Source organism: Citrobacter sp. RHBSTW-00029 (assembly GCF_014104295.1).
GTDB lineage: Bacteria > Pseudomonadota > Gammaproteobacteria > Enterobacterales > Enterobacteriaceae > Citrobacter > Citrobacter youngae.
This window is the reverse complement of record NZ_JABXRT010000001.1, coordinates 516,300-573,970: the sequence shown is the minus strand read 5'-3', so window position 1 is coordinate 573,970 and position 57,671 is coordinate 516,300. Positions and strand designations below refer to the sequence as shown.

Annotated in this window: 42 protein-coding genes, 1 tRNA gene, 3 rRNA genes, 1 other RNA gene, 1 pseudogene and 1 other annotated feature (2 of these 49 cut by a window edge); of the genes and pseudogenes, 27 read left to right on the top strand and 21 right to left on the bottom strand. The window is 52.2% G+C overall.

Annotated features, from left to right (window positions below; translation table 11 throughout):
- Positions 1 to 666 carry the 5' portion of a LysR family transcriptional regulator gene (locus tag HV041_RS02770; protein ID WP_121585497.1) on the bottom strand. It extends 231 nt beyond the left edge of the window, so 666 of the gene's 897 nt are visible here — the first part of the coding sequence; its start codon is at positions 664 to 666; the stop codon falls past the left edge of the window.
- 102 nt (positions 667 to 768) lie between these two features.
- On the opposite strand from HV041_RS02770, the gene eamB reads away from it, so the two are divergent.
- Positions 769 to 1,356, top strand: a complete 588-nt coding sequence (gene eamB / locus HV041_RS02765; RefSeq protein ID WP_121584932.1) for a cysteine/O-acetylserine transporter — start codon at positions 769 to 771, stop codon at positions 1,354 to 1,356.
- 79 nt (positions 1,357 to 1,435) lie between these two features.
- On the opposite strand, the gene grcA is transcribed toward eamB, so the two are convergent.
- Positions 1,436 to 1,819 (bottom strand): autonomous glycyl radical cofactor GrcA, encoded by a 384-nt coding sequence (grcA, locus tag HV041_RS02760; RefSeq protein WP_005121223.1) that lies wholly within the window; start codon positions 1,817 to 1,819, stop codon positions 1,436 to 1,438.
- A 318-nt stretch (positions 1,820 to 2,137) separates the two neighbouring features.
- Here grcA and ung point away from each other — a divergent pair, with 318 nt between their 5' ends.
- The gene (gene ung / locus HV041_RS02755; protein WP_003037561.1) at positions 2,138 to 2,827 is read left to right on the top strand and encodes a uracil-DNA glycosylase; all 690 of its coding nucleotides are present in this window, start codon (positions 2,138 to 2,140) and stop codon (positions 2,825 to 2,827) included.
- Between the two features lie 33 nt (positions 2,828 to 2,860).
- Here the strand turns inward: ung and HV041_RS02750 are convergent, their stop codons facing one another.
- The gene (locus tag HV041_RS02750) at positions 2,861 to 3,940 is read right to left on the bottom strand and encodes a tRNA/rRNA methyltransferase (protein ID WP_121584933.1); all 1,080 of its coding nucleotides are present in this window, start codon (positions 3,938 to 3,940) and stop codon (positions 2,861 to 2,863) included.
- 207 nt (positions 3,941 to 4,147) lie between these two features.
- On the opposite strand from HV041_RS02750, the gene trxC reads away from it, so the two are divergent.
- The 6 genes and pseudogenes from trxC (at position 4,148) to HV041_RS02725 (ending at position 9,870) form a co-directional block, all read left to right on the top strand.
- A complete protein-coding gene (gene trxC, locus HV041_RS02745; RefSeq protein WP_003037559.1) occupies positions 4,148 to 4,567 on the top strand; it encodes a thioredoxin TrxC in 420 nt (139 codons plus the stop codon).
- 69 nt (positions 4,568 to 4,636) lie between these two features.
- Entirely contained in the window at positions 4,637 to 5,335 is a 699-nt protein-coding gene (gene tapT, locus HV041_RS02740) for a tRNA-uridine aminocarboxypropyltransferase (protein WP_101742039.1), read from the top strand.
- A gap of 36 nt (positions 5,336 to 5,371) precedes the next feature.
- On the top strand, positions 5,372 to 8,032 hold the full coding sequence (gene pat / locus HV041_RS02735; RefSeq protein ID WP_121584934.1) for a protein lysine acetyltransferase: 2,661 nt from the start codon (positions 5,372 to 5,374) through the stop codon (positions 8,030 to 8,032).
- 89 nt (positions 8,033 to 8,121) lie between these two features.
- Positions 8,122 to 8,163, top strand: a pseudogene (locus HV041_RS24880) (hypothetical protein).
- The gene (gene pssA, locus HV041_RS02730; RefSeq protein ID WP_048210877.1) at positions 8,147 to 9,502 is read left to right on the top strand and encodes a CDP-diacylglycerol--serine O-phosphatidyltransferase; all 1,356 of its coding nucleotides are present in this window, start codon (positions 8,147 to 8,149) and stop codon (positions 9,500 to 9,502) included. Before HV041_RS24880 ends, pssA begins: the two are co-directional and overlap by 17 nt.
- 44 nt (positions 9,503 to 9,546) lie before the next feature.
- On the top strand, positions 9,547 to 9,870 hold the full coding sequence (locus tag HV041_RS02725; RefSeq protein WP_048210876.1) for a YfiM family lipoprotein: 324 nt from the start codon (positions 9,547 to 9,549) through the stop codon (positions 9,868 to 9,870).
- Here the strand turns inward: HV041_RS02725 and HV041_RS02720 are convergent.
- From HV041_RS02720 to rluD, 8 genes are all read right to left on the bottom strand, one after another.
- Positions 9,867 to 11,165 carry an MFS transporter gene (locus HV041_RS02720; RefSeq protein WP_121584935.1) on the bottom strand — a complete coding sequence of 433 codons (1,299 nt, stop codon included), beginning with the start codon at positions 11,163 to 11,165 and terminating at the stop codon, positions 9,867 to 9,869. The genes HV041_RS02725 and HV041_RS02720 overlap by 4 nt on opposite strands.
- Positions 11,166 to 11,581: 416 nt before the next feature.
- Positions 11,582 to 11,697: ribosomal RNA gene (gene rrf, locus HV041_RS02715) — 5S ribosomal RNA — on the bottom strand.
- 99 nt (positions 11,698 to 11,796) lie between these two features.
- Positions 11,797 to 14,703 (bottom strand): 23S ribosomal RNA (locus HV041_RS02710).
- 219 nt (positions 14,704 to 14,922) lie between these two features.
- A tRNA-Glu gene (locus tag HV041_RS02705) sits at positions 14,923 to 14,998 on the bottom strand.
- Positions 14,999 to 15,083: 85 nt separating this feature from the next.
- A 16S ribosomal RNA gene (locus HV041_RS02700) occupies positions 15,084 to 16,625 on the bottom strand.
- Together the 16S, 23S and 5S rRNA genes with 1 tRNA gene alongside form the textbook arrangement of a ribosomal RNA operon.
- A 440-nt stretch (positions 16,626 to 17,065) precedes the next feature.
- Complete coding sequence (gene clpB / locus HV041_RS02695) at positions 17,066 to 19,639, bottom strand: ATP-dependent chaperone ClpB (RefSeq protein WP_121584936.1); 2,574 nt, start codon at positions 19,637 to 19,639, stop codon at positions 17,066 to 17,068.
- Between the two features lie 129 nt (positions 19,640 to 19,768).
- The gene (gene yfiH, locus HV041_RS02690; protein ID WP_121584937.1) at positions 19,769 to 20,500 is read right to left on the bottom strand and encodes a purine nucleoside phosphorylase YfiH; all 732 of its coding nucleotides are present in this window, start codon (positions 20,498 to 20,500) and stop codon (positions 19,769 to 19,771) included.
- Complete coding sequence (gene rluD / locus HV041_RS02685; protein ID WP_005130415.1) at positions 20,497 to 21,477, bottom strand: 23S rRNA pseudouridine(1911/1915/1917) synthase RluD; 981 nt, start codon at positions 21,475 to 21,477, stop codon at positions 20,497 to 20,499. Before rluD ends, yfiH begins: the two co-directional genes overlap by 4 nt.
- 131 nt (positions 21,478 to 21,608) lie before the next feature.
- On the opposite strand from rluD, the gene bamD reads away from it, so the two are divergent.
- The 4 genes from bamD to pheA all read left to right on the top strand — a co-directional run bounded on the left by bamD (position 21,609) and on the right by pheA (position 24,364).
- The gene (bamD, locus tag HV041_RS02680) at positions 21,609 to 22,346 is read left to right on the top strand and encodes an outer membrane protein assembly factor BamD (protein WP_005130417.1); all 738 of its coding nucleotides are present in this window, start codon (positions 21,609 to 21,611) and stop codon (positions 22,344 to 22,346) included.
- Positions 22,347 to 22,615: 269 nt separating this feature from the next.
- Positions 22,616 to 22,954 (top strand): ribosome-associated translation inhibitor RaiA, encoded by a 339-nt coding sequence (raiA, locus tag HV041_RS02675; protein WP_003031244.1) that lies wholly within the window; start codon positions 22,616 to 22,618, stop codon positions 22,952 to 22,954.
- Positions 22,955 to 23,056: 102 nt separating this feature from the next.
- Positions 23,057 to 23,182, top strand: a sequence feature (Phe leader region).
- Positions 23,058 to 23,105 carry a pheA operon leader peptide PheL gene (gene pheL / locus HV041_RS02670; protein ID WP_100250063.1) on the top strand — a complete coding sequence of 16 codons (48 nt, stop codon included), beginning with the start codon at positions 23,058 to 23,060 and terminating at the stop codon, positions 23,103 to 23,105. (Overlaps the previous feature by 48 nt.)
- A 21-nt stretch (positions 23,183 to 23,203) precedes the next feature.
- The gene (gene pheA, locus HV041_RS02665; protein WP_061068376.1) at positions 23,204 to 24,364 is read left to right on the top strand and encodes a bifunctional chorismate mutase/prephenate dehydratase; all 1,161 of its coding nucleotides are present in this window, start codon (positions 23,204 to 23,206) and stop codon (positions 24,362 to 24,364) included.
- A 42-nt stretch (positions 24,365 to 24,406) separates the two neighbouring features.
- Here the strand turns inward: pheA and tyrA are convergent, their stop codons facing one another.
- Both tyrA and aroF read right to left on the bottom strand, forming a co-directional pair.
- Entirely contained in the window at positions 24,407 to 25,528 is a 1,122-nt protein-coding gene (gene tyrA, locus HV041_RS02660; protein WP_048212934.1) for a bifunctional chorismate mutase/prephenate dehydrogenase, read from the bottom strand.
- 9 nt (positions 25,529 to 25,537) lie between these two features.
- Entirely contained in the window at positions 25,538 to 26,608 is a 1,071-nt protein-coding gene (aroF, locus tag HV041_RS02655; protein ID WP_005130422.1) for a 3-deoxy-7-phosphoheptulonate synthase AroF, read from the bottom strand.
- A 213-nt stretch (positions 26,609 to 26,821) separates the two neighbouring features.
- On the opposite strand from aroF, the gene HV041_RS02650 reads away from it, so the two are divergent.
- The 4 genes from HV041_RS02650 (at position 26,822) to HV041_RS02635 (ending at position 29,587) form a co-directional block, all read left to right on the top strand.
- Positions 26,822 to 27,196, top strand: coding sequence for a DUF2799 domain-containing protein (locus HV041_RS02650; protein WP_048212935.1), 375 nt, complete (start codon positions 26,822 to 26,824; stop codon positions 27,194 to 27,196).
- 158 nt (positions 27,197 to 27,354) lie between these two features.
- Positions 27,355 to 27,873, top strand: coding sequence for a YfiR family protein (locus tag HV041_RS02645; protein ID WP_040234078.1), 519 nt, complete (start codon positions 27,355 to 27,357; stop codon positions 27,871 to 27,873).
- Positions 27,866 to 29,092 (top strand): diguanylate cyclase DgcN, encoded by a 1,227-nt coding sequence (dgcN, locus tag HV041_RS02640; protein WP_048212936.1) that lies wholly within the window; start codon positions 27,866 to 27,868, stop codon positions 29,090 to 29,092. The genes HV041_RS02645 and dgcN overlap by 8 nt, the downstream gene beginning before the upstream one ends.
- 12 nt (positions 29,093 to 29,104) lie before the next feature.
- Positions 29,105 to 29,587 (top strand): OmpA family protein, encoded by a 483-nt coding sequence (locus HV041_RS02635; RefSeq protein WP_048212937.1) that lies wholly within the window; start codon positions 29,105 to 29,107, stop codon positions 29,585 to 29,587.
- 117 nt (positions 29,588 to 29,704) lie between these two features.
- Here the strand turns inward: HV041_RS02635 and rplS are convergent, their stop codons facing one another.
- The 5 genes from rplS to ffh form a co-directional block, all read right to left on the bottom strand.
- Positions 29,705 to 30,052: a 50S ribosomal protein L19 gene (rplS, locus tag HV041_RS02630; protein ID WP_002914145.1), complete on the bottom strand. Its 348-nt coding sequence runs from the start codon at positions 30,050 to 30,052 to the stop codon at positions 29,705 to 29,707.
- A 39-nt stretch (positions 30,053 to 30,091) separates the two neighbouring features.
- Entirely contained in the window at positions 30,092 to 30,859 is a 768-nt protein-coding gene (trmD, locus tag HV041_RS02625; protein ID WP_061068379.1) for a tRNA (guanosine(37)-N1)-methyltransferase TrmD, read from the bottom strand.
- A gap of 44 nt (positions 30,860 to 30,903) precedes the next feature.
- On the bottom strand, positions 30,904 to 31,452 hold the full coding sequence (gene rimM / locus HV041_RS02620; RefSeq protein WP_003031230.1) for a ribosome maturation factor RimM: 549 nt from the start codon (positions 31,450 to 31,452) through the stop codon (positions 30,904 to 30,906).
- 18 nt (positions 31,453 to 31,470) lie between these two features.
- A complete protein-coding gene (gene rpsP, locus HV041_RS02615) occupies positions 31,471 to 31,719 on the bottom strand; it encodes a 30S ribosomal protein S16 (protein WP_003031228.1) in 249 nt (82 codons plus the stop codon).
- A 249-nt stretch (positions 31,720 to 31,968) separates the two neighbouring features.
- Complete coding sequence (gene ffh, locus HV041_RS02610) at positions 31,969 to 33,330, bottom strand: signal recognition particle protein (RefSeq protein ID WP_116360775.1); 1,362 nt, start codon at positions 33,328 to 33,330, stop codon at positions 31,969 to 31,971.
- A 165-nt stretch (positions 33,331 to 33,495) separates the two neighbouring features.
- Here ffh and HV041_RS02605 point away from each other — a divergent pair, with 165 nt between their 5' ends.
- Together HV041_RS02605 and HV041_RS02600 are read left to right on the top strand one after the other, a co-directional pair.
- Positions 33,496 to 34,287, top strand: coding sequence for an inner membrane protein YpjD (locus HV041_RS02605; protein WP_048212939.1), 792 nt, complete (start codon positions 33,496 to 33,498; stop codon positions 34,285 to 34,287).
- An 18-nt stretch (positions 34,288 to 34,305) separates the two neighbouring features.
- Positions 34,306 to 35,595, top strand: a complete 1,290-nt coding sequence (locus HV041_RS02600; RefSeq protein ID WP_101742785.1) for an HlyC/CorC family transporter — start codon at positions 34,306 to 34,308, stop codon at positions 35,593 to 35,595.
- Between the two features lie 49 nt (positions 35,596 to 35,644).
- On the opposite strand, the gene grpE is transcribed toward HV041_RS02600, so the two are convergent.
- Positions 35,645 to 36,238: a nucleotide exchange factor GrpE gene (gene grpE / locus HV041_RS02595; RefSeq protein ID WP_048212941.1), complete on the bottom strand. Its 594-nt coding sequence runs from the start codon at positions 36,236 to 36,238 to the stop codon at positions 35,645 to 35,647.
- A gap of 122 nt (positions 36,239 to 36,360) precedes the next feature.
- Between grpE and nadK the strand changes: the two genes are divergently transcribed.
- From nadK to bamE, 3 genes are all read left to right on the top strand, one after another.
- A complete protein-coding gene (nadK, locus tag HV041_RS02590) occupies positions 36,361 to 37,239 on the top strand; it encodes an NAD(+) kinase (RefSeq protein ID WP_005130436.1) in 879 nt (292 codons plus the stop codon).
- An 85-nt stretch (positions 37,240 to 37,324) separates the two neighbouring features.
- Positions 37,325 to 38,986, top strand: coding sequence for a DNA repair protein RecN (gene recN, locus HV041_RS02585; RefSeq protein WP_121584939.1), 1,662 nt, complete (start codon positions 37,325 to 37,327; stop codon positions 38,984 to 38,986).
- 149 nt (positions 38,987 to 39,135) lie between these two features.
- Entirely contained in the window at positions 39,136 to 39,480 is a 345-nt protein-coding gene (gene bamE / locus HV041_RS02580; RefSeq protein ID WP_003826401.1) for an outer membrane protein assembly factor BamE, read from the top strand.
- 49 nt (positions 39,481 to 39,529) lie between these two features.
- Here bamE and HV041_RS02575 read toward each other — a convergent pair whose 3' ends face one another.
- Both HV041_RS02575 and ratA read right to left on the bottom strand, forming a co-directional pair.
- Positions 39,530 to 39,826, bottom strand: coding sequence for an RnfH family protein (locus HV041_RS02575; RefSeq protein ID WP_003839823.1), 297 nt, complete (start codon positions 39,824 to 39,826; stop codon positions 39,530 to 39,532).
- Positions 39,810 to 40,253 (bottom strand): type II toxin-antitoxin system toxin RatA, encoded by a 444-nt coding sequence (gene ratA, locus HV041_RS02570; RefSeq protein ID WP_003031213.1) that lies wholly within the window; start codon positions 40,251 to 40,253, stop codon positions 39,810 to 39,812. The genes HV041_RS02575 and ratA overlap by 17 nt, the downstream gene beginning before the upstream one ends.
- A gap of 154 nt (positions 40,254 to 40,407) precedes the next feature.
- On the opposite strand from ratA, the gene smpB reads away from it, so the two are divergent.
- From smpB to ssrA, 6 genes are all read left to right on the top strand, one after another.
- Positions 40,408 to 40,890 carry an SsrA-binding protein SmpB gene (gene smpB / locus HV041_RS02565; RefSeq protein WP_003031211.1) on the top strand — a complete coding sequence of 161 codons (483 nt, stop codon included), beginning with the start codon at positions 40,408 to 40,410 and terminating at the stop codon, positions 40,888 to 40,890.
- A 579-nt stretch (positions 40,891 to 41,469) separates the two neighbouring features.
- Positions 41,470 to 52,377: a BapA/Bap/LapF family large adhesin gene (locus HV041_RS02560; protein ID WP_182294045.1), complete on the top strand. Its 10,908-nt coding sequence runs from the start codon at positions 41,470 to 41,472 to the stop codon at positions 52,375 to 52,377.
- Between the two features lie 101 nt (positions 52,378 to 52,478).
- Positions 52,479 to 53,888 carry a TolC family outer membrane protein gene (locus HV041_RS02555; RefSeq protein ID WP_048212944.1) on the top strand — a complete coding sequence of 470 codons (1,410 nt, stop codon included), beginning with the start codon at positions 52,479 to 52,481 and terminating at the stop codon, positions 53,886 to 53,888.
- Entirely contained in the window at positions 53,885 to 56,071 is a 2,187-nt protein-coding gene (locus HV041_RS02550; RefSeq protein ID WP_121584941.1) for a type I secretion system permease/ATPase, read from the top strand. The genes HV041_RS02555 and HV041_RS02550 overlap by 4 nt, the downstream gene beginning before the upstream one ends.
- A 7-nt stretch (positions 56,072 to 56,078) precedes the next feature.
- Complete coding sequence (locus HV041_RS02545; protein WP_105242216.1) at positions 56,079 to 57,242, top strand: HlyD family efflux transporter periplasmic adaptor subunit; 1,164 nt, start codon at positions 56,079 to 56,081, stop codon at positions 57,240 to 57,242.
- A gap of 72 nt (positions 57,243 to 57,314) precedes the next feature.
- Positions 57,315 to 57,671, top strand: a transfer-messenger RNA (tmRNA) gene (gene ssrA, locus HV041_RS02540) (it continues 7 nt past the right edge of the window).

Here is a 57,671-nt window from a genome sequence, read left to right as displayed (position 1 = left end):
TTCGATACTCCATAGCTCAATAGTATTTTCCAGCGTTATCTGCCGCTTACGCAGCAGACTTTCAAAACGCTGTCTAAAAATACATTGCGGTTCATTAATGATAAAACTGCAGGGAATATGCTGATTATGCTGAGTGAAATCAACATCCTGAAGAGCCGGAGAGGCGACCAGCGCCAGTGACTGTTCACCCAGTGACAGCATCTCAAGCGCCTCATCATTCCCAACCCGATAAAACACCCCCAGATCAACCTCATCGTCCAGCAGGGCATCACGAATGACATAACAATTGAGCGACTGTAGGGACAACCGAACATTGGGAGCGCGTTGTTTAAAGCGCTGTAAAACCTGCGGCATTTTATAGGCCAGTAACGTTTCTCCGGTTGCGACGCGGAGATCGCCGCTCGGCTGCGCATCCTGATGTGCTGACTGTCGAATCGATGCCATCACGCGCGTCAGGTCATGGATATGCGGCATCAGCCGTTTTCCCTCACTGGTGAGACACATCCGGCGACCAATTTTTTCAAACAACTGCACCGAAAGTTCTTGCTCAAGCTGTTGAATATGAAAGGTTACGGTTGATTGCGTACAGCACAGTTTTTGTGATGCCCGCAGGAATGAGCCCTCTTCCACCACTGTTTTTAACGTAATAAACCGACGTAAATCCATTCGCACCAACCCATCGAAAATATCGAATTCAGAATGCAAAAACATTCATTTTTTTAAATCTTATGTCTCGGGTACTGTCTGCTAAAACAGAGGAGATAACAAGTGACACCCATGCTTTTAAGTGCATTCTGGACCTATACACTGATTACTGCGCTAACACCCGGCCCGAATAATATCCTCGCGCTGAGTGCGGCGACATCACATGGCTTACGTCAAAGCACGCGTGTTCTGGCCGGAATGAGTCTGGGCTTTTTAATCGTCATGCTGCTGTGCGCCGGGATCTCGTTTTCGCTGGCCGTCCTGGATCCGGCTATTATTCATTGGCTGAGTTGGGCAGGGGCAGCCTACATTTTATGGCTGGCGCTGAAAATCGCCACCGGCCCAGCCTCAAACGATAGCCTGCAGGCGGAACCGATTAGCTTTTGGGCGAGTTTTGGTTTGCAGTTTGTGAACGTCAAAATCATTTTGTACGGCATTACCGCGTTATCCACATTTGTATTGCCGTATACACAGGACGCGCACTGGTTGATTGGAGTGAGTATTCTGCTGGCGCTCATCGGCACCTTCGGGAATGCCTGTTGGGCGCTGGCGGGCCATCTTTTTCAGCGCATCTTTCGCCGTTACGGTCGGCAGTTGAATATCATTCTGGCATTACTGTTGGTGTATTGTGCGGTGAGGATTTTTTACTAACGGATACAAAAAAGCGGAAGACGCACTGGCGTCTTCCGCTTGTAGATTCTCTGCTGAGCGGGGTTATTCCCCGCGAGCCTTACAGGCTCTCAGTAAAGGTACGAGCAATAACGTCGCGCTGCTGCTCTGGGGTCAGAGAGTTGAAACGCACTGCATAACCAGAAACACGGATGGTCAGCTGCGGATATTTTTCCGGGTGCTTAACTGCATCTTCCAGTGTTTCACGACGCAAAACGTTAACGTTCAGGTGCTGACCACCTTCTACACGAACTTCTGGCTGTACATCTACCGGTACTTCACGGTATTCGATTTCGCCCAGTTTGCTGACAGCAACGACGTCATCAGCATTGAAACCTGCTTTAGCAACGATGCAGCGTGCTTCGCCTTTTTCGCTGTCCAGCAGCCAGAAAGAGTTCAGCAGGTCGTCGTTTGCAGCTTTAGTAATCTGGATACCTGTAATCATGTTGATGCCTCCCCGGCAAAATTATTTGATTTCGGTTGGCCTCATCCGGCCAATTGGTAAAACCATTGTTGCTTGAGTGTATATATACCCCTCACACACCCTTGAATCCTTGATTTAAATCAACAAAAACCACACATGAAAAGTGGTGATAGGTGGATTTTATTGTTTTACATCAACTTACACCATATGCACGGGTAAACTTTTTACATAAATTTTCAACTATCTTTAAGAGGTAGCGCTTTGAGAAACGTGCAGAATTTTGCGCCGTTGAAAGAAGCAGTTAAGCTATGGGGATTGAAAAAATCGCAGGAGAGCGAGATGGCCACCGAATTAACCTGGCACGATGTGCTGGCTGAAGAGAAACAGCAGCCTTACTTTGTTAACACGCTGCATACCGTTGCCGGCGAGCGTCAGTCGGGTATGACAATCTATCCACCGCAAAAAGATGTGTTTAACGCGTTTCGCTTTACTGAGCTTGGCGACGTTAAAGTTGTCATTCTGGGACAAGATCCCTACCACGGCCCAGGCCAGGCACACGGTCTCGCCTTCTCTGTACGCCCTGGCATCGCCACTCCGCCGTCACTACTGAACATGTATAAAGAGCTGGAAGCCACCATCCCGGGATTTACCCGTCCGACACATGGATACCTGGAAAGCTGGGCACGCCAGGGCGTATTGTTACTCAACACCGTTCTCACCGTTCGGGCGGGTCAGGCGCATTCGCATGCCAGTCTGGGATGGGAAACGTTTACTGATAAAGTCATCAGCCTGATTAACCAACATCGGGAAGGTGTGGTTTTCCTGCTCTGGGGTTCACATGCTCAGAAGAAAGGCGCGATTATTGATGCGCAGCGTCACCATGTGTTGAAAGCGCCACACCCATCACCGCTCTCTGCGCATCGCGGTTTCTTTGGCTGCAATCACTTTGTACTGGCTAATGAATGGCTGGAACAACGAGGTGAAAAACCGATTGACTGGATGCCGGTATTACCCGCAGAAAGCGAGTAAAAAAATGCCAGCGATTCGCTGGCATTTTTATTATCAGGCTTTGTTCTGACGCCACCACTCCGCGAGTAGCACGCCGGTCGCAACAGAAACGTTAAGCGTTTCTACGTTGCCGGTACCGTCAATCGCCACGCACAAATCGTCGGCTGAGCATGCCGCTTCCGGCAGAGCTTCACGCTCACGCCCTAATACCAGCACCATTTTTTCCGGCAGCGTGGTCGTAAACAGCGGTTTACCTTTCACGCTTGAGGTCATCACTATCGTGTAACCCGCGTTACGGAAATCGTCCAGCACGTCGACAATACTGTCACCGGTAATCGGCTGAACGTGCTCAGCCCCCCCTTCAGCGGTACGGATAGCCGCACCCGATTCCAGCAGCGCCGCATCCTGCACCACCACGCCTTTCACACCGAAGTGTGCGCAGCTACGCATCATACCGCCCAGGTTATGCGGGTTGGCGATATCTTCCAGCGCCAGTACGCAATCCTGCGCGCCCGCCTGACCAACCCACTGCTTAACGGTGGTACCGTTACGTTTTTTAATCAGGAAACAGACACCACCGTGGTGTTCAGTGCCGGAGGCCTTCGCCAGTTCGGCTTCGTCAACCACGTGGTAGGCTTTGCGGTTTGCCGCCATCCAGCGTAATGCTTCTTTAAAGCGCGGGGTGACGCTCTGAACAAACCAGGCGCGGACGATAGCGTCCGGACGACTCTGGAACAGAGCCTGACAGGCATTCTCACCGTAAACGCGAGTTTCTTCCGCGCGCTGGCGACGTAATACTTCCGGATCGATAAAGCTTTTGCCGCTGATACCGCCGTGATCGGCTTTTTCCGCTGCGTCATCACTCGGGGCGCGGGACACGGTACGCCATGGCGAATCCTCACGTTTACGATCGCGTTCAACATCGCGGTCACGACCACATTCACGGCCTCGTTCGCTGTTCGGACCCTTTCTGTCATCACGGGCAGGGCGACGACCGCCTTCGGCTCGGGAAGTACCGGGGCGACCGCCGCCTTTACCAGTACGTGGATTTTGGGTGCGTTTATCCGAGTCATCGTCACTGCGGACGTACATCACTTTGACCTTGCCGTTTTTGTTCTTCAGTTCGTCGCTCATGTTTTTCTCCACCTGCTCTGCGCGAAGCGCGCAGATTACCCGATGTGCACGTCGTTAGCCATTATTTCATTTAAAAGCTAAGGACTATTGTACTCATTGAATAAAACGCATTGTTGTTTAGAACAGACTCCCCGATAATATGTAACATAATAGAAACATACTGGCGTTACTGCCGTGAAGTCCACTCCACTCATCCAGAGGTTAGTTATGAATACCGTTTGTACCAGCTGCCAGGCTATCAACCGCATCCCCGACGATCGTGTCCAGGAAGCGGCTAAATGCGGACGCTGTGGTCACGACCTGTTTGATGGGGAGGTGATCAATGCGACCGGTGAAACACTGGATAAACTGTTAAAAGACGATCTCCCGGTGGTGGTTGATTTTTGGGCCCCCTGGTGTGGTCCATGCCGCAACTTCGCTCCGATTTTTGAAGATGTCGCGGAAGAACGTAGCGGTAAAGTACGTTTTGTTAAAGTGAATACGGAAGCCGAACGTGAGCTCAGCGCCCGCTTCGGTATCCGCAGCATCCCGACCATCATGATCTTCAGAAAAGGTGAAATCGTCGACATGCTTAATGGTGCCGTACCTAAGGCTCCGTTTGATAGCTGGCTTAACGAATCATTATAAACTCTATGGGGCACATCTTGTGCCCCGTTTTGTCCTCTGAGACAATAGCATTTTTCAACGTGCTTCCCGATGACCAATAACGCCGTTCTCCAGTTACGTGCCGAGCGTCTTGCGCGCGCCACGCGCCCTTTTCTTGCCCGAGGTAATCGCATCCGTCGCTGTCAGCGCTGCCTGCTGCCGCTGAAACTGTGCCTGTGTGAAACGCTGACGCCAGCTCAGGCGAAAAGCCGTTTTTGCCTGGTGATGTTTGATACCGAACCGATGAAGCCCAGCAATACCGGGCGTTTAATTGCCGATATCCTGCCCGAAACAACGGCTTTTCAGTGGTCACGCACCGAGCCACCGCAGGCGCTGCTTGAACTGGTGAAAAATCCGGATTATCAGCCGATGGTCGTATTCCCGGCATCTTATGCCGACGAGGGGCGTGAGGTCATTTTCACACCACCAGCCGGTAAACCACCGCTATTCATTATGCTTGATGGCACCTGGCCAGAAGCACGCAAAATGTTCCGCAAAAGCCCGTACCTTGATAACCTGCCGGTGATCTCCGTCGATTTATCACGCCTCTCCGCTTACCATCTGCGCGAAGTCCATGCCGAGGGGCAATATTGCACTGCCGAAGTGGCAATTGCTTTACTGGATCTGGCAGGTGATACGCAGGCAGCCGAAGGATTAGGTGAGCACTTCACGCGCTTTAAAACACGCTACCTGGCAGGAAAAACTCAACATCAGGGAAGCGTCACAGCAGATTCATCAGAAAACGTTTAAAATCATTCGGTCACTGGTGTCATTAAGGAAGCCGATATGAGTCAACGTGGTCTGGAAGCGCTACTGCGACCGAAATCCATTGCCGTGATTGGGGCGTCAATGAAGCCTAATCGCGCGGGTTACCTGATGATGCGTAACCTGCTTGCCGGCGGTTTCAATGGACCTGTTTTACCGGTGACACCCGCATGGAAAGCGGTGTTGGGCGTACTGGCGTGGCCCAATATCAACAGCCTGCCTTTTAGCCCCGATCTCGCTGTGTTGTGCACCAATGCCAGCCGTAACCTGGCATTACTCGAAGCGCTTGGCGAGAAAGGCTGTAAAACCTGCATTATTCTCTCGGCTCCCACGGCGCAACACGCGGAGCTGCTGGCCTGTGCATCACGCTACAACATACGTCTGCTGGGGCCTAACAGTCTGGGACTTCTCGCGCCCTGGCAGGGGCTTAACGCCAGCTTTTCCCCCGTCCCCATCAAGCGCGGCAAGCTGGCATTTATTTCCCAGTCGGCGGCGATTTCCAACACCATTCTGGACTGGGCGCAGCAGCGCGACATGGGTTTTTCCTGGTTTATCGCGCTGGGTGACAGCCTGGATATAGACGTTGATGAGTTGCTGGATTACCTGGCCCGCGACAGCAAAACCAGCGCGATATTGCTCTACCTCGAACATTTAAGCGATGCAAGGCGCTTTGTTTCCGCCGCCCGTAGCGCCTCGCGCAATAAACCTATTCTGGTGATTAAAAGCGGTCGTAGTCCCGCAGCACAGCGTTTACTGCATACCAGCTCCGGAATGGACCCGGCCTGGGATGCGGCGATTCAACGCGCTGGTTTATTGCGCGTTCAGGACACTCATGAGCTTTTCTCGGCAGTCGAAACCCTGAGCCACATGCGTCCGCTACGTGGCGACAGGCTGATGATCATCAGCAATGGAGCCGCTCCCGCGGCGCTGGCATTAGATGAACTGTGGTCGCGAAACGGTAAGCTGGCCGCGCTGAGTGAAGAAACCTGCCAGAAATTACGCGATGCCCTACCTGCTCACGTGGATATCGCCAACCCACTGGATCTGCGTGATGATGCCAGCAGCGAACATTACGTCAAGGCACTGGATATTTTACTCGCCAGTCAGGATTTCGACGCACTGATGGTGATTCATTCACCCAGCGCAGCCGCCCCCGGAACCGAAAGCGCGCAAGCGTTGATCGAAGCGGTAAAGCGCCATCCCCGAGGAAAATTCGTCTCGTTGCTGACCAACTGGTGCGGCGAGTTTTCATCCCAGGAAGCCCGCAGGCTGTTTAGTGAAGCCGGATTACCCACCTATCGTACGCCGGAAGGTACCATTACGGCCTTCATGCATATGGTCGAATATCGGCGTAACCAGAAGCAACTGCGAGAAACACCAGCCCTACCCGATAGCCTGAACACTAACACCGCCGAAGCGCATAGTCTGTTACAGCAGGCGATTGCTGAGGGAGCGACATCGCTGGATACCCATGAAGTGCAGCCGATTTTACAGGCCTATGGCTTACACACACTGCCGACATGGATCGCCAGCGACAGTGCGGAAGCCGTACATATCGCAGAACAAATCGGTTACCCGGTAGCACTGAAGCTGCGTTCTCCTGATATCCCGCATAAATCGGAAGTTCAGGGGGTAATGCTCTATCTGCGTACGGCAACAGAGGTGCAGCAGGCAGCCAATGCGATTTTTGATCGGGTAAAAATGGCCTGGCCGCAGGCGCGCATTCACGGTTTATTAGTACAAAGTATGGCAAATCGCGCTGGCGCTCAGGAACTGCGCGTCGTCGTTGAACACGACCCGGTATTTGGCCCGTTGATCATGCTGGGCGAAGGCGGCGTTGAGTGGCGACCAGACGAGCAAGCCGTGGTGGCCTTGCCGCCATTGAACATGAATCTGGCGCGTTATCTGGTGATCCAGGGGATCAAAAACAAAAAGATCCGCGCTCGCAGCGCACTACGGCCCTTAGATATTGCAGGTTTAAGCCAACTGTTGGTCCAGGTCTCCAACCTGATCGTCGATTGTCCGGAAATTCAGCGCCTGGATATCCATCCTCTACTGGCCTCTGCTGGGGAATTTACTGCACTGGACGTCACACTGGATATTGCCCCTTTCACGGGCGATAACGAAAGCAGGCTGGCGGTACGCCCTTATCCCCATCAGCTTGAAGAATGGGTGGAGTTGAAAAATGGCGATCGCTGCCTGTTCCGTCCCATTTTGCCGGAGGACGAGCCTCATCTGCAGCAGTTCATATCTCAGGTAACGAAAGAAGATCTTTATTATCGCTATTTCAGTGAGATAAACGAATTTACCCACGAAGATTTAGCCAATATGACGCAGATCGACTACGATCGGGAAATGGCCTTTGTGGCAGTACGCTGTAAAGATAATCAGCAAGAGATCCTCGGCGTAACGAGGGCAATCTCGGATCCTGATAACGTTGACGCCGAGTTTGCCGTGCTGGTTCGTTCTGACCTCAAAGGGCTGGGCTTAGGTCGTCGGTTGATGGAAAAGTTGATTGCATACACCCGAGATCACGGACTTAGACGTTTAAATGGTATTACGATGCCAAACAATCGGGGGATGGTCGCCCTGGCCCGAAAACTCGGGTTTGATGTCGATGTCCAGCTCGAAGAGGGAATTGTTGGGCTAACGCTGAATCTGGCCCAATATGAGGAATCGTGAGTAAGGTACTGGAAATGTTGACCACATTAATGGGTACTGGTGGTATCATTGCCCGCTTATGTCGTCTGCAAAGCACAGAGGACCCTTCAATGAACAGAGAAGAAATGCACTGTGATGTTGTCAAAATTTAAGCGTAATAAACATCAACAACACCTTGCCCAACTACCTAAGATTTCTCAGTCAGTTGATGATGTAGATTTCTTTTATGCTCCCGCAAATTTCAGGGAGACTCTGCTGGAGAAAATAGCCAGCGCGACGCGACGGATCTGCATTATTGCGCTGTACCTGGAACAGGATGACGGCGGTAAAGGCATACTCGACGCGCTCTATGCGGCAAAGCGGCAGCGTCCTGAACTGGATATCCGGGTGCTTGTCGACTGGCATCGAGCCCAGCGTGGACGCATTGGTGTTGCGGCATCCAATACCAACGCTGACTGGTATTGCCGCATGGCGCAAGAAAATCCTGGTATCGATATCCCTGTCTACGGCGTGCCAATTAACACCCGTGAAGCGCTTGGTGTTCTGCATTTTAAAGGCTTTATCATTGATGATAGCGTCCTGTATAGCGGGGCCAGTCTGAACGATGTTTACTTACACCAACATGATAAATACCGCTATGACCGCTATCAGCTGATTCGCAACGCGAAGATGGCCGATATAATGTACGATTGGGTTACGCAGAATCTGATGAATGGGCGCGGCGTTAATCGTCTCGATGATATCCATCGTCCTAAAAGCCCGGAAATTAAAAATGATATCCGCCTGTACCGTCAGGAATTGCGCGATGCATCCTTCCATTTTCAGGGTGATGCGGATAACGAACAGCTTTCGGTCACGCCGCTGGTTGGGCTCGGAAAATCCAGTCTGTTAAATAAGACTATTTTCCACCTCATGCCCTGCGCGGAGCACAAACTCACCATTTGTACGCCTTATTTCAACCTACCAGCCATCCTGGTGCGCAATATCATTCAACTACTGCGTGAAGGGAAAAAGGTCGAAATCATTGTCGGTGATAAAACCGCCAACGACTTCTTCATTCCGGAAGATGAGCCATTCAAGATCATCGGTGCGCTGCCTTATCTGTATGAAATAAATCTGCGCCGTTTCCTGAGCAGACTGCAGTATTACGTGAATACCGACCAGTTGGTCGTGCGCTTATGGAAAGATGATGACAACACCTATCATCTGAAAGGCATGTGGGTTGATGATAAATGGATGCTGCTTACCGGCAATAATCTTAACCCCCGCGCCTGGCGGCTGGATTTGGAAAACGCCATTCTTATCCATGATCCCCAGCAGGAACTGACTCCTCAGCGTGATAAAGAGCTGGAGCTTATCCGCACGCACACCACCGTCGTGAAACACTATCGCGACCTGCAGAGCATTGCCGACTATCCAGTAAAAGTACGTAAGCTCATCCGTCGATTACGCCGTATTCGAATCGACAGATTAATCAGCCGTATTCTGTAATCAAGACCCCGTCCAGCGACGGGGTTTTTCCTATGGAGGCAACGATGCGTCTGTGTATTCTTGCCAGTGTTTTGCTTCTTTCCGGTTGTAGCCACATGGCTAACGACAGCTGGAGTGGGCAAGACAAAGCTCAACACTTTATCGCCTCGGCCATGCTTGCCGCAGCGGGGAACGAGTATGCACAGCATCAGGGAAACAATCGCGATCGTAGCGCAGCTATCGGTTTGATGTTCTCAGTCAGCCTGGGTGCATCAAAAGAGCTGTGGGATAGCCGCCCCGCTGGGAGCGGCTGGAGCTGGAAAGACTTTGCCTGGGATGTGGCGGGCGCATCAACCGGCTATACCGTTTGGCAACTGGCACACCATTAGAGGCGTAAACCTTTTCCCTTACTGTGTAACATCAGCGAAACCAGGAATGCGACCACCGCCATCACGGTGACATACCAGAAGAATGATGTCTCCATGCCGACAGACTTCAGGGATAACGCAACATATTCGGCTGAACCACCAAACAAAGCATTAGCCACCGCATAAGATAACCCAACCCCCAGAGCACGCACCTGCGCCGGGAACATTTCGGCCTTCAGAATACCGCTAATTGACGTATAGAAACTCACGATCAACAAGGCACACATCACCAGAGCAAACGCCATGTAAGGAGACGTCACGCTTTGCAACGCGGTCAAAATGGGAACAGTGAAAATCGCGGCTAACGCGCCAAAACACAGCATTGAAGTCCGTCGGCCTATTTTATCTGACAACGCACCGAACAGCGGTTGCACCAGCATAAACACGCACAATGCAGCTGTCATAATGCCGCTGGCCACGTTGGCATGCATACCAGCCGTATTAACCAGATATTTCTGCATGTAGGTCGTAAACGTATAAAAACACAGCGAGCCAGCAGCGGTGAATCCCAGTACCATAAGAAAGGCTTTGCGGTTACGCCACAGCCCTTTCAGAGAACCCGCTTCTTTCAACGCACGGACATCCTGTTTCGAGGTTTCATCCAACTGGCGACGCAACCATAGCGCAACAATAGCCAGCACGGCTCCCAGCGCAAAGGGAATACGCCAACCCCACGCTCTTAGCGCCGAGTCTTCTAACGTTTGCTGTAATATGACCACAACCAGCAATGCCAGTAACTGCCCGCCGATTAACGTCACATACTGGAATGAGGCATAAAAACCTTTCTTACCTTCAACGGCTACTTCACTCATATAGGTAGCGCTGGTTCCGTATTCCCCACCAACAGATAACCCCTGGAATAATCTGGCCAGCAGTAATAGCGCGGGAGCCCAGGTGCCGATGGTTTCATATCCCGGAAGACAAGCGATCACCAACGATCCCATGCACATCATACAAACGGACAGCAGCATAGACTTTTTACGCCCGTGTTTATCCGCAATACGACCAAAAAGCCATCCCCCGATTGGCCGCATCAGAAAGCCTGCAGCAAAAACGCCGGCGGTTTGTAAGAGTTGCGTGGTGGTGTTTCCAGATGGAAAAAAGATATGAGCAAAGTAGAGAGAGCAGAAAGAGTAAATATAGAAATCAAACCATTCAACCAGATTCCCTGACGATGCACCAACAATTGCCCATATACGACGACGGGTGTCGCCATCTGCCAGCGCCCCGTTCTCAGTTACACTGCTATCAGCCATTAGAATTGTACCCCTGCCAGGATCTTATGAATCTATCAATGACGTTTCATGTCTGTTTTAGTAAATTAAATGTTATAATTTATTATGAGAGATAGATCACGATTTTAATTAGCAGGAAAAGGATTAAGAAATGTTCGAAGGAAGAGAACCAGGTTGGCTGTCAGAATTGCCTGATGCGCTGCGCTTAATCCGGCAATGTGCACCCCGCACAGACGCAAAAAAGCCCATCCGTCAGGATGGGCTTCTTCACTTTAATTAATGCCTGGCAGTTTATGGCGGGCGTCCTGACCGCCACCCTCCGGGCCGTTGCTGCGCAACGTTCAAATCCGCTCCCGGCGGATTTGTCCTGCTCAGGAGAGCGCTCACCGACAGACCACAGATAAAACAAAAGGCCCGGTCTTTCGCTTTTATTTGATGCCTGGCAGTTCCCTACTCTCGCATGGGGAGACCCCACACTACCATCGGCGCTACGGCGTTTCACTTCTGAGTTCGGCATGGGGTCAGGTGGGACCACCGCGCTACAGCCGCCAGGCAAATTCTGTTTATCAACACACCTCTTGGGCATGTCGATGTAATCTGTAATCAAGCTGAAATCGATGTCTGTCTTTCGCCAAAACACCTTCGGCGTTGTAAGGTTAAGCCTCACGGTTCATTAGTATCGGTTAGCTCAATGTATCGCTACACTTACACACCCGACCTATCAACGTCGTCGTCTTCAACGTTCCTTCAGGAGACTTATAGTCTCAGGGAGAACTCATCTCGGGGCAAGTTTCGTGCTTAGATGCTTTCAGCACTTATCTCTTCCGCATTTAGCTACCGGGCAATGCCATTGGCATGACAACCCGAACACCAGTGATGCGTCCACTCCGGTCCTCTCGTACTAGGAGCAGCCCCCCTCAATTCTCCAGCGCCCACGGCAGATAGGGACCGAACTGTCTCACGACGTTCTAAACCCAGCTCGCGTACCACTTTAAATGGCGAACAGCCATACCCTTGGGACCTACTTCAGCCCCAGGATGTGATGAGCCGACATCGAGGTGCCAAACACCGCCGTCGATATGAACTCTTGGGCGGTATCAGCCTGTTATCCCCGGAGTACCTTTTATCCGTTGAGCGATGGCCCTTCCATTCAGAACCACCGGATCACTAAGACCTGCTTTCGCACCTGCTCGAGCCGTCACTCTCGCAGTCAAGCTAGCTTATGCCTTTGCACTAACCTCCTGATGTCCGACCAGGATTAGCTAACCTTCGTGCTCCTCCGTTACTCTTTAGGAGGAGACCGCCCCAGTCAAACTACCCACCAGACACTGTCCGCAACCCGGATTACGGGTCCACGTTAGAACACCAGCCATTAAAGGGTGGTATTTCAAGGTTGGCTCCATGCAGACTGGCGTCCACACTTCAAAGCCTCCCACCTATCCTACACATCAAGGACCAGTGTTCAGTGTCAAGCTATAGTAAAGGTTCACGGGGTCTTTCCGTCTTGCCGCGGGTACACTGCATCTTCACAGCGAGTTCAATTTCACTGAGTCTCGGGTGGAGACAGCCTGGCCATCATTACGCCATTCGTGCAGGTCGGAACTTACCCGACAAGGAATTTCGCTACCTTAGGACCGTTATAGTTACGGCCGCCGTTTACCGGGGCTTCGATCAAGAGCTTCTCCTTACGGATAACCCCATCAATTAACCTTCCGGCACCGGGCAGGCGTCACACCGTATACGTCCACTTTCGTGTTTGCACAGTGCTGTGTTTTTAATAAACAGTTGCAGCCAGCTGGTATCTTCGACTGATTTCAGCTCCATGAGTAAATCACTTCACCTACATATCAGCGTGCCTTCTCCCGAAGTTACGGCACCATTTTGCCTAGTTCCTTCACCCGAGTTCTCTCAAGCGCCTTGGTATTCTCTACCTGACCACCTGTGTCGGTTTGGGGTACGATTTCGTGTTACCTGATGCTTAGAGGCTTTTCCTGGAAGCAGGGCATTTGTTACTTCAGCACCGTAGTGCCTCGTCATCACACCTCAGCGTTAGTAGTGTTCCGGATTTACCTAAAACACCCGCCTACATGCTTAAACCGGGACAACCGTCGCCCGGCTAACATAGCCTTCTCCGTCCCCCCTTCGCAGTAACACCAAGTACAGGAATATTAACCTGTTTCCCATCGACTACGCCTTTCGGCCTCGCCTTAGGGGTCGACTCACCCTGCCCCGATTAACGTTGGACAGGAACCCTTGGTCTTCCGGCGTGCGGGTTTTTCACCCGCATTATCGTTACTTATGTCAGCATTCGCACTTCTGATACCTCCAGCATGCCTCACGACACACCTTCAACGGCTTACAGAACGCTCCCCTACCCAACAACACATAGTGTCGCTGCCGCAGCTTCGGTGCACAGTTTAGCCCCGTTACATCTTCCGCGCAGGCCGACTCGACCAGTGAGCTATTACGCTTTCTTTAAATGATGGCTGCTTCTAAGCCAACATCCTGGCTGTCTGTGCCTTCCCACATCGTTTCCCACTTAACTGTGACTTTGGGACCTTAGCTGGCGGTCTGGGTTGTTTCCCTCTTCACGACGGACGTTAGCACCCGCCGTGTGTCTCCCGTGATAACATTCTTCGGTATTCGCAGTTTGCATCGGGTTGGTAAGTCGGGATGACCCCCTAGCCGAAACAGTGCTCTACCCCCGAAGATGAGTTCACGAGGCGCTACCTAAATAGCTTTCGGGGAGAACCAGCTATCTCCCGGTTTGATTGGCCTTTCACCCCCAGCCACAAGTCATCCGCTAATTTTTCAACATTAGTCGGTTCGGTCCTCCAGTTAGTGTTACCCAACCTTCAACCTGCCCATGGCTAGATCACCGGGTTTCGGGTCTATACCCTGCAACTTAACGCCCAGTTAAGACTCGGTTTCCCTTCGGCTCCCCTATTCGGTTAACCTTGCTACAGAATATAAGTCGCTGACCCATTATACAAAAGGTACGCAGTCACCCCATAAAGAGGCTCCCACTGCTTGTACGTACACGGTTTCAGGTTCTTTTTCACTCCCCTCGCCGGGGTTCTTTTCGCCTTTCCCTCACGGTACTGGTTCACTATCGGTCAGTCAGGAGTATTTAGCCTTGGAGGATGGTCCCCCCATATTCAGACAGGATACCACGTGTCCCGCCCTACTCTTCGAGTTCACAACCTGTGCATTTTGGTGTACGGGACTATCACCCTGTACCGTCGGACTTTCCAGACCGTTCCACTAACACACAAGCTGATTCAGACTCTGGGCTGCTCCCCGTTCGCTCGCCGCTACTGGGGGAATCTCGGTTGATTTCTTTTCCTCGGGGTACTTAGATGTTTCAGTTCCCCCGGTTCGCTTCATTACGCTATGTATTCACGTAATGATAGTGTGTCGAAACACACTGGGTTTCCCCATTCGGAAATCGCCGGTTATAACGGTTCATATCACCTTACCGACGCTTATCGCAGATTAGCACGTCCTTCATCGCCTCTGACTGCCAGGGCATCCACCGTGTACGCTTAGTCGCTTAACCTCACAACCCGAAGATGTTTCGTAAAACACCACCGTGTTGCGAAAATTTGAGAGACTCGAACACACCGCTTATCTGTTCTTATTACGGAGAACAGACACAGTGTGTCGTTTCAATTTTCAGCTTGATCCAGATTTTTAAAGAGCAAATATCTCAAACGTCACCCGAAGGTAAGTTTTGAGATATTAGGGCCGGCGACTTTCACTCACACAAACCAGCAAGTGGCGTCCCCTAGGGGATTCGAACCCCTGTTACCGCCGTGAAAGGGCGGTGTCCTGGGCCTCTAGACGAAGGGGACGTATAAGTCTCAATCGCAAGACGCCTTGCTATTTACTTTTCATCAGACAATCTGTGTGAGCACTACAAAGAACGCTTCTTTAAGGTAAGGAGGTGATCCAACCGCAGGTTCCCCTACGGTTACCTTGTTACGACTTCACCCCAGTCATGAATCACAAAGTGGTAAGCGCCCTCCCGAAGGTTAAGCTACCTACTTCTTTTGCAACCCACTCCCATGGTGTGACGGGCGGTGTGTACAAGGCCCGGGAACGTATTCACCGTGGCATTCTGATCCACGATTACTAGCGATTCCGACTTCATGGAGTCGAGTTGCAGACTCCAATCCGGACTACGACGCACTTTATGAGGTCCGCTTGCTCTCGCGAGGTCGCTTCTCTTTGTATGCGCCATTGTAGCACGTGTGTAGCCCTACTCGTAAGGGCCATGATGACTTGACGTCATCCCCACCTTCCTCCAGTTTATCACTGGCAGTCTCCTTTGAGTTCCCGGCCGAACCGCTGGCAACAAAGGATAAGGGTTGCGCTCGTTGCGGGACTTAACCCAACATTTCACAACACGAGCTGACGACAGCCATGCAGCACCTGTCTCAGAGTTCCCGAAGGCACCAATCCATCTCTGGAAAGTTCTCTGGATGTCAAGAGTAGGTAAGGTTCTTCGCGTTGCATCGAATTAAACCACATGCTCCACCGCTTGTGCGGGCCCCCGTCAATTCATTTGAGTTTTAACCTTGCGGCCGTACTCCCCAGGCGGTCGACTTAACGCGTTAGCTCCGGAAGCCACGCCTCAAGGGCACAACCTCCAAGTCGACATCGTTTACGGCGTGGACTACCAGGGTATCTAATCCTGTTTGCTCCCCACGCTTTCGCACCTGAGCGTCAGTCTTTGTCCAGGGGGCCGCCTTCGCCACCGGTATTCCTCCAGATCTCTACGCATTTCACCGCTACACCTGGAATTCTACCCCCCTCTACAAGACTCTAGCCTGCCAGTTTCGGATGCAGTTCCCAGGTTGAGCCCGGGGATTTCACATCCGACTTGACAGACCGCCTGCGTGCGCTTTACGCCCAGTAATTCCGATTAACGCTTGCACCCTCCGTATTACCGCGGCTGCTGGCACGGAGTTAGCCGGTGCTTCTTCTGCGAGTAACGTCAATTGCTAAGGTTATTAACCTCAACACCTTCCTCCTCGCTGAAAGTACTTTACAACCCGAAGGCCTTCTTCATACACGCGGCATGGCTGCATCAGGCTTGCGCCCATTGTGCAATATTCCCCACTGCTGCCTCCCGTAGGAGTCTGGACCGTGTCTCAGTTCCAGTGTGGCTGGTCATCCTCTCAGACCAGCTAGGGATCGTCGCCTAGGTGAGCCGTTACCCCACCTACTAGCTAATCCCATCTGGGCACATCCGATGGCAAGAGGCCCGAAGGTCCCCCTCTTTGGTCTTGCGACGTTATGCGGTATTAGCTACCGTTTCCAGTAGTTATCCCCCTCCATCGGGCAGTTTCCCAGACATTACTCACCCGTCCGCCACTCGTCACCCAAGGAGCAAGCTCCTCTGTGCTACCGTTCGACTTGCATGTGTTAGGCCTGCCGCCAGCGTTCAATCTGAGCCATGATCAAACTCTTCAATTTAAGTTTGATGCTCGTGAATTAAACTTCGTAATGAATTACGTATGTTCACTCAGAGACTTGGTATTCATTTTTCGTCTTGCGACGTTAAGAATCCGTATCTTCGAGTGCCCACACAGATTGTCTGATAAATTGTTAAAGAGCAGTGCCGCTTCGCTTTTTCTCAGCGGCGCGGGGTGTGCATATTACGCCATCCCGCTACGAAGTCAAGCATTTAATTTCGCTTTCTTCGCCGGAGTTCTCAGTGGAACCCCGCTGACCCGGCGGCTTGCGTGCCGTTGTTCCGTGTCAGTGGAGGCGCATTATAGGGAGTTATTTCAGGCTGACAAGTTAAAAATACAAAAAACTTATCAAGCGATTACTTTTTAATCAACAGCTCTATTCTTGCCTGGTTATTAAACAAAAACGAGCCCCGCAGGGCCCGTTTATTGAGGTTTTGTGACTTACTGCACTGCCACAATGCGATCGTCATTCACTTCCAGACGAATCGTTTTGCCTGGAATCAGCTCACCAGACAGGATTTGCTGCGCCAGCGGGTTTTCGATCTGCTGCTGGATAGCACGTTTCAATGGACGTGCACCATATACCGGATCGTAACCATTCGCGCTCAGCAGTTTAAGCGCCTCGTCAGAGATGTGAATTTCATAGCCACGCTCTTCCAGACGTTTATACAGACGCTGCAGTTGGATCTGAGCAATAGAAGCAATGTGTTTCTCACCCAATGGATGGAATACAACAACCTCATCTATACGGTTGATGAATTCCGGGCGGAAGTTCTGGCTCACGACGCCCAGCACCATATCCTTCATGTGACCATAATCCAGCTCACCGAAGCGTTCCTGAATCAGATCAGAGCCAAGGTTCGAGGTCATGATGACAACCGTATTACGGAAATCGACCGTTCTCCCCTGCCCGTCAGTCAAACGACCATCGTCAAGCACCTGCAACAGAATGTTAAATACATCCGGATGCGCTTTTTCCACTTCATCCAGCAGAATGACAGAGTAAGGACGACGGCGTACCGCTTCCGTCAGATACCCACCTTCTTCATAACCGACATATCCCGGAGGCGCCCCGACCAGACGAGAGACAGAATGTTTCTCCATAAACTCGGACATATCGATACGCACCATCGCGTCGTCGCTGTCGAACATAAAATTAGCCAGCGCCTTACACAGTTCGGTTTTACCGACACCGGTTGGGCCAAGGAACAGGAATGAACCAATCGGACGATTCGGATCGGACAAACCCGCACGGCTACGGCGGATGGCATTAGATACCGCTTCTACCGCTTCGTTCTGGCCAATCACGCGGCTGTGCAGATCCTGTTCCATCCGCAATAATTTTTCCCGCTCGCCTTCCAACATACGAGCCACCGGGATCCCGGTCCAGCGCGCCAACACTTCTGCAATTTCTGCATCCGTCACTTTATTACGCAGCAGACGCATGGTTTTGCCTTCAGACTGGGTGGCTGCTTCCAGCTGTTTTTCCAGTTCCGGAATTTTGCCGTACTGCAGCTCGGACATGCGCGCCAGGTCGCCGACACGACGCGCCTGTTCGATAGCGATTTTTGCCTGTTCCAGCTCTGCCTTGATGGTTTGCGTGCCGGAGAGGGACGCTTTTTCAGCTTTCCACTCTTCTTCTAACTCAGAGTACTGGCGCTCTTTGTCGTCCAGCTCTTCATTAAGCATATCAAGACGTTTTTTGCTCGCCTCATCAGACTCTTTCATTAACGCCTGCTGTTCCAGTTTGAGCTGGATAATACGACGGTCGAGTCTGTCGAGTTCCTCCGGTTTGGAGTCAATCTGCATACGAATGCTGGATGCCGCTTCGTCAATGAGGTCTATAGCTTTATCCGGCAACTGACGATCGGCAATATAGCGGTGAGACAGCGTAGCTGCCGCAACAATTGCCGGGTCAGTAATCTGTACATGGTGGTGCAGCTCGTAACGTTCTTTCAGTCCACGCAAAATGGCGATGGTGTCTTCTACTGATGGCTCAGCCACAAACACTTTCTGGAAACGACGTTCCAGCGCCGCATCTTTTTCGATATACTGGCGGTATTCATCAAGCGTGGTGGCCCCTACGCAGTGCAGCTCCCCGCGCGCCAGCGCTGGTTTCAACATGTTGCCGGCGTCCATCGCGCCATCGGCTTTACCTGCACCGACCATTGTATGCAACTCATCGATGAACAGAATGACGTTGCCTTCCTGTTTCGAGAGATCGTTGAGCACACCTTTTAAACGTTCTTCAAATTCACCGCGATACTTCGCCCCGGCCACCAGCGCGCCCATATCCAGCGCCAGCACGCGACGACCTTTTAACCCTTCAGGTACTTCACCGTTAATGATTCGCTGTGCCAGCCCTTCGACGATAGCGGTTTTACCAACACCTGGCTCACCGATCAAAACCGGGTTATTTTTAGTACGACGTTGCAGCACCTGAATAGTGCGGCGAATTTCTTCATCACGACCAATAACCGGATCGAGTTTGCCTTGTTCGGCGCGTTCGGTCAGGTCGACGGTATATTTTTTCAAGGCCTGACGTTGGTCTTCAGCCCCCTGGTCATTCACGCTTTCACCTCCACGCATTTGTTCAATTGCCTGAGTGATATTGGCGGTTGTCGCTCCAGCTGATTTTAATAAATCGGTCAGCGTACCGCGTGACTCAAGCGCCGCCAGAACGAACAGTTCTGACGAAATAAAGTTGTCCCCACGTTTTTGCGCCAGCTTGTCGCAAAGATTCAGTACACGCACCAGTTCCTGAGAAGGCTGCACATCACCGCCGGTACCTTCGACCTGCGGCAAACGGCTCAACGCCTGGTCAATCGCTGTACGTAACTGGCCAGCATTAATGCCAGCGGACGTTAATAAAGGACGTACCGATCCCCCTTCCTGATTCAGCAAGGCGCTCATTAGATGAAGTGGTTCGATGAATTGATTGTCGTGCCCCAATGCGAGTGACTGGGCATCGGCAAGAGCAAGCTGGAATTTATTGGTAAGACGATCCAGACGCATAACTCCTCCCATAACAGGCCAAAATTGCTACTGGAGATTAAATGAGGTCATCCCTCAATTATTCAAGGTGAATGACCTGAATTATGTGAAAAGAAAATTACACGTACCGGATCGTCTTGATTCTTTAGGTTATATCAGCCAAATAAAACTTGCCATACGACCCGTGGTATTGTCGCGACGATAAGAGAAGAACGTCTCACTTTCGCTGAAGGTGCAATGGTCACCACCGTAGACGTTCTCAACCCCCACATTTGCCAGACGTTGACGTGCAAGCTGATAGATATCCGCCAGATATTTTTCACCACGCGGTACAAATGCGATGTCCGCTTGCAGATCTTTCGCCATGAACGCTTCGCGGACTTCTGCTCCCACTTCAAACGCGTCCGGGCCAATCGCCGGTCCTAACCAGGCAATAATGTTTTCCGGTTTATCGCCAAAGCACGCCACCGTTTCTTCCAGCACACCTTCACATAACCCGCGCCAGCCCGCATGGGCCGCCGCCACCTCTGTTCCAGCACGATTACAAAACAGCACCGGCAGACAGTCCGCCGTCATCACCGCACATACGGTGCCCGGCGTATTACTGTAGGACGCATCTGCACGTTTAGATAAGTATGGCCCGCCGCTCAATTTCAGGACGTCTTTACCATGTACCTGTTCAAGCCAGACGGGTTTCGAAGGCAGATTGCCCGCAGCAAACAGCCGCTTGCGGTTCTCTTCCACATGCTCCGGGTTATCACCACAATGGGCACCCAGGTTAAGCGAATCATAGGGCGACAGACTGACGCCGCCAATGCGGGTAGAACTACAGGCCGCGACACCCTGAGGTATCGGCCACTGCGGGACAATTAGCTTACTCATAGCCAGGCAACATCATCCTTATGCTCTTCGAAATCAGCGCGCATCACTTCGATAAGCTCCACCATATCTTGCGGAATCGGCGCATGCCATTCCATCTCAATACCGGAAATCGGGTGATACAAACGCAACATGGTCGCGTGCAGCGCCTGACGGTCAAACTTACGCAGCACGGAGATAAACTCGTCAGAAGCGCCTTTCGGTGGACGCGGACGACCACCGTAGACCTGGTCGCCCACCAGCGGATGGGTGATATGCGCCATGTGCACGCGGATCTGGTGCGTACGTCCGGTTTCCAGACGCAACCGCAGACGCGTGTGCACACGGAAATGCTCCATAATGCGATAGTGCGTTACCGCAGGTTTCCCCATTGGATGCACTGACATATGCGTACGTTTGGTTGGATGACGGCTGATCGGTTCTTCGACTGTACCGCCCGCTGTCATATGGCCAATCGCCACGGCTTCATACTCACGAGTGATTTCGCGCAGCTGCAATGACTCGACAAGGCGCGTTTGCGCCGGGACAGTTTTTGCCACAACCATAAGTCCGGTTGTGTCTTTATCCAGACGGTGTACGATACCGGCACGAGGAACATCCGCGATTGGCGGGTAGTAATGCAACAACGCATTCAATACCGTACCATCAGGATTACCTGCGCCCGGATGTACCACCAGGTCACGAGGTTTGTTGATGACAAGAATGTCGTCATCTTCATAAACGATATCCAGCGGGATATCCTGAGCTTCAAAACGAACCTCTTCATCAATTTCAGCATTGATGGAGACACGCTCTCCACCTAACACTTTTTCTTTCGGCTTATCGCAAAGATTGCCATTTACCAGTACGCGCTGGTCGAGGATCCATTCTTTTATGCGCGATCGCGAATAATCAGGGAACAATTCGGCCAAAGCCTGATCTAAGCGTTGACCAAGCTGATTTTCGGAGACTGTTGCGGTGAGTTCTACTCGTTGTGCCATAAACTGCTTCTTCGTTTAACGTTGGGTTTTACGGCTTTGCCGTTTAATATAGTGTGCTATTGTAGCTGGTCTTAACCGGGAGCAGGAACAGAGAATCTCCCGTATTACATTTTGAGGAAAGTCAAAACGTCATGACGCGCATGAAATATCTGGTGGCAGCAGCCACGTTGAGCCTGTTTTTGGCGGGTTGCTCTGGTTCAAAGGAAGAGGTGCCCGATAATCCGCCAAATGAAATCTACGCGACTGCTCAGCAAAAGCTGCAGGACGGTAACTGGAAACAGGCAATAACGCAATTGGAAGCGTTGGATAACCGCTATCCATTTGGACCGTATTCTCAGCAGGTGCAATTAGATCTCATCTACGCCTACTACAAAAACGCCGATCTGCCACTTGCTCAGGCTGCCATCGATCGTTTTATTCGTCTGAACCCGACTCACCCGAACATTGATTATGTCATGTACATGCGTGGCCTGACCAATATGGCGTTGGATGATAGCGCGCTGCAAGGATTCTTTGGCGTCGATCGTAGCGATCGCGATCCACAGCACGCCCGAGCTGCGTTTAATGACTTTTCCAAACTGGTACGTGGTTATCCGAACAGCCAGTACACAACCGATGCCACGAAGCGTCTGGTGTTCCTGAAAGATCGTCTGGCGAAGTATGAATACTCTGTTGCTGAGTACTATACCGCCCGTGGCGCATGGGTTGCAGTCGTGAACCGTGTGGAAGGTATGCTGCGTGACTATCCGGATACCCAGGCAACGCGTGATGCCCTGCCGTTGATGGAAAACGCTTATCGCCAAATGCAGATGAATGCCCAGGCAGAAAAAGTAGCGAAAATCATTGCAGCTAACAGCAGCAACACCTGATTGACCTCAGAATGCAAAACGGCAGCCCAAGGGCTGCCGTTTTTTTATCCGTTAACACCACAACTGAAGCGGTTTAGCTGCGACGCATCCTATCAAATATGGCCTGCTTTCAGGTATTCCTCAAGTAAAAAATCGCCTGTTCCTGCGGTGCCTCACAAAAAGGTTTTCTTGACAAAAAGCGACAAAAATATGTGATTTAGATCACATATTTTGACATTAGGAACGGTATGCTGGAATCACCAAGACGGGAAAGACAAGAGGTAAAATTTATGACAATGAACATTACCAGTAAACAAATGGAAATTACTCCGGCAATTCGCCAGCATGTCGCAGACCGTCTCGCCAAACTTGAAAAATGGCAAACTCATCTGATTAATCCACATATCATTCTGTCTAAGGAGCCACAGGGTTTCATTGCTGATGCCACCATCAATACACCGAACGGACATCTGGTCGCCAGCGCAAAACACGAGGATATGTACACCGCCATTAACGATTTGATCAACAAGCTGGAACGGCAGCTCAATAAAGTGCAGCACAAAGGCGAAGCCCGTCGTGCAACAACTTCAGTAAAAGACGCCAACTTCGTCGAAGCAGAAGAAGAGTAGTCCCTTACATTGAGTGTATCGCCAACGCGCCTTCGGGCGCGTTTTTTGTTGACATGGTGAAAACAGTACGGGTACTTTACTGATGTAGCCAAAGGAAAATTACATGAAACTTGTCCCGTTCTTCTTCGCATTCTTTTTTACCTTCCCCTGAATGGGAGGCGTTTCGTCGTGTGATAAAGAATGCGAAGACGAACAATAAGGCCTCCCACAACGGGAGGCCTTTTTTTTGATAACAAGAAAGGCAACACTATGACATCGGAAAACCCATTGCTGGCGCTGCGCGATAAGATCAGCACGCTGGATGAAAAATTACTGGCCCTGCTGGCTGAGCGACGTGGACTAGCCGTAGAAGTTGGCAAAGCTAAACTGCTTTCACATCGTCCGGTTCGTGATATCGACCGTGAGCGCGACCTGTTAGACCGCCTGATTCAGCTTGGCAAAGCACATCATCTTGATGCTCATTACATTACTCGCCTGTTCCAGCTGATTATCGAAGACTCCGTCCTGACCCAGCAGGCGCTCCTTCAGCAGCATCTGAATAAGAGCAACCCGCATTCCGCTCGTGTTGCCTTCCTGGGACCAAAAGGGTCTTACTCACACCTCGCCGCCCGTCAGTATGCCGCACGTCATTTTGAGCAGTTTATTGAAAGCGGCTGCGCGAAATTTGCCGATATCTTTAATCAGGTTGAGACCGGACAGGCAGACTACGCGGTAGTGCCTATTGAAAACACCAGTTCCGGTGCGATTAATGACGTTTACGATCTGCTGCAGCACACCAGCCTGTCTATCGTTGGCGAGATGACGATTACTATCGATCATTGCGTACTGGTGTCGGGAACAACCGATCTGGAGAGCATCGACACGGTATACAGCCACCCACAACCGTTCCAGCAGTGCAGCAAGTTCCTGAACCGCTACCCGCACTGGAAGATTGAATACACTGAAAGCACTTCAGCTGCGATGGAAAAGGTCGCCCAGGCTAATTCGCCACGCGTGGCAGCCCTGGGAAGCGAAGCCGGTGGTGTACTGCATGGTCTGCAGGTACTTGAGCATATTGAAGCTAATCAGACACAAAACATTACCCGCTTCGTGGTACTGGCACGTAAAGCAATCAATGTTTCTGACCAGGTTCCAGCGAAAACAACGTTGCTGATGGCGACAGGGCAACAGGCAGGTGCGCTGGTAGAAGCATTGCTGGTGCTGCGTAACCATAATCTGATTATGACTAAACTGGAGTCACGCCCGATTCACGGCAATCCGTGGGAAGAGATGTTTTATCTCGATATTCAGGCCAATCTGGAATCACCCCAGATGCAAAAAGCATTGAAGGAGTTGGGTGAGATTACGCGTTCGATGAAAGTATTGGGATGTTATCCGAGTGAAAACGTGGTGCCGGTCGACCCGAGCTAACATGACAATGCCGGATGGCGCTACGCTTATCCGGCATCTTAATTAAGGACGGCTGTCATTCGCCTGGCGTAACAAAGTACGGCTTTCACTCTGGAAGCGCTGCGCATAGTCGCCAAACCAGTGTTCCACCTTACGGAAACTGTCGATAAAAGCCTGCTTATCGCCCTGCTCCAGTAAACCGATCGCCTCACCAAAACGTTGGTAGTAGCGCTTGATCAGCGCAAGGTTGCTCTCAGACGACATAATAATATCGGCATAGAGCTGAGGATCCTGGGCAAACAGACGGCCAACCATTGCCAGTTCAAGACGGTAAATAGGTGAAGAAAGAGCCAGTAACTGCTCCAGTTGAACATTCTCTTCCGCTAAATGCAGACCGTAAGCAAAGGTCGCAAAGTGACGCAATGCCTGAATAAACGCCATGTTCTGATCGTGTTCAACGGCGCTGATCCGATGTAGTCGTGCACCCCATACCTGAATCTGTTCCAGAAACCACTGATAGGCTTCCGGCTGACGTCCATCACACCAGACGACGACCTGCTTTGCCAGGCTGCCGCTGTCCGGGCCAAACATCGGATGCAATCCCACCACCGGACCGTCATGTGCAGCCAGCATCGCCTGCAGAGGACCATTTTTCACTGAGGCCAGATCAACCAGAATACAGTCAGGCGGCAGGCGCGGTAATTTGGCGATTACCAGTTCGGTGACGTGGATCGGCACACTGACGATCACCATGCCTGCATCGGCGACGATCTCCGTGGCGCGATCCCAGTCCTGCTGTTCCAGGATCCGCACCTGATAACCAGACAGCGTCAGCATCTTCTCGAACAGCCGCCCCATCTGTCCGCCACCACCGACGATCACCACCGGACGCAAAGAAGGACAAAGCGTCTTAAAGCCTTTGTCATTCTCACTGGAATAAGACTCGCGCATAACCCGACGCAATACATCTTCGATCAGATCTGGCGGCACCCCCAGCGCTTCAGCTTCTGCACGGCGGGAAGCCAACATCGAGGCTTCCCGCTCGGGTACGTAGATCGGCAGCCCAAAGCGGCTTTTGACTTCACCGACTTCGGCAACCAGCTCCAGACGCCGTGCCAGTAAATCCAGCAACGCCTTATCAACTTCATCAATTTGATCGCGTAGTGCGGTCAATTCAGCAACCATACCAACCTCTTATGCTACACGCGCCGTCAGTTGGCCGTTTAAATCCTGGCTAATTTCACGCAGTAGCGCATCCGTCATTTCCCAGCTAATGCAGGCATCAGTTACGGAGACGCCGTATTTCATTTCGCTACGCGGCTGTTCGGAGGACTGGTTGCCTTCGTGAATATTACTTTCAATCATCAAGCCGATGATTGAGCGATTGCCATCTTTGATTTGGGCGATCACAGATTCAGCCACGGCTGGCTGGCGACGGTAATCTTTATTTGAATTACCATGACTGCAATCTACCATCAGAGAAGGTCGTAGTCCTGCCTGCTCCATCTCTTTTTCACACTGGGCGACATCCGCTGGGCTGTAGTTCGGCGCTTTACCGCCACGCAGGATCACGTGACCATCTGGATTACCCTGAGTTTGCAGTAGTGCAACCTGCCCCGCCTGGTTAATACCAACAAAGCGGTGTGATTGTGCTGCGGCGCGCATGGCGTTAATTGCCGTCGCCAGGCTCCCATCTGTACCATTCTTAAAACCAACCGGCATGGAAAGACCAGAAGCCATTTCACGATGCGTCTGTGATTCAGTGGTACGCGCACCGATAGCAGACCAGCTAAACAGATCGCCCAGGTATTGCGGGCTGTTTGGATCTAACGCTTCTGTTGCCAGCGGTAGCCCCATATTCACCAGTTCAAGCAGCAGTTGACGCGCAATTTTCAAGCCTGCTTCAACATCAAAAGAGCCATCCATATGAGGATCATTAATTAACCCTTTCCAACCGACGGTGGTACGGGGCTTTTCAAAGTAGACGCGCATCACCAGGTAGAGGCTATCGCTGACCTCTGCGGCAAGGGCTTTAAATCGACGAGCGTACTCAATAGCCGCTTCAGGATCGTGAATCGAGCATGGACCACACACCACCAGCAGTCGCGGGTCGCGCCCAGAGATAATGTCTGAAATGGTTTTACGCGACTGAGCGATTTGCGCCTCCTGTGCAAGGCTCAGCGGAAATTCCGCTTTAAGCTGCTCTGGGGTCATCAGAACCTGTTCGTCGGTAATGTGTACGTTGTTCAGCGCGTCTTTTTGCATGATGGTGATCCTGTTTAGCTCGTTTGCGATAGTTTTCCTCAGCGAGGAGATAATCACGATAACACAACAGGTAAAGATTTCAATCCACATTCCGTAAATTTTTATTTACGGAAGACCTTTTTACAGCAAAAACACTGCAAAAGTCCGTACAATTAAATTTACACCCTTCTATATATGAATCCGCTATGCTTTAAAAAACGGGGAGAACAGGCAATGAAGCAACTCATCTGTACCTTATTTGTATTATTTCTCAGCGGATGTCAGATAGATCCCTATACTTTTTCCCCTACCTGGACAGGTACCGACTGGTTTGATGCCGGAATACAGGATGCCATTTCAGGCCATGTCGTTAAAGATAACGAGACACTTGCCGACAACTACAATGACCCGGAGGTCGATCGTGCCCAATATCTTAAGGGGTACGCCGAAGGACAAAGGAAAACCTGTCAGCAGGACTTTGTTTACGCGAGAGGATTGACCGGCAAAACCTTCCCCGCCAGTTGCGACACGGTAGACAATGTCAGCCGATTACATGAAGCATGGCAAAAAGGAGCAAACGAAGGAGCAGCCTCAACAAGGTTAAATTAAACAAGAGCTTAAATTTTATAAATTAATGAGATTTAGCTTAAATACTCAATGCACTCATTCCAGGAATAATGACGCCCTGGGAAAATAATGTTATTTTGTTGCAAACAATCTTGAATGTATATCGACGCAATACGGCAAACGCTGGTAGGTACCTATTCATGAGCTTTTCTTACCGACTCATACTTCTACTGGCACTGCTTCTGACCGGATTACCTCTGTACGCTCACAGCGTCACGGAAGAGGCAAAATCTGTGCGCTCTATGGTTTCCGGTATCGTCAGTTATACACGCTGGCCAGCACTTTCAGGGCCACCAAAACTGTGTATATTCTCTTCTTCGCGCTTTTCCAGCGTGCTGGAAGATACCCGAGCAGGAGCACTACCCTATCTTCCTGTCATCATTCATACGGAACAAGAAGTCTTAGTTGCGCAGTGTGATGGTTTTTATTTTGGAAAAGAAAGTCCTACATATCAGGCGGAACTAAAGAATAAATATCCTACTAAAGCATTGTTATTAATTGCCGAACAGAATCCCGAATGCGTTATTGGCAGCGCTTTTTGCCTCATAATTAAAGATGAAGACGTGAGATTTTCCGTAAATATGGATTCCCTGTCACGCAGCGGTGTAAGGGTAAGTCCAGACGTATTGATGCTTGCGCGGAATAAAAAGCATGAATAAGGGTCCTTCTCCCATAAAACGCCCAACGTTTAAGCGGACGCTGCGGCGTATCAGCATCGTCAGCGTACTGGTAACCATGACGCTGATTTGGCTGCTGCTTAGCATTTCGTCTGTGCTGGCTCTGAAGCAATACGCACAAAAGAATCTGGATCTCACGGCAGCAACCATGACCCGCACGCTCGAAGCAGCATTAGTCTTTTCGGATAGCGTCGCAGCGTCGGAAACGCTGGCGGCACTGGGACAGCAAGGGCAATTTTCAGTTGCAGAAGTCCGCAATCAAAAGCAGAAAGTGATCGCCACCTGGCGCTATGACGCGCAGGATACTACTGACAAAATCAGCAGTATCATCAGCCACTGGTTGTTCCCACAACCGGTAACTCAACCCATTTTGCACAATGGCGACGTTATTGGTGAAGTGCGCCTGATTGCTCGCGACAGCGTTATTAGTCATTTCATTTATTTGTCGCTGGCGGTTCTTACCGGATGCATTTTACTGGCATCGGGTATTGCATTAATGCTTACTCGTTATTTACACAATGGTGTCGTGGACGCCCTGCAAAATATTACTGAGGTGGTACATGATGTTCGTACCAATCGTAATTTCTCACGGCGCGTATCTGAAGAACGGATTGAAGAATTTCATCTGTTTGCGCAGGACTTTAATAGCCTGCTGGATGAAATGGAAGAATGGCAACTACGTCTCCAGGCAAAGAATGCCCAACTGTTGCGTACCGCGCTACATGACCCTTTGACTGGTCTTGCGAACCGTGCCGCATTTCGCAGCAGTATTAACGCACTGATGAACGACGACGCGGCCCACAGCAGCTCTGCGTTGTTATTCCTTGATGGCGATAATTTTAAATTTATTAATGATACCTGGGGACACGCTGCGGGCGATCGGGTCCTGATTGAAGTCGCAAAAAGGCTGGCCGAATTTGGTGGTAATCGGCATCACCCATACCGACTTGGCGGCGATGAATTTGCCATGGTGCTTTACAGCGTCCATTCTGAATACGAAGTTCAACGTATCTGCGCGGCGTTGTCGCAAGAGTTTAATCGACCTTTTGACCTGCATAACGGTCATCTGGCAAGCATGACACTCAGTATTGGTTTTGCGCTGACGTGGGAACATGCCTCTGCCGAGAAATTACAAGAACTTGCCGATCATAATATGTATCAGGCTAAAAATTTGCGCGCTGAGCGCATTATTAAAAAATAAGGAATTACACACATGCTAAGACGTTTATTATCCCCGTTTATTCTCATCATGCTGATTCTGGCAGGCTGTCAGGCACCTCAGGGGAAATTTACCCCAGAGCAAATTGCAGCTATGAAATCGTACGGATTTACTGAAGCTTCAGGAGACTGGTCTCTGGGTTTGTCTGACACCATCCTGTTTGACAAAAACGACTATAAACTCCGCCCTGAAAGTGAAAAACAAATCCAGGAAATGGCATCCAAACTGGCTGCTACCGGGTTAAACCATGCTCGTCTGGATGGTCACACCGATAACTATGGCGAGGACAGCTACAACGAAGCTCTGTCGCTCAAACGAGCCAATGTGGTTGCAGACGCCTGGGCTCGGGGTGCCAATATTCCACGAACTAACCTGACAACCCAAGGGCTCGGGAAGAAATACCCGCTTGCCAGCAACCAGACGTCAAAAGGCCGTGCCGAAAACCGCCGCGTTGCAGTCGTGATCTCGACACCGTAATCAATATCCAACTGGCTGCGCGTCGCGCAGTCATCTAACAAAAAATAAAGGTCGGAGTAAAAAAAGGGCCAGCCTTTCGGCCAGCCCTTTTCTAACAGGATGTCGCTTGCGCGAATCTTAGTTAAGACGCTCTTTGATACGAGCAGACTTACCAGTGCGCTCACGCAGGTAGTACAGTTTAGCTTTACGAACAGCACCACGACGTTTAACAGCAATGCTGTCAACTACCGGAGAGTGAGTCTGGAAGACACGCTCAACGCCTTCGCCGTTGGAAATTTTACGAACAGTGAATGCAGAGTGCAGACCGCGGTTACGAATAGCGATAACCACGCCCTCGAATGCCTGCAGACGTTTTTTGGAACCTTCAACAACCCATACTTTCACTTCCACGGTATCACCCGGACGGAAGGAAGGTACGTCCTGCTTCATCTGTTCTTGTTCAAGTTGCTTAATAATGTTGCTCATAATTTAATCTCTTATCCTGGGTAAACTGATATTGGGGGCTTACGCCTGCCCATCATGTTTATGTTGCTGTTGTGCGTGTTCCTTTTTGAACTCCGCCAGCAACCTTGCTTGCTCTTCAGTCAGAGCCAGGTTTTCCAGAAGTTCAGGTCTTCTAAGCCAGGTCCGGCCCAGCGACTGCTTCAAACGCCAGCGACGTATCTCAGCGTGGTTCCCCGACAGTAATACCGCCGGTACTTCCATCTGCTCTAACACTTCAGGTCGGGTATAGTGTGGACAGTCCAGCAACCCGTCAGCAAACGAATCTTCGATTGCCGAAGCCTCATGACCCAGAACCCCCGGAATAAACCGGGAAACGGAGTCGATCAGCGTCATTGCCGGTAACTCACCACCGCTGAGAACGTAATCGCCGATTGACCATTCTTCGTCAATTTCGGTTTGAATCACGCGCTCATCTATTCCTTCATAGCGACCGCACACCAGAATCAACTTTTGATTCGTTGCCAGTTCGCAAACGCCCGCTTGATCAAGCTTGCGTCCCTGAGGTGACAGATAAATCACCTTTGCGCCTTCACCAGCCGCAGCTTTTGCTGCATGAATGGCGTCCCGTAAAGGTTGCACCATCATTAACATCCCCGGTCCGCCGCCGTACGGACGATCGTCCACGGTACGGTGCCGGTCATGAGTAAAGTCACGAGGACTCCAGCTTTGGATGTTCAGCAGGCCATTTTTTACTGCCCGGCCAGTTACCCCGTAATCGGTAATTGCGCGGAACATTTCTGGAAACAGGCTAACGATACCTATAAACACAAGCCAATCCCCATAACGCCGACTTTTACCGTTTATCCGGTGGTTTAAAAACCAGGATCCCAATCTACTTCGATAGTACGAGTAGCGAGATCGACTTTCTTGATAACCTGCCCATCGAGGAACGGCACAAGACGTTCCTTGATACCAAACGCATCTTTCAGGTTTGCCTTGATGACGATGACGTCATTCGAACCGGTTTCCATCATATCGACGACTTTACCGAGATCGTAGCCTTCAGTGGTCACTACCTGGCAGCCCATAAGGTCTTTCCAGTAGTAGGAACCATCTTCCAGCGCTGGCAACTGCGAGGAATCCACGACAATTTCGCAATTAGTCAGTAGATTCGCCGAATCACGATCGTCAACGCCTTTCAGCTTGATGATCAGATCCTGATTGTGGTGCTTCCAGCTTTCCAGCTGTACTTGCTGCCACTGACCCGCCTTCTGGATAAACCAGGGCTGATAGTCAAAAATGCTTTCGGCGTCTTCAGTGGAAGAAAACACTCTGAGCCAACCACGGATACCGTAAGAAGACCCCATTTTCCCCAAAACGATGGGTTCTACAGGAGCCTGTGCGGCGAGTTGCTTGCTCATCATGACCACCGTGACAGATTAAGCTGCTTTGTTTGCTGCTTTGATCAGCGTAGCTACGCGATCAGAAATAGTCGCGCCCTGGCCAACCCAGTGAGCGATGCGATCCAGATCCAGGCGAGTGCCTTCTTCTTTTTCGCTAGCGATTGGGTTAAAGAAGCCAACGCGCTCGATGAAGCGACCGTTGCGTGCATTACGGCTGTCGGTAACAACAACCTGGTAGAACGGACGCTTTTTAGCGCCGTGACGAGCTAAACGAATAGTAACCATAACATCCTCTTGTGTGAATAAAACACCCAGGCCCCATCGAGGAACGGAGCCCGGGTGTCATATTAAAAGCCCGAAAATTTTACTGATTTCTGGGGAAAATGCAATCAGCAGTTGATAACTCTGCTATAAAAGGCCGTCGGCGGTGCCGTCAGTTCGGTGCCGGCGTGCGCGCAGCCACCGGAGCGTACACGCAGTACGTGAGGATGGCGAGCACACCCCGGTGCCGAAATGGCAAACAAGCCAGGCCGATTAGCGACCGGGGAATCCTGGGGGCATCATCCCTTTCATATTCCGCATCATCTTCGCCATTCCGCCCTTCTTCATTTTCTTCATCATGCGCTGCATGTCGTCGAACTGTTTCAGAAGACGGTTAACGTCCTGTACCTGCATCCCGCAGCCCAGTGCGATACGGCGTTTGCGGGAGCCTTTGATGATTTCCGGCTTAGCGCGTTCTTTCATCGTCATCGAGTTGATGATGGCTTCCATACGCACCAGCACTTTATCGTCCATCTGCGATTTCACGTTGTCAGGGATCTGCCCCATGCCCGGCAGCTTGCCCATCAGGCTGGCCATGCCGCCCATGTTTTTCATCTGCTTAAGCTGTTCAAGGAAATCGTTCAGATCGAAGCCGTCGCCTTTTTTCAGCTTGCTTGCTAATTTCTCTGCCTGTGCACGGTCAACTTTGCTTTCGATATCTTCGATCAGCGACAGCACGTCGCCCATGCCGAGAATACGTGAGGCAATTCTGTCCGGATGGAACGGCTCCAGCGCTTCCGTTTTCTCACCAACGCCGAGGAATTTAATCGGCTTACCAGTGATATGACGAATAGACAATGCCGCACCGCCACGGGCGTCACCATCGACTTTAGTCAGTACCACACCGGTCAGCGGCAGTGCTTCGTTAAACGCTTTCGCAGTATTCGCAGCATCCTGACCGGTCATGGCATCGACAACAAACAGCGTTTCTACCGGTTTGATAGAAGCGTGGACCTGTTTGATTTCGTCCATCATCGCTTCATCAACATGCAGACGACCGGCGGTATCCACCAGTAGCACGTCGTAGAATTTGAGCTTAGCTTCTTTCAGCGCGGCATTAACAATATCAATCGGCTTCTGGCCGACATCCGACGGGAAGAAGTCCACGCCGACCTGTTCGGCCAACGTTTCCAACTGTTTGATCGCCGCCGGGCGATAGACGTCGGCAGAGACCACCAGCACTTTCTTCTTGTGCTTCTCGCGCAGGAATTTACCCAGCTTACCGACGCTGGTGGTTTTACCCGCACCCTGCAGGCCCGCCATCAGCACCACGGCCGGTGGCTGTGCCGCCAGGTTTAGCGTCTGGTTCTCTTCGCCCATCGCCGAAACCAGTTCGCTACGAACGATTTTGACGAACTCCTGACCCGGGGTCAGGCTCTTGTTAACTTCGTGACCAACCGCTTTCTCTTTTACGCGATTGATAAACTCACGCACTACCGGCAGCGCAACGTCAGCCTCCAGTAGCGCCATGCGCACTTCGCGCAGCGTCTCTTTAACGTTGTCTTCAGTAAGGCGTCCACGGCCACTGATATTGCGCAGCGTGCGCGACAAACGATCGGTTAAATTATCAAACATTGTCTCTCGCCTGAGGTGGAAACGGTCGGTCGCAACAGCGACACATCAACAGAAATTTGTCGCAGTATAACATGAAGCCGCCTTTGTTGTTATGCAACGGTTGGAGCAGCGGTCACGTAACGCTATACTGCTTTTCTTCATCCCTGGCCAACTGTCGACACCCATATGCCCGTTTTTGCTCTGTTAGCCCTTGTCGCCTATTCCGTCAGCCTTGCGCTGATCGTTCCCGCCCTGCTGCAAAAAAACAGCGGCTGGCGGCGTATGGCTATTCTTTCTGCGGTTATCGCGCTGGTCTGTCACGCGTTTGCCCTGGAAGCACGTATTCTGCCAGGTGGTGAAAGCGGACAAAACCTGAGCCTGCTGAACGTCGGTTCTCTGGTTAGCCTGATGATCTGTACCGTCATGACCATTGTGGCCTCGCGCAACCGCGGCTGGCTATTGCTACCGATCGTCTATGCGTTTGCATTAATCAATCTGGCATGCGCTACGTTTATGCCCAACGAATACATCACCCATCTCGAAGCTACGCCGGGCATGATGATTCACATCGGGTTATCGCTGTTCGCTTACGCCACGCTGATTATCGCCGCGCTCTATGCGCTGCAACTGGCATGGATTGACTACCAGTTGAAAAACAAAAAACTGGCCTTCAGCAATGAAATGCCACCGCTGATGAGCATTGAGCGGAAGATGTTTCATATCACCCAGATAGGCGTGGTTCTGCTGACGCTGACGCTGTGTACTGGCCTGTTTTATATGCACAACCTGTTCAGCACAGAAAATATTGATAAAGCCGTTCTGTCTATCGTGGCATGGTTTGTCTATATCGTTCTGCTGTGGGGACATTACCATGAAGGCTGGCGCGGACGTCGTGTCGTCTGGTTTAACGTCGCAGGCGCAGGTATTCTGACGCTGGCCTATTTCGGCAGCCGCATCCTGCAGCAGTTCGTGAGTTAAATCTTTAAGGAACCCTACGTGGAACACATCTCCACCACCACGCTTATTGTCACGCTTCTCATTATGGTGGTCATTTCCGCCTATTTTTCCGGTTCCGAAACCGGAATGATGACCCTGAACCGCTACCGTCTGCGACACCGGGCAAAACAGGGAAATCGTCAGGCAAAACGCGTTGAGAAATTACTTCGTAAGCCCGACCGTCTGATAAGCCTGGTCCTCATTGGCAACAACCTGGTGAATATTCTGGCCTCCGCGCTCGGTACCATTGTCGGTATGCGTCTGTATGGCGATGCGGGCGTGGCAATCGCCACCGGGGTCCTGACCTTTGTGGTACTGGTATTTGCTGAAGTATTGCCCAAAACAATTGCCGCGCTGTATCCAGAAAAAGTGGCCTATCCCAGCAGCGTGTTGTTAGCGCCACTGCAAGTACTGATGATGCCGCTTGTCTGGTTACTGAATACCATCACGCGTCTGCTGATGCGTATGATGGGCATCAAAACGGATATCGTGGTGAGTGGTTCGCTGAGTAAAGATGAACTGCGCACGCTGGTGAATGAATCGCGCTCGCAAATCTCTCGTCGTAACCAGGATATGCTGCTGTCCGTGCTGGACCTGGAAAAAGTCAGCGTCGATGACATTATGATCCCGCGTAACGAAATCATCGGTATCGATATTAACGATGACTGGAAGTCTATCGTCCGCCAACTTTCTCACTCCCCGCACGGACGTATTGTGCTGTACCGCGACTCGCTGGACGATGCCATTAGCATGTTGCGCGTGCGTGAAGCGTGGCGACTCATGGCCGAGAAAAAGGAGTTCACCAAAGAGACCATGCTACGCGCCGCCGACGAGATCTACTTTGTCCCGGAAGGCACCCCGCTCAGCACTCAGTTGATCAAATTTCAGCGTAATAAGAAGAAGGTCGGCCTGGTGGTCAACGAATATGGCGATATTCAGGGGTTGGTCACCGTTGAAGATATTCTGGAGGAGATTGTCGGTGACTTCACCACGTCAATGTCACCAACGCTTGCCGAAGAAGTCACGCCGCAGAATGACGGTTCAGTAATTATTGATGGCAGCGCCAACGTTCGTGAAATCAATAAGGCATTTAACTGGCATTTGCCGGAAGATGATGCGCGAACGGTAAACGGTATTATTCTTGAAGCACTGGAAGAGATCCCCGTTGCCGGCACCCGAGTGCGTATTGGGCAGTACGATATCGATATTCTCGACGTGCAGGACAATATGATTAAGCAGGTGCAGGTATTGCCGGTCAAACCGCTACGAGAAAGCGTATCTGACCAGTGAGGATAATCCAGACCGGGTAACGCATCAGCACTACCCGGTCTGAGGCTGATTAGCTTTTTGCTTTCGCCACAGACACCATTGCCGCGCGAATGGTACGTCCGTTAAGGGTATAGCCTTTCTGCATGACCATCAGCACGTTACCGGCAGCAACTTCATCAGACTCAACCATTGCAATAGCCTGGTGTACGTTCGGGTCCATCGGCACATCGATATCCGCAACCACCTGCACGCCAAACTTCGCCACAACATCCAGCATCGACTTGCGGGTCAGTTCAATACCTTCAACCATCGCCGCCATCGCGTCATTATCTTTGTTCGCCACTTCCAGCGCGCGGTCCAGGCTATCCAGCACCGGCAGCAGTTCGTTGACGAATTTTTCCAGCGCAAATTTATGCGCTTTTTCTACGTCAAGTTCGGTACGACGACGCAGGTTTTCCATTTCCGCTTTGATACGCAACACGCTGTCACGCTCGCGCGTTTCAGCTTCTGCAAGCTGAGCCTCCAGATTCGCAATCTTTTCATCGCGCGGATCCACCTGCTCAGCAGAAGCGTCTGATTCTACCGCCTCAACTTCTTCGTGCTGATCCATGATAATTTCTTCCGGGGCTTGCCCCTCAGGCGTTTTCTGTTCTTTACTACTCATGAATTTCTCCGCGTTTTTTTCGCATTCATCTCGCTAACCTGGATTATTATGGGGATAAGATTCAGGGTTTCAAGGGAAGTACTCACATTGTCACTAATCTTCGTTACAAGGACCTCGAGAAAATGAACAAACATTTCAAGTGTATTGGCATTGTGGGGCATCCACGTCACCCCACTGCACTGACCACACATGAAATGCTCTACCGCTGGCTGTGCGTCAAAGGTTATGAGGTTATCGTTGAGCAACAAATCGCCCACGAGCTGCAGTTGAAAAATGTGAAAACCGGTACGCTCGCAGAAATTGGTCAGCAAGCAGACCTCGCCGTAGTCGTCGGTGGCGACGGCAATATGCTGGGGGCTGCACGCACCCTGGCACGCTATGACATCAAAGTTATCGGGATTAACCGCGGCAATCTCGGTTTCCTGACCGATTTAGACCCGGACAATGCCCAACAGCAATTAGCTGACGTACTGGAAGGCCACTACATCAGCGAAAAGCGCTTTTTACTCGAAGCCCAGGTGTGCCAGCAGGATTGCCAGAAGCGCATTAGCACTGCGATCAATGAAGTTGTGTTGCACCCCGGAAAAGTGGCGCACATGATTGAATTTGAAGTCTATATCGATGAAATCTTTGCCTTCTCCCAGCGTTCAGACGGGCTAATTATCTCCACCCCGACCGGCTCTACCGCCTATTCGCTCTCTGCCGGAGGCCCAATTCTGACGCCTTCTCTGGATGCTATTACACTGGTGCCGATGTTCCCGCATACGCTTTCCGCGCGACCGCTGGTGATCAACAGTAGCAGTACCATTCGCCTGCGCTTCTCTCATCGCCGCAACGATCTTGAGATCAGCTGTGACAGCCAGATCGCCCTGCCTATCCAGGAAGGTGAAGACGTATTGATTCGCCGCTGTGATTATCATCTGAACCTGATACACCCAAAAGATTACAGTTATTTCAATACATTAAGCACTAAATTAGGCTGGTCAAAAAAATTATTCTAATTTAACGTCAACCTCTTTACTGTATAAAAAACCAGTTTATACTGTATGTAATCACAGTTATGGTTTTTCATACAGGAAAACAACTATGTTGGCACAACTGACCATCAGCAATTTTGCTATCGTTCGTGAACTGGAGATCGATTTCCAAAGCGGAATGACCGTCATCACCGGCGAGACCGGTGCGGGTAAATCCATTGCCATTGATGCTCTCGGGTTGTGTCTGGGCGGGCGGGCAGAGGCCGACATGGTGCGTACAGATGCCACACGCGCCGATCTGTGCGCGCGCTTCTCTTTAAAAGATACCCCTGCGGCGCTACGCTGGCTGGAAGAGAACCAGCTTGAAGAAGGTCGTGAGTGTTTGTTACGCCGCGTAATCAGCAGCGACGGACGCTCCCGCGGATTTATCAATGGCACTGCCGTTCCCCTGTCACAGCTCCGTGAACTGGGCCAGTTGCTTATTCAAATCCATGGCCAGCACGCGCATCAACTCCTGACAAAATCGGAACACCAAAAGTTCCTGCTTGATGGTTACGCTAATGAAGCATCCCTGATTCAGGAAATGTCCGCGCGCTACCAGCTTTGGCACCAAAGCTGCCGCGACCTGGCACATCATCAGCAACAAAGCCAGGAACGCGCTGCCCGGGCGGAACTGTTGCAATATCAGTTAAAAGAGCTGAACGAATTCAACCCCCAGGCAGGCGAGTTTGAGCAAATTGATGAAGAGTACAAGCGTCTGGCTAACAGCGGGCAGTTGCTCACCACCAGCCAGCAAGCGCTGGCTATCATGGCAGACGGCGAAGACGTTAATCTGCAAAGCCAGCTGTACACGGCAAAACAGTTGGTTAGTGAACTGGCGGGAATGGACGGTAAGCTCTCCGGTATTCTGGACATGCTGGAAGAGGCGACCATCCAGCTCAGCGAAGCCAGCGATGAGCTGCGCCACTATTGCGATCGTCTGGATTTAGACCCTAACCGTTTGTTCGAACTTGAGCAGCGTATTTCCAGACAAATTTCATTGGCGCGAAAGCATCATGTTGCCCCTGAAGCGCTGCCACAGTTCTATCAGTCATTGCTGGATGAACAACAGCAGCTTGACGATCAGGCTGACTCGCTCGAAACCTTAACCCTGGCGGTAAACACGCACCACCAGCAGGCGCTGGAAACGGCAAAAATGCTGCACCAACAGCGCCAGCATTATGCTCAGGAATTGGGGAAACTCATCACAGAAAGCATGCATGCTCTCTCGATGCCGCACGGTGTCTTTTGCATTGATGTGAAATTTGAGGAACACCATCTGAGCGCAGACGGTGCCGATCGTGTGGAATTCAAAGTTACCACTAACCCGGGTCAGCCGTTACAGCCGATTGCGAAAGTCGCTTCCGGTGGTGAGTTGTCGCGCATTGCGCTGGCTATTCAGGTGATTACCGCGCGTAAAATGGAAACTCCTGCGCTGATTTTCGATGAAGTCGACGTTGGTATCAGTGGTCCGACGGCAGCGGTTGTGGGTAAGCTACTGCGTCAATTGGGTGAATCAACCCAGGTGATGTGTGTGACTCACCTGCCGCAGGTTGCTGGCTGCGGTCATCAACATTTCTATGTCAGCAAAGAAACTGACGGCGCAATGACCGAAACACACATGCAGCCGCTGGATAAACGCGCTCGCCTGCAGGAATTAGCTCGCCTGCTTGGCGGTAGCGAAGTGACACGTAATACCCTCGCAAATGCAAAAGAACTGCTGGCGGCATAAACTTTTTTACCTTGTGACGGTCTGAGTTCAACATAAAATCGCCGACCGACCCGACAGCAAAAGGTTTTAAAGTGGTGAAAGGTCTATTATCATCGGCATATTACATATGAGCCGCGTACTGCTCGGGCCCGAAAAGGAATCAAATCACTATGCGCTGTAAAACGCTGACTGCTGCTGCAGCAGTACTACTGATGTTGACTGCAGGCTGTTCCACTCTGGAGCGAGTGGTTTACCGCCCTGACATCAACCAGGGAAATTATCTGACACCTACCGATGTCGCCAAAGTGCGTACAGGTATGACGCAGCAACAAGTTGCTTATGCACTGGGTACACCAATGATGTCCGATCCTTTTGGTACTAACACCTGGTTTTATGTGTTCCGTCAGCAGCCAGGGCATGAAGGCGTTACTCAGCAAACGCTGACGCTGACCTTTAACAGCAGCGGCGTATTAACCAACATTGATAACAAACCTGCTCTGACCGACAACAAGTAGGTTTGAGAGATCAAAAAAGGTGCTCAATGAGCACCTTTTTTATTGTCTGTTATTTTTTAGCGGATTTCTCTGCCCGCTGCCTGCGCAGTTCTTTCGGATCAGCAATCAATGGCCGATAAATTTCCACCCGATCGCCGTCATGCAAAACATCAGCAAGCTTTACCGGACGGCTGTAGATGCCCACCTTATTTTTGCTGAGATCGATATCAGTACGTAGCTCCAGCAATCCCGAAGCGCGAATCGCCTCTTCGACGGTTGCGCCCTGCTGCAACGTCACGCGCTGTAGATACTGTTTCTCGGGCAGCGCGTACGCTACTTCAACGACAATTTTAGCCGACGCTGACACTGTAAACCTCTTTCGCGCGAACCGTGAAGGCCTGCACCATATTAGAAGCCAGCTCTTTAAAGATGCGGCCAAACGCCAGTTCGATTAACTTATTGGTGAACTCAAAATCGAGATGAAACTCAATACGACACGCTTCATGACTTAGTGGCGTAAACTTCCAGCCGCCAATCAGTTTTTTGAACGGTCCATCGACCAGATGCATCAGGATGCTCTGGTTACTGGTCAGTTGATTACGCGTGGTGAACGTTTTGCTGATCCCTGCTTTCGAGACATCCACAGCGGCCGTCATTTGCCCCGGAGTCGACTCCAGGACGCGGCTTCCGGTGCAACCCGGTAAAAACTGAGGATAGGATTTAACATCATTCACTAACTGATACATCTGTTCCGCACTGTAAGGTACTAAAGCGGTCCGGCTAATCTGAGGCATAACAATTTCCATCAATATCAATCGTGCAAATAATACCATTTATCATCCGCTAAAAAAAACGCTATAGCCCAACTCGTGCTAAGATAGCGCCTTGCGCCCCGCTGGATGAAATGGGGTGTTTTTCAATTCCAGATTACCTATACTGAGCGGCATTATGACGAAGAAAAAAGCACACAAACCTGGCTCAGCCACAATCGCGCTCAACAAGCGCGCACGACACGAATACTTTATTGAAGAAGAGTTCGAAGCTGGACTCGCACTGCAAGGCTGGGAAGTCAAATCCCTGCGCGCAGGAAAGGCCAATATTGGCGATAGCTATGTCATTCTCAAAGACGGCGAAGCGTTCCTGTTTGGCGCCAACTTCACGCCGATGGCCGTTGCCTCAACGCACGTCGTGTGTGACCCTACTCGCACCCGTAAGCTTCTGTTAAACCAACGCGAACTTGACTCCTTATATGGACGCATGAATCGTGACGGTTACACCGTCGTGGCACTTTCGCTGTACTGGAAGAATGCCTGGTGCAAAGTCAAAATTGGCGTCGCAAAAGGGAAGAAACAGCACGACAAGCGTTCCGATGTAAAAGAACGTGAGTGGCAGTTGGACAAAGCTCGTATTATGAAAAATGCAGGTCGATAAATCCCCTCTCAGCGGCCAGTCTCTCATCATGAGGCTGGCTCTTATTGTTTAGTTATTGAAACCCACCCATTATATTCACCAAAATTATAGTTTTTACACCGCTGAATCGTTCAAACCTAAAATAGTCTTTTCATTATTTCATCGGGTCCATAGCTTAATAAAATAAAACTTCAAGAGCGTATCGTTTATATTTTACGCCTCACCAATAACACTATTATTACTGGTGTTTATTAGATTTGTAAAAAACCACAAAGAAGAAAAACAACTTTATATACAGCGAGTTAGATTTCAACAACAACCAAAACACGTACTGGAAAGTATCCTTTTCAATTACCTCAATGTATTTTTAATATAGATAATTTGCGTAATACATCCTTTCTGACTATATCATCTAATACGAAAGAACTATTCAGACTCAGAGGCCCTGACGTATTCGAAAAACAAACTGATACCTGCGTGACCTAATCAATGAAACCACATGTGCAAACTCATCTATACGATGAACGGGCACCTGTCAGCTCATTCTCCCAACACGCTATTGTGGATTAATACTCTCGGCCTGCCATCAGGAGTGAATATATGCGTCTACTCGCCGTTGTATCAAAATTGACTGGTGTTTCCACAAATATTGAAGCTTCAGAAGTCACGCTCAATTCACCTTCCATCGTGAAGCTGTCTGTTTCTCGTGAAGAAATCAGTCAGCTTACCCGCGTAAATCAGGATCTGATTGTCACACTCCGCTCTGGTGAAACTATCACAATTAAAAACTTTTACGTTGGCAAAGGTGATGAACAAAGCCAGCTCGTACTTGAAGATAGCAACGGCGCACTATGGTGGGTTCAGGATACGGATGGCGCATTCCACTATCAGCATCTGGACGATCTCACCCCATTGATGGCGAGCGAAGGCAGTCATGAAGGAGGCGCAGTTTGGCCCTGGGTTCTTGGCGGGATCGCGGTCGCTGGCGGAGTTGGCCTCGCTGCAGGTGGCGGTGGCGGTGGCGGTGGGGGGAGCGATAACAACGCCGGAAACGATAATGGTGGGAACGGCAATAGCAATGGCAATGGCAATGGCAATGGCAACGGCAACGGCGATGGCGATGGTGGCGATCCGCCGACAACAACCCCTAATATGCCAGACGTGCCCGTTATTACCAGCGTGATCGATAATCAGGAGCTGATTACAGGTCCTGTCAATCAGCAGGAATCCACCAACGATAATACGCCTACTCTTCAGGGCACTGGCCCCGCAAATGCCACCTTACATATTTTTGATAACGGTGTCGAAATAGGACAGGTCACTATCGATGCCAACGGCAACTGGACGTTTACTCCATCTTCCCCGTTCGCGGAAGGCGCTCACCAGTTTACGGTCAGCGCATCAAACAATGCGGGCAGCAGCGCAATCTCAGACAGTTGGGTCATTACCGTCGATACCACCCCACCTGCCGCCGCAGTAATTTCTTCAGTGAACCTGGAAGGCACCATGGTGACGGGTAGTGCAGAGCCCGGAAGCACTGTCACCATCATTGGCAGTAACAACCAGGTTCTGGGTTCAGCAATCGTCGGTTCAGGCGGCACCTTCACTATTGGCATATCACCCTCGCAAACACATGGTGAAACGCTGACAGCAAAGATTCAGGATGAAGCAGGCAATATCGGGCCAGATACCTCATTCAGTGCCTCAAATTCCGGTTATCCAGGCGTCCCCGTGATTGTCAGCGTTATGGATGATGTCGCGCCCTCCGTTGGGTCATTGACCAACAATCAGTCCACTAATGATGCGACCCCAACGCTTTCCGGAACAGCTGACGCCAACAGTACGGTTAAAATTTACAATAACGGGGCATATATCGACAGCGTCGTCGCCGACAGCAACGGTAGTTGGGACTGGACCTCCAGCACAAACTTGCGGGACGGCTCATACGCCTTCGCCGCTACGGCAACCAACCACCTGGGTACGGGGGGAATATCGACGGCATTCAATATCAATATCGATACTCAGCCGCCGTTATCACCAGACAATCTGAACGTATCTGCCGATGGTGCTGTCGTCACTGGTACGGCTGAACCCGGCAGTACCGTGACTATAACCGACAATAATAATCATTTAATCGGCAGTGGCGTTACCGGGCCAGATGGCTCGTTTACTATCACCATAAACCCACCACAAACCAATGGCGAAACCATAGCCGCTATCGCTACCGATCCAGCAGGAAACCCGAGTTTGCCAGAAACAGCACTCGCTCCCGATATCACCGCCCCGCTACCGCCCGCAAACCTGACAATCAATAACGCGGGCGATGAGGTTTCCGGCACGGCAGAGCCCAACAGTACCGTACATATTCTCAATCCTGGTGGCACTATCATTGGCACGACCACCGCTGATGCTGACGGAGATTTCACCGCCACACTGGTTCCGCCACAAACGAACGGCGAACATCTTGTCGCCAATGCAACGGATGCAGCAGGTAATACCAGTGATAACACAGCAGTCACCGCGCCAGACAGCACCGCCCCTGACGCACCGACAGGGGTAATTGTCGCCGGGGATGGTGGTTCAGTCAGTGGACATGCTGAAATCGGCAGCACTATCACCGTAAAAGACAGCAACGGGAATACGATTGGCGTGGGTCAGGCAGACAGCGGCGGTCACTTTGCCGTGTCGATCACCCCGTCACAAAACAATGGTGAAACGGTAAAAGTGACCGCAACGGACAGCGCAGGCAACGAAAGTCTGCCCGCTTCCGCGCTGGCTCCGGATATTACCGCGCCAGACCAACCGATTATTATTGCCGTCTTAGACGATGTTCCCGACGTCATCGGAAAAATTGATAACAACACGCTGACAAACGACGATAAACCGGAAATTAAGGGCACCGCCGAAGCGGGCTCGCAGGTAAAAATTTATGATAATGGCACCCTGCTAACCACCGTTACCGCCGATATCAATGGTAACTGGGACTACACGCCGACCACCGCGCTGAGCCAGGGCGCACACGTGTTTACGGTTACGGCAACTGATGCCGCCAACAACACCAGTAGCGCCGCCAGCTGGAAAATCATTGTCGATAGCGTCGCGCCGACCGTCCCGGTTATTACTCTGATTAGCGATGACGTCGGAACCATCACCGGTAACATCGCGAATAACAACTGGGTAACCAACGACAACACGCCGACCCTCTCCGGGACCGGCGAGCCAGGCTCGCTGGTGAACCTGTATGATAACGGTTTGCTGATGACGGTGATGCTCATCGACAAGTCAGGTACCTGGAGCTATACCGTCCCGGACAACAAGCAGCTTGCCGATCGCGACCATCATTTTACAGTATCCGCAACAGATGCCGCCGGTAACGTCGTCACCTCCCCCGTCACTGTCACCATTACCGTTGACACCCAGCCTCCTGGGGCTCCGGTCATTTCAGCCGCCACAGATGACATCGGCAATGCACCCGTTGACTTGCCTTCTGGTAGCCGTTCAAACGATAACCTGCCGTCACTGAAGGGGACCGGAGAAGTTGGCTCCACCATCACTATCTACGATGGTGCCACACCGATTGGAACGACCACCGTTGTGGCCGGAGGAAGCTGGAGTTTCCCGGTCACCCAGCCACTTAGTGAAGGCTCGCACACGTTGTCAGCTATCGCGACAGACGCGGCGGGTAACGCCAGTACCGCCGGAAGTTTCATGCTGACTGTCGATACAACACCACCCGCGGCCCCGATCATCACCTCAGCGGAAGGGCTTATTGGCATTGAAACTAAAGCACTGAGTAATGGCGGCAGCACGAAAAGCGACAACCCTAAACTGTCCGGAACAGGTGAGCCGGGTGCGACAATTACGATTTATGAGAATGGCGGCCTCGCCGGCATCACTACCGTACAGCCAGACGGCACCTGGACATTTACCCCGACCTCACTTGCCGATGGGCCGCATAAATTCACCGCCACGGCGACCGACGCGGCGGGCAACACAGGGATCCCATCGGCGGGCTTTACGCTGACGGTGGATAATCTGCCGCCAACGCAACCGCTCCCGCCCACCATTACGGACGACGTCAATCCGATAACCGGGGTCGTGACAAACGGCATGACTAACGACACCACGCCAACGTTCAGCGGCACGGGGAGTGTCGGCGATCTCATTACCCTCTATCTTAATGGCAACTCTTCGTCGCAGGGTACCGCAACGGTTGGGGCAGACGGTAGCTGGAGCTTTACACCATCAGTGCCACTTCCCCAGGATGTTTATCAGGTGACCATTACGGCGACCGATCCTGCTGGCAACGTCAGCCCGCCATCAGATGCCATCCTCCTGGAGATCGATACAACGCCCTCTGCCTCCCCTGTTATTCTTGCCGTCAATGATAATGTCGGTGGTTTCCTGGGCGATCTTGCACCTGGCGCAATAACAGATGATACGACGCCAACTATTCGCGGAACCGGCACTGACGGCGACACGATCACGCTGTACAACGGCAGTACGATTATCGGTACCACAACGGTGGTTGGCACCACCTGGAGTATTACTCCTGGGACGGCACTGGCAAACGGAAGTTATACGCTAACGGCCATTGCAACCGATGCGGCGGGGAACGCCAGTACCCCATCAAACAGCGTAGCGTTTACGGTTAGCAGCACCGTGCTGACCCTACCGCAGGTTACAGATATTGAAGATGACGCTGGCGTCATTATCGGTTCATTGACCAACGGTAGCGTCACGGATGATACCACCCCAACAATCAGCGGGACCGGTGCGCCGGGCAGTACGGTAGTCATTTTCGATGGCGGCAATCCCATTGCCGAAACCCTCGTTGCGGCGAATGGTAGCTGGAGTATTGAGATTACACTGACGGGCGATGGCCCGCACACGCTGACGTTCGGCGCCAGGGATCCCGCGGGTAATTCTCTGACGGCAGGAAACCCTGTGATGTTGATACTCGATACGCAGCCTCCTGCCGAGCCAATCGTCACCTATGTTGACCCGAACGGCACGCTGGTGAGCGGGACAGCCGAGCCGGGCAGTACCGTCATCATCAGAAATGGTACCACGGTACTGGGCCAGGGCATTGCGAACAGCGTTACAGGTGTCTACACCGTCACGATATCACCCGCACAAACTACGGGGCAGAATCTGAATGCAATCGCCCAGGATCAGGCGGGCAATAGCAGCGACCCTACGCCGTTTAACGCGGCCACTTCCAGTATTCCGCATCCGCCAACTCTCGAAATCATTGATGATGTCTCTCCCGTTACAGGAGTGATTGGCAACGGTAAATCCACCAATGACACCTCACCGCTGTTACAAGGAACCGCCACGGCAGGAGCAACGGTTACAATTTATCAGGATGGGAATGTAATCGCTACGGTTACCGCCGATGCCGTTTCCGGCGCATGGCGCTATCCATTATCCACTCCACTGACAAACGGCACGACCTACAATTTCACCGTATCGCAAACTGTAAACTCAGAACCCAGTGGGTTGTCGCCCAATTACGCCATCACTATCGATACTGCCGCCCCACAAGCACCCGCGATCACCAGTGTGATTGACGACGTGTTACCAGGTACAGGATCGTTAGATACCGGACAAATTACCAACGATGCACGCCCGACCTTCAATGGAACCGGCGAAGCGGGTGCGACTATCACCCTTTACGATAAAGGTATCGCGATTGGCACAACCACCGTGAGTGGCAGCGGATACTGGAGCTATACTCCGACAAATGGGTTGGGAGAAGGCGAGCATATCTTTACCGCACGCGCAACGGATGCGGCAGGCAACCAGGGCGATCCCTCCAACAGCTTCCGGATTATTGTCGATACGTTAATCCCAAGCGCGCCCTCTATTGTGACGGTAACGGACGACGTCGGTACCCCGCAATCCCTTACATCCGGACAGCTAACCAACGACAACACCCCAACGCTTGCTGGCGTCACCGAGGCCGATTCAGTGGTTACCATTCGCGATAATGGCGCGGTAATTGGCACAACCACCAGCGATGAAAACGGCAACTGGAGCTTTACACCGGCTCCAGCACTTAGTGAAGGCAATCATTCGTTAACCGCAACCGTCACGGATGGCGCTGGCAATATCAGCCCGGCAAGCCCACCTTTCGTTCTGGTAGTTGATACGCTGCCGCCCGCGGCGCCGAACATTACCTCGGTGATTGACGATCAACCCGGCAACACATCGCTGACTAACGGACAATTGACTAACGATGCACAACCCACGCTGAACGGCAAAGGAGAGATCGGCGCATCTATCACCATCCGCGATAAAGGCGTTGATATTGGTACAACCCAGGTTGATGAATCCGGCAACTGGAGCTTCACGCCGGATGCCCCACTGACTCAGGGGCAACACATCTTTACCGCCGTTGCCACCGACCAGGCGGGCAATATGGGTGGGGTATCTTCGTCCTTTACCCTCGAACTGGATTCTATCGCCCCACAGCCCCCCATCATTAGCACGGTGCTGGACAATACAGCGCCCACAACAGGCGCGATAACCAATGGGCAGACGACAAACGAAACACGTCCGGCACTGAGCGGCACGGGCGAAGTGGGAGCGACCATTACCGTTCTGAGCGATGGTCAACCCATTGGCACTACCACCGTGGGTGCGGGAGGTATCTGGAACTTTACCCCAACGGATGCTCTGAGCAACGGACCACATACATTGACCGTCACCGCGACCGACAGTGCAGGTAACACCAGCCTTGCGTCGAACGGCTTTGGGCTCATCGTCGATACCATATCGCCGGGTATACCCGTCATTTCTCAGGTCGCAGATGATGTCGGCCCGCTGACGGGCAATCTGAACAACGGCCAGGCCACAAATGATACGCAACCCACGCTCAGTGGTACGGCAGAAGCCAATTCCACGATCAAAATTTATGACAATGGCACCTATCTCGGTACCGCTCCGGTAGACGCCAATGGAGCCTGGAACTTCACGCCAACAGCCGGACTTGGAAATGGTAACCATGCGCTCACGGTGACCGCCACGGATGCAGCCGGAAACGTCAGTCAGTCATCCGCCGCATTTAACATCATTGTGGATACCGTTGCCCCGCTTGCCCCCACCATTATCCAGGCCGTCGATGATGTACAGCCCGGCACCGGGACTCTGTCCAGTGGAGCCTGGACCAATGACACCCGTCCGCTGCTCAGTGGCTCAACGGAAGCGAATGCCCGGGTCGCGATTTACGATAACGGCACGCTGCTGGGGACGGTAACAGCCACAATAGATGGGACGTGGGAGTATCTGCCATCCACACTGAGCAACGGCCAACATACATTCACGGCTATCGCCACAGACGCCGCAGGCAATATCGGTGCCACCTCAAGCGGATTTATTATTAATGTCGATACGACCCCACCGCCAATCCCACAACTGATCTCGGTCATAGATGACATCGCAGGGGGAGTTTTCAATACAGCGCTGAACAATGGGCAGCTAACCAACGATGCCCGCCCAACGCTCAACGGTACCGCCGAAGCCGGTAGCACTGTCAGCATCTATGACGGGAACACTCTGCTTGGTACTGCGCTGGTGCAAAGCAATAATAGCTGGACATTTACTCCGACCACGCCGCTCGCGACCGGGTCCCATACCTTCACTGTGACCGCTACCGATGCGGCAGGTAATACCAGCGGCGCAACAGCAGGTTTTACCGTGGTGGTGGACACCACAGCCCCGGCACAGCCTTCAATAAGTAGCATTATTGATGATGTTGGCCCCAACACCGGTGCGATTGGCAGCAACCAGCCCACCAATGACTCACGCCCAACCCTGAACGGATCCACAGAGGCCAACGCGCGAGTCGATATTTATGATAATGGCAGTTTTGTTATCAGCGTAACGGCTGACAGCACCGGCAACTGGAGTTACACGCCGTCCACTGCTCTGGCTCAAGGGGCTCATTCTTTTACCATCACGGCGACAGATGCGGCGGGGAATACCAGTGGATTATCGTCTGCGGCAGCCATTATGGTCGATACCATCGCACCCGGTGTTCCAACCGGGCTGGCGGTCAACGCCAATGGTACGGCGTTAACCGGCGTGGCCGAAGCGAACAGTACGGTCATTATCACCTCTGGTAGCGGAACGGTACTCGGCACCACGACAGCGAATGCTTCCGGTAACTTCACCTTTACCCTGAATCCACCGCAAATTAGTGGACAAACGCTGCTGGTTAGCGCACAGGACGCCGCAGGCAACATCGGTACGGCGGGTAACGTGCTGGCCCCGTTTACCGGCGTACCGCCTGCGCCAGTGATCTCCAGCGTATTCGATGATGTCGGCACTATCACGGGCCTGGTCACCGCTGGGAAAACCACGAATGATACCCGCCCAACACTGAGCGGAACTGCGCAGGCAAACGCCGTTATCAACCTGTATAACAACGGCACGTTGATGGGGAGCACAACCGCAGACGGGAATGGGATCTGGAGCTTTACCCCATCCGGTGCGCTCAGCGAAGGCAACCACGCGTTTACTGCCAACGCCACAAATGCCAACGGCTCGAGCGTTTTGTCTGGCTCGTTCAGCGTCATTGTGGATACCACGCCACCGCCACCTCCTACGATTCTGATCAGCGCCGATGGCGGAACAGTGAGCGGCATTGCCGAAGCCGGCAGTACGGTGACGATATCCCTGCCTGGCGGCACCAGCGTGACAGCGGTCGCCAACAGCAGTGGCGTCTACAGTGCCACCTTGCCTGTACGCCAGATTGAAGGTCAGTCGTTATCTGCAACGGCAACCGACGCGGCAGGTAACACGTCATCGCCTGCCAGCGTCATCGCGCCGGTACTCCCCCTGCTGGCTGAAGATAATGTCACCCGTTTGCCGCTACAGACTGACGTGACAATCAGCACTGAGCATCAAAGCGATTACGGTTTCCTGCTGGTGAACGCACTGGGTAATGTCGCCAACGTGCTGGGTAACGACACGGCAAGTGTTAATTTCAGCATCCAGTCTGGCGGTAGTGGCTCCATCACCATTAACGCCGCGGCGACCGGCATTGTGCTGTCACTATTAAGCTCAATGGAGATTGTTATCCAGCGCTATGACTCCTTGCTCAACACCTGGATAACCGTGGTCGATACCTCAAAACCCAATTTTGCCAGTTTGCTGACCATCGGAGCCTCTGGAGTGACGCTCAATTATGATGGGCTGACAGGCGGGGATTATCGCGTGGTCAGCTTCAACACTAACCTGCTGGCGACTGGCGCATACACCAGCCTGGACGTTGCCGTGGTGAAAACCAACGGCGGAACCATCACTGGGGGGACCACAGAATCCGGTAACATCATCACCGATACCGATCCAACTAACGGTCAAGATAACGCCCCTTCCGGCACGCTGGTCACCGCTATCACTGACGGTAACGGCAACGTCGTGAACGTCCCGGCGGGCGGCATTGATGTGCAGGGGAAATACGGCATTCTGCATATCAATCAGAATGGTAGCTACACCTATACCCTGACCAATACGTCAATCTCAGTGTATGGCCGTTCCGAAAGTTTCACTTACACGCTAACGCATGGTAGCGATCACTCCTCGGCAAAACTGGTGGTCACGCTGGGTCAGGCCCCGACCACCAGTACGGTAACGGCGGCAGACGATGTGGCTGCGCTGACTTACGGGACGCAGGTCATCGCAGTCGACAACCATCCATCACAACAAACCGGCTTCACGCTCGCCAGTGTTGGTTTGGGACAATTGCTGGATGTCAGCCTGGTCAACGGTTTGACCAACCCGATTAAATTCAACGTTGATGACGGTGCGACCCGAACGATAACGGTTCAGGCCAGCGTACTTGGCGTAACGCTGGGCGGCTTTGATCTCTATGTCTACCGCTTCAACGAGTCTATTCAGCAGTATGAGCAGTACCGGGTACAACCGAACTGGGTAACCGCCCTACTGAGCGGCAATTCACCGGCGTATACCATTACGCTGCCGGGCGGTGACTATCTGTTCCTGCTTAACGCTTCCGGCGGCCTGACGCTGCTGACCAGCTATACCCTGAATATTCAGGCCGATCACACCTACGCCGTCGACAGCCTGAGTGCGGCAACCAATGGAAATCTGCTGACCAACGACTCGGCTCCGGCTAATACCGTTATCACCGAAGTGAACGGTGTCGCCGTTAACGCAACGGGCACTACCACCATTAACGGACAGTACGGCACGCTGACTATTGATGCAAAAGGGAACTACACCTACACGCTGAAAAGCGGACTGGGTGCAGACGGTATCAGCACACCGGACAGTTTCGTCTATACGGTCAAAGCCCCCAATGGCGATACAGGAAGCGCCTCGCTGAACATTACGGCGACCCCGCAAGCGCTGGACGCAGTAAATGACGTCAGCAGCATGATGGCGGTAAGTACCATTCAGGACTCTGCGGCATATGGAAGTGGCGCGCTGGGCACCGCGACAATTCCGACGCTGGGGAGCAAAGCAACCGGTACAGGTTCGTTTGATATCGCAACAAATGACGTACTGAAAGGCGCCACGCTCAACTTCAGCATCGGCACACTTATCACCGTCGGTACGCTGGGCGTAACCTGGACAATCACCGGTCCTGACGGATTCTCGCTTTCTGGCTCTGTACCCGCCAGCTCTATCAGCCTGTTAGGCAGTTCAATTGCCGTCTCGCTGGGTAATGCTGAGCTAGCCGCTGGTCATTACAGCATCAGCTTCACAGGAACAATGGGGGGACTGGCCGTTGGCAACGTCAGCATTACGCCAAACGTCACGGGTACGACATGGCATCTCAATACCTGGGACGTTAACACCACGACGGTGAATGGCAATATTTTTGATGGCAGTGATGCCGCTGGCGCGCACGATCAGCTCTCAACCGTCCATACCCAGCTCACTGTCACCGGTTTTAACGGCAGTACCGCCACCCTCAATCCGGCCGGCAGCGCCAGTAGCGCAACCATTCAGGGTCATTATGGTTCACTGACCATGAACCTGGATGGTTCATACATCTACACGCTGAAGCCGGGTACAACCGTAGCGTCGATAATCAGCAAAGAGACCTTTACCTATACGCTGAACGACCAAAACGGGCACACGGACACCGCTACGCTGACCATCAATATGAACCCGCAGATGGCAAGCACCGCACAGCATGACGTGATCACCGGATCGGTCTACGGCGATACGCTGATTTATCACCTGCTCAATGCCAACGACGCTACCGGCGGTAACGGGACTGCGGACAACTGGACCAACTTTTCACTGGCTCAGGGCGACAAAATCGACATCGGCGACCTGCTGGTAGGCTGGAACGGACAAAATGCCACGCTCGGCAACTACCTCACAGTGACCACCAGCGGTAACAACACCATCGTGTCCATTGATCGCGACGGTACAGGCAACACGTACCACACCACTAACCTCGTAACGCTGGAGAACGTACACACCACGCTCGATGAGCTGATCCAACAAAATCACATTGTGACCTGAAACGAACGCCATACCGCTATAACGATATAACAACAGCCCCGGATGCCATGACGTCCGGGGCAATAACAATCGTCACTGCCCTATTTTGCAAGGGATAAACTATGAGAAATGTCGCCCCTGTTGCTGTACTGCTGGCATTAACGTTTTGTTCCGTTCGTGCGAATGCCGAAGATGAACCGCAAATTATTACGCCGGAAGGGCTGGCAACCAGTCAGATGCTTCCCTCTCTGGATGGTTCTGTGGCCGATCTACCGCTAAGCGTTGCCGCTCCCGGAAGCCTGACGCTTAACGACGCGGTGAGTCGCGCCGTGAGCTGGCATCCTTCTATTCGTGAATCCATTGGCAAACTGCTCTCGCAAAATGAGCAGATAGACGTGGCGAAAGCGAAATATTACCCGCAAGTTACAGCCGGAATGAACAACGGCTACAGCAATACCTACACTGACCATGGCTTCAGCCCTGCACTGGTCATTTCGGTGTCACAAATGCTGTATGACTTCGGCAAAGTCGCCAGCCAGGTGCGCGCCGAAACCGCCGGTTCAGCGCAGCAACAGGCAAACGTGTTACTCAGCATCGATACTGTCGCTCACGCTACCGCCAATGCCATCGTCCAGGTTCAGACATGGCAACAGATGGTGGATGCCGCCGAAGAGCAACTGGTCGCGCTAAACGGTATTGGTCGACTGACCAGAGAACGTAATGATGAAGGGGCGACCTCGCTGTCAGACGTAGTGCAAACCGATGCGCGTATCGAGTCCGCACGTTCTCAACTGGCGCAATATCAGGCCAATCTCGACAGTAGCAAAGCGACATTGATGAGCTATCTCGGCTGGAACTCGCTTAACGGCATCAGCAATGAGTTTCCGGTAAAACTGGACAGCAGTTGCGATGTGGTAAAACCGGAGGATAAGTTAGTTCCTGCAGTGCTGGCGGCCTGGGCGCAGGCGAACGTCGCGCAGGCCAACCTTGATTACGCCAACGCGCAGATGACGCCAACCATTTCCCTGGAGCCATCTGTTCAGCACTATCTCAACGACAAATACCCCAGCCATGAGGTGCTCGACAAAACGCAGTACTCAGCGTGGGTAAAAGTCGAAATGCCGCTGTATCAGGGAGGCGGGCTCACCGCCCGACGCAACGCCGCCAGCCACGCGGTAGAGTCCGCACAGTACTCTATTCAGCGCACCCGACTCGAAGTACGACAGAAATTACTGGAATCCCGCAGCCAGGCAATGAGTCTCGCGACTGCATTGCAGATCCTGCGCCGCCAGCAGCGGCTGAGCGAACAAACGCGCGAACTGTATCAACAGCAGTATCTGGATCTCGGCTCACGCCCATTACTTGATGTTCTTAACGCCGAACAGGAGGTGTATCAGGCCCGTTTTGCCGAACTCCAGACCCAAAGCCAGCTTCGCCAGCTACAACTGAACTGCCTCTACAACACCGGATCATTGCGCCAGGCGTTCGCCTTAAATAACCGCAGCATTCAATCGGTGGAGATCCAGCTATGAGCGACGTCGAGCCTGTTGTTGAAGATGCTATTGGCGAACCCACCCTGAGCCAGTGGGCGCAGGCAATGACGCATATTGCCAGCCACTACCGCGTTGCCTGTTCGCCTGGTGCTATTCAGGCTAACGCCCCGTGGTTTGAGGGGAAAAGCAAAACCCTTGCTTTGACGCAATTAGCGCGCCAGGCGGGACTTTCCTTTCATATGCTGGATACCGCAAAGCAGGTACTTAACCAATGGCGTTTACCGGTGGTGGCGGAACTGCACGACGGCCAAATCATGGTGATCGAACATTTTAACGGTGAAGATGCCCTGGATGTTTTTATCATCGCCGACGAGGGACAACGCAACCGGCTGGCAGTGGCTGAGCTTCTGCCAGAAATCCATACTATCACCGCACTGCGCCCGTTATCGGCGTTAAAAGACGGTCGGGTTGATCGCTATATTTCGCGCTTTAGACCCGACTGGATACGCGAGCTGGTTTTACAAGATATCCGCCCTTACCTGCCGGTCATGATTGCCGCCTTTCTGATTAACGTCCTGTCGCTCGCCGGGATTATTTTTTCGATGCAGGTCTATGACCGGGTGATCCCCGCCCAGTCTTATCCAACGCTGTATGTTCTCTCTACCGGTGTTCTGGTCGCGGTGCTGTTTGGCTTTTTGCTGCGCGAAGCGCGTACCCACATCATGGACCTGCTCGGCAAACGCGCCGATATGCGCATTTCCGATCGCGTGTTTAGCCACGCATTGCGGCTACGCAACAGCGCCGTCCCCCGCTCAACGGGGAGCTTTATTTCTCAACTGCGCGAGCTGGAACAGGTTCGTGAGATGATCACCTCTTCGACCATGTCGACCATTGTCGATCTGCCGTTTTTCTTTCTGTTTATTGTCGTACTGGCGTGCATTGCTCCACCGCTGGCGTGGATAGCCCCCGTCGCCGCCATTCTGATGATTCTGCCGGGTCTGTTATTACAAAAAAAACTGGCGGTGCTTGCTAACCAGGCCGCACATGAATCCACTCTGCGCAACGCGGTGCTGGTCGAGAGCGTTCAGGGGCTGGAAGACATCAAGCTGATGCAGGCGGAAAACCGCTTTTTACAGCAATGGAACAGCTATATCCGCATTACTGGAGAGTCCGGGTTACGCACACGCAAGCTTACTCAGGGGCTGATCGGCTGGGGGATGTCAGTACAAAGCCTGGTTTACGCCGCCATCATTATGTTTGGTGCGCCGATGGTTATTGAAGGCACGATGACCACCGGGGCCGTGGTGGCGGCTTCAATGCTCGGTTCCAGAATGATCGCCCCGATGGCTAACCTGTGTGGTGTGCTGGCCCGCTGGCAGCAGGTCAAAGCAGCCAAAATGGGGCTGGACAGCATTATGCAACTTCCCACCGAGACGCAGCACGATGAAGACCGGGTACACCAGGAGATTTTTCACGGCCATTATCTGTTTGAGAACGCACACTTTCGCTACCACAGCGACGATCAGCGCGTTCCGCTGCGCATCTCGCGTCTGGAGGTCATGCCCGGCGAACGGGTGGCGATCCTCGGGCGTAACGGCGCCGGAAAATCAACGCTGCTACAGGCCATGGCGGGTGGCGTGGAGATTATCCAGGGCGATGTCCGGCTCGATAACCTGAGCCTGGCGCAGATCGATATGGCCGATTTACGTCGCAACATCGGTTTTCTCAGCCAGAATGCGCGGCTGTTTTTCGGCACTCTGCGCGAGAACCTGACCCTAGGCGCACCGCATGCCAGCGACGCGCAGATCTTCGACGCGCTGGAGGTCAGCGGCGCGGCGGCTTTCGTTAAACAGCTCGCCAAAGGGCTGGCGCACCCCATTATGGAAGGCGGCAACGGTCTGTCCGGCGGCCAACGGCAGTCGATCCTGCTGGCAAGAATGCTGCTACGCTCACCCAATATTGTCCTGCTCGACGAACCCAGCGCCTCGCTGGATGAACATACCGAACGGGAGTTTATTCAGCGCCTGAACCTGTGGCTGGGCAACCGCACATTGATTGTTGCAACCCATCGCGTACCGGTTCTGGAACTGGTCGAACGCGTGGTGGTGCTCAAAGAAGGTCAACTGGTCATGGATGCCCCGAAAGCGCAGGCGTTGAATGCGAGCCGGGCACCAGCCCCTACTCACGGTCGGGAGTGGAAAAATGAAAACCAATCCGCATGACGCCGCCATGGACGATCTCGATATCCGCCGGGAACACCGTTTTTCCGGGGCCAGCCGCATTATTCTGCTCAGCACGCTGCTGTTTGCAGTCCTGGGGATCTGGGCATATTTCGGCAAGCTGGATGAAGTCTCGACGGGCAGCGGGAAAGTGATCCCCAGCTCGCGCGAACAGGTATTGCAGTCGCTTGACGGAGGGATCCTCGCCGAACTCAGCGTGCACGAAGGAGATAAAGTTCAGGCCAACCAGATTGTCGCCCGCCTCGACCCAACGCGTTCGGAGTCCAACGTGGGTGAAAGCGCCGCCCGCTATCGCGCATCTTTAGCGTCAAGCGCCAGACTGAATGCCGAAGTCAACGATTTGCCGCTAACGTTCCCCAGCTCGCTGCAGGCCTGGCCGGATCTTATCGCCTCTGAAACGCGGCTGTATAAAAGCCGTCGCGCGCAGCTTGCTGATTCTATGGTGGAACTGCAGGATGCGCTGGTCTCGGTAAATAAAGAGCTGGCCATTACCCAACGGCTGGAGAAAAGCGGTGCCGCCAGCCACGTAGAAGTGCTGCGCCTGCAACGACAAAAAAGCGATCTTGGACTCAAAATAACCGATCTGCGCTCGCAATATTACGTGCAGGCGCGTGAAGCGCTGTCGAAGGCCAACGCCGAGGTAGATATGCTGGCGGCTATCTTAAAAGGTCGCGAAGACTCCGTCACCCGCCTGACCGTTCGCGCCCCGATGCGCGGTATCGTAAAAAACATCCAGGTCACCACGATTGGCGGCGTGATCCCTCCTAACGGCGAAATGATGGAGATTGTCCCGGTAGACGATCATTTGCTGATTGAAACCCGCCTGTCACCGCGCGATATCGCGTTTATCCACCCCGGACAGCGGGCGCTGGTGAAGATTACTGCCTATGACTACGCCATTTACGGAGGGCTGGAGGGCGTGGTCGAAACCATCTCCCCGGACACCATTCAGGACAAAGTGAAACCGGAAATTTTCTACTACCGCGTGTTTATCCGTACCCATCAGGACTTCTTGCAGAACAAGCTGGGACGCCATTTTTCTATCGTACCGGGCATGATTGCCACTGTGGATATAAAAACAGGTGAAAAAACCATCGTCGACTATTTAATCAAACCATTTAATCGTGCAAAAGAAGCACTGCGCGAGCGGTAAATCCTTGCGGTTAAAGGGTTGTGGGGGCTGGTCACGCGTGTCACAAGTCTGTTATACTTGTTCTAACACATTGGGGCTGATTCTGGATTCGACGGGATTCGCGAAACCCAAGGTGCATGCCGAGGGGCGGTTGGCCTCGTAAAAAGCCGCAAAAAAATAGTCGCAAACGACGAAAACTACGCTTTAGCAGCTTAATAACCTGCTCTGAGCCCTCTCTCCCTAGCTTCCGCTCTTAAGACGGGGATCAAAGAGAGGTCAAACCCAAAAGAGATCGCGTGGATGCCCTGCCTGGGGTTGAAGCGTTAAAACTAATCAGGCTAGTCTGGTAGTGGCGTGTCTGTCCGCAGGTGCCAGGCGAATGTAAAGACTGACTAAGCATGTAGTACCGAGGATGTAGGAATTTCGGACGCGGGTTCAACTCCCGCCAGC

Bases quoted from the DNA above. Each gene is read 5' to 3' on its own strand.
- grcA (WP_005121223.1), bottom strand. From the start codon at position 1,819: ATGATTACAGGTATCCAGATTACTAAAGCTGCAAACGACGACCTGCTG.
- ung (WP_003037561.1), top strand. From the start codon at position 2,138: ATGGCCACCGAATTAACCTGGCACGATGTGCTGGCTGAAGAGAAACAG.
- HV041_RS02750 (WP_121584933.1), bottom strand. From the start codon at position 3,940: ATGAGCGACGAACTGAAGAACAAAAACGGCAAGGTCAAAGTGATGTAC.
- trxC (WP_003037559.1), top strand. From the start codon at position 4,148: ATGAATACCGTTTGTACCAGCTGCCAGGCTATCAACCGCATCCCCGAC.
- tapT (WP_101742039.1), top strand. From the start codon at position 4,637: ATGACCAATAACGCCGTTCTCCAGTTACGTGCCGAGCGTCTTGCGCGC.
- pat (WP_121584934.1), top strand. From the start codon at position 5,372: ATGAGTCAACGTGGTCTGGAAGCGCTACTGCGACCGAAATCCATTGCC.
- pssA (WP_048210877.1), top strand. From the start codon at position 8,147: ATGTTGTCAAAATTTAAGCGTAATAAACATCAACAACACCTTGCCCAA.
- HV041_RS02725 (WP_048210876.1), top strand. From the start codon at position 9,547: ATGCGTCTGTGTATTCTTGCCAGTGTTTTGCTTCTTTCCGGTTGTAGC.
- HV041_RS02720 (WP_121584935.1), bottom strand. From the start codon at position 11,165: ATGGCTGATAGCAGTGTAACTGAGAACGGGGCGCTGGCAGATGGCGAC.
- clpB (WP_121584936.1), bottom strand. From the start codon at position 19,639: ATGCGTCTGGATCGTCTTACCAATAAATTCCAGCTTGCTCTTGCCGAT.
- yfiH (WP_121584937.1), bottom strand. From the start codon at position 20,500: ATGAGTAAGCTAATTGTCCCGCAGTGGCCGATACCTCAGGGTGTCGCG.
- rluD (WP_005130415.1), bottom strand. From the start codon at position 21,477: ATGGCACAACGAGTAGAACTCACCGCAACAGTCTCCGAAAATCAGCTT.
- bamD (WP_005130417.1), top strand. From the start codon at position 21,609: ATGACGCGCATGAAATATCTGGTGGCAGCAGCCACGTTGAGCCTGTTT.
- raiA (WP_003031244.1), top strand. From the start codon at position 22,616: ATGACAATGAACATTACCAGTAAACAAATGGAAATTACTCCGGCAATT.
- pheA (WP_061068376.1), top strand. From the start codon at position 23,204: ATGACATCGGAAAACCCATTGCTGGCGCTGCGCGATAAGATCAGCACG.
- tyrA (WP_048212934.1), bottom strand. From the start codon at position 25,528: ATGGTTGCTGAATTGACCGCACTACGCGATCAAATTGATGAAGTTGAT.
- aroF (WP_005130422.1), bottom strand. From the start codon at position 26,608: ATGCAAAAAGACGCGCTGAACAACGTACACATTACCGACGAACAGGTT.
- HV041_RS02650 (WP_048212935.1), top strand. From the start codon at position 26,822: ATGAAGCAACTCATCTGTACCTTATTTGTATTATTTCTCAGCGGATGT.
- HV041_RS02645 (WP_040234078.1), top strand. From the start codon at position 27,355: ATGAGCTTTTCTTACCGACTCATACTTCTACTGGCACTGCTTCTGACC.
- dgcN (WP_048212936.1), top strand. From the start codon at position 27,866: ATGAATAAGGGTCCTTCTCCCATAAAACGCCCAACGTTTAAGCGGACG.
- HV041_RS02635 (WP_048212937.1), top strand. From the start codon at position 29,105: ATGCTAAGACGTTTATTATCCCCGTTTATTCTCATCATGCTGATTCTG.
- rplS (WP_002914145.1), bottom strand. From the start codon at position 30,052: ATGAGCAACATTATTAAGCAACTTGAACAAGAACAGATGAAGCAGGAC.
- rimM (WP_003031230.1), bottom strand. From the start codon at position 31,452: ATGAGCAAGCAACTCGCCGCACAGGCTCCTGTAGAACCCATCGTTTTG.
- rpsP (WP_003031228.1), bottom strand. From the start codon at position 31,719: ATGGTTACTATTCGTTTAGCTCGTCACGGCGCTAAAAAGCGTCCGTTC.
- ffh (WP_116360775.1), bottom strand. From the start codon at position 33,330: ATGTTTGATAATTTAACCGATCGTTTGTCGCGCACGCTGCGCAATATC.
- HV041_RS02605 (WP_048212939.1), top strand. From the start codon at position 33,496: ATGCCCGTTTTTGCTCTGTTAGCCCTTGTCGCCTATTCCGTCAGCCTT.
- grpE (WP_048212941.1), bottom strand. From the start codon at position 36,238: ATGAGTAGTAAAGAACAGAAAACGCCTGAGGGGCAAGCCCCGGAAGAA.
- nadK (WP_005130436.1), top strand. From the start codon at position 36,361: ATGAACAAACATTTCAAGTGTATTGGCATTGTGGGGCATCCACGTCAC.
- recN (WP_121584939.1), top strand. From the start codon at position 37,325: ATGTTGGCACAACTGACCATCAGCAATTTTGCTATCGTTCGTGAACTG.
- bamE (WP_003826401.1), top strand. From the start codon at position 39,136: ATGCGCTGTAAAACGCTGACTGCTGCTGCAGCAGTACTACTGATGTTG.
- ratA (WP_003031213.1), bottom strand. From the start codon at position 40,253: ATGCCTCAGATTAGCCGGACCGCTTTAGTACCTTACAGTGCGGAACAG.
- smpB (WP_003031211.1), top strand. From the start codon at position 40,408: ATGACGAAGAAAAAAGCACACAAACCTGGCTCAGCCACAATCGCGCTC.
- HV041_RS02560 (WP_182294045.1), top strand. From the start codon at position 41,470: ATGCGTCTACTCGCCGTTGTATCAAAATTGACTGGTGTTTCCACAAAT.
- HV041_RS02555 (WP_048212944.1), top strand. From the start codon at position 52,479: ATGAGAAATGTCGCCCCTGTTGCTGTACTGCTGGCATTAACGTTTTGT.
- HV041_RS02550 (WP_121584941.1), top strand. From the start codon at position 53,885: ATGAGCGACGTCGAGCCTGTTGTTGAAGATGCTATTGGCGAACCCACC.
- HV041_RS02545 (WP_105242216.1), top strand. From the start codon at position 56,079: ATGGACGATCTCGATATCCGCCGGGAACACCGTTTTTCCGGGGCCAGC.